57 protein-coding genes (2 of these 57 only partly in view) are annotated in these 56672 nt (G+C 60.0%); 20 read left to right on the top strand and 37 right to left on the bottom strand.

From position 1 onward, the window contains the following. Together WNY61_RS07220 and flhB are read left to right on the top strand one after the other, a co-directional pair. Positions 1-287, top strand: partial view of a flagellar biosynthetic protein FliR gene (locus WNY61_RS07220; RefSeq protein ID WP_342850801.1) — the 3' end only. Its footprint begins 469 nt before the window's first position; 287 of the gene's 756 nt are visible here — the last part of the coding sequence; its start codon lies beyond the left edge, outside the window; its stop codon occupies positions 285-287. Positions 288-290: 3 nt separating this feature from the next. Next, the gene (flhB, locus tag WNY61_RS07215) at positions 291-1409 is read left to right on the top strand and encodes a flagellar biosynthesis protein FlhB (RefSeq protein WP_342850800.1); all 1119 of its coding nucleotides are present in this window, start codon (positions 291-293) and stop codon (positions 1407-1409) included. Between the two features lie 12 nt (positions 1410-1421). Here the strand turns inward: flhB and WNY61_RS07210 are convergent, their stop codons facing one another. The 4 genes from WNY61_RS07210 to WNY61_RS07195 are packed head-to-tail and all read right to left on the bottom strand — an operon-like array spanning position 1422 to position 3910. Continuing rightward, on the bottom strand, positions 1422-2051 hold the full coding sequence (locus tag WNY61_RS07210; RefSeq protein WP_342850799.1) for a hypothetical protein: 630 nt from the start codon (positions 2049-2051) through the stop codon (positions 1422-1424). Then, positions 2048-2452 (bottom strand): flagellar motor switch protein, encoded by a 405-nt coding sequence (locus WNY61_RS07205; RefSeq protein WP_342850798.1) that lies wholly within the window; start codon positions 2450-2452, stop codon positions 2048-2050. The genes WNY61_RS07210 and WNY61_RS07205 overlap by 4 nt, the downstream gene beginning before the upstream one ends. Further along, positions 2433-3380 carry a FliM/FliN family flagellar motor switch protein gene (locus WNY61_RS07200; RefSeq protein ID WP_342850797.1) on the bottom strand — a complete coding sequence of 316 codons (948 nt, stop codon included), beginning with the start codon at positions 3378-3380 and terminating at the stop codon, positions 2433-2435. The genes WNY61_RS07205 and WNY61_RS07200 overlap by 20 nt, the downstream gene beginning before the upstream one ends. Beyond that, a complete protein-coding gene (locus WNY61_RS07195; RefSeq protein ID WP_342850796.1) occupies positions 3377-3910 on the bottom strand; it encodes a flagellar basal body-associated FliL family protein in 534 nt (177 codons plus the stop codon). The genes WNY61_RS07200 and WNY61_RS07195 overlap by 4 nt, the downstream gene beginning before the upstream one ends. Before the next feature lie 182 nt (positions 3911-4092). Between WNY61_RS07195 and fliF the strand changes: the two genes are divergently transcribed. The 5 genes from fliF to WNY61_RS07170 are packed head-to-tail and all read left to right on the top strand — an operon-like array spanning position 4093 to position 8801. After that, entirely contained in the window at positions 4093-5796 is a 1704-nt protein-coding gene (gene fliF, locus WNY61_RS07190) for a flagellar basal-body MS-ring/collar protein FliF (RefSeq protein WP_342850795.1), read from the top strand. Beyond that, positions 5793-6449 (top strand): FliH/SctL family protein, encoded by a 657-nt coding sequence (locus tag WNY61_RS07185; protein WP_342850794.1) that lies wholly within the window; start codon positions 5793-5795, stop codon positions 6447-6449. Before fliF ends, WNY61_RS07185 begins: the two co-directional genes overlap by 4 nt. Further along, the gene (locus tag WNY61_RS07180) at positions 6442-6906 is read left to right on the top strand and encodes a FliM/FliN family flagellar motor switch protein (protein WP_342850793.1); all 465 of its coding nucleotides are present in this window, start codon (positions 6442-6444) and stop codon (positions 6904-6906) included. Before WNY61_RS07185 ends, WNY61_RS07180 begins: the two co-directional genes overlap by 8 nt. Beyond that, positions 6893-7729 carry a flagellar type III secretion system pore protein FliP gene (gene fliP / locus WNY61_RS07175; RefSeq protein WP_342850792.1) on the top strand — a complete coding sequence of 279 codons (837 nt, stop codon included), beginning with the start codon at positions 6893-6895 and terminating at the stop codon, positions 7727-7729. The genes WNY61_RS07180 and fliP overlap by 14 nt, the downstream gene beginning before the upstream one ends. Before the next feature lie 22 nt (positions 7730-7751). Continuing rightward, positions 7752-8801: a flagellar motor switch protein FliG gene (locus WNY61_RS07170; protein ID WP_342850791.1), complete on the top strand. Its 1050-nt coding sequence runs from the start codon at positions 7752-7754 to the stop codon at positions 8799-8801. A gap of 6 nt (positions 8802-8807) precedes the next feature. On the opposite strand, the gene WNY61_RS07165 is transcribed toward WNY61_RS07170, so the two are convergent. From WNY61_RS07165 to WNY61_RS07110, 12 genes are all read right to left on the bottom strand, one after another. Beyond that, complete coding sequence (locus WNY61_RS07165) at positions 8808-9641, bottom strand: DUF1217 domain-containing protein (RefSeq protein ID WP_342850790.1); 834 nt, start codon at positions 9639-9641, stop codon at positions 8808-8810. After that, complete coding sequence (locus tag WNY61_RS07160; protein WP_342850789.1) at positions 9638-10063, bottom strand: flagellar biosynthesis repressor FlbT; 426 nt, start codon at positions 10061-10063, stop codon at positions 9638-9640. The genes WNY61_RS07165 and WNY61_RS07160 overlap by 4 nt, the downstream gene beginning before the upstream one ends. Position 10064: 1 nt before the next feature. Next, positions 10065-10469: a flagellar biosynthesis regulator FlaF gene (gene flaF / locus WNY61_RS07155; protein WP_007117634.1), complete on the bottom strand. Its 405-nt coding sequence runs from the start codon at positions 10467-10469 to the stop codon at positions 10065-10067. A 100-nt stretch (positions 10470-10569) separates the two neighbouring features. Next, a complete protein-coding gene (locus WNY61_RS07150; RefSeq protein ID WP_342850788.1) occupies positions 10570-11538 on the bottom strand; it encodes a flagellin in 969 nt (322 codons plus the stop codon). A 120-nt stretch (positions 11539-11658) separates the two neighbouring features. After that, positions 11659-12588, bottom strand: a complete 930-nt coding sequence (locus tag WNY61_RS07145) for a flagellin (RefSeq protein WP_342850787.1) — start codon at positions 12586-12588, stop codon at positions 11659-11661. A gap of 107 nt (positions 12589-12695) precedes the next feature. After that, complete coding sequence (locus tag WNY61_RS07140; protein WP_342850786.1) at positions 12696-13073, bottom strand: hypothetical protein; 378 nt, start codon at positions 13071-13073, stop codon at positions 12696-12698. Beyond that, positions 13070-13372: a rod-binding protein gene (locus tag WNY61_RS07135; RefSeq protein ID WP_007117639.1), complete on the bottom strand. Its 303-nt coding sequence runs from the start codon at positions 13370-13372 to the stop codon at positions 13070-13072. The genes WNY61_RS07140 and WNY61_RS07135 overlap by 4 nt, the downstream gene beginning before the upstream one ends. A 9-nt stretch (positions 13373-13381) precedes the next feature. Beyond that, entirely contained in the window at positions 13382-14482 is a 1101-nt protein-coding gene (locus tag WNY61_RS07130) for a flagellar basal body P-ring protein FlgI (RefSeq protein ID WP_342850785.1), read from the bottom strand. 15 nt (positions 14483-14497) lie between these two features. Beyond that, on the bottom strand, positions 14498-15559 hold the full coding sequence (locus WNY61_RS07125) for a flagellin (protein WP_342850784.1): 1062 nt from the start codon (positions 15557-15559) through the stop codon (positions 14498-14500). A gap of 7 nt (positions 15560-15566) precedes the next feature. Continuing rightward, complete coding sequence (gene flgK, locus WNY61_RS07120) at positions 15567-16973, bottom strand: flagellar hook-associated protein FlgK (RefSeq protein ID WP_342850783.1); 1407 nt, start codon at positions 16971-16973, stop codon at positions 15567-15569. A 12-nt stretch (positions 16974-16985) separates the two neighbouring features. Then, positions 16986-18254, bottom strand: coding sequence for a flagellar hook protein FlgE (locus WNY61_RS07115; protein WP_342850782.1), 1269 nt, complete (start codon positions 18252-18254; stop codon positions 16986-16988). 98 nt (positions 18255-18352) lie between these two features. Then, positions 18353-20119: a hypothetical protein gene (locus WNY61_RS07110; RefSeq protein WP_342850781.1), complete on the bottom strand. Its 1767-nt coding sequence runs from the start codon at positions 20117-20119 to the stop codon at positions 18353-18355. A gap of 99 nt (positions 20120-20218) precedes the next feature. Here WNY61_RS07110 and flgF point away from each other — a divergent pair, with 99 nt between their 5' ends. The 5 genes from flgF (at position 20219) to WNY61_RS07085 (ending at position 23869) form a co-directional block, all read left to right on the top strand. Then, complete coding sequence (gene flgF / locus WNY61_RS07105; protein ID WP_342850780.1) at positions 20219-20962, top strand: flagellar basal-body rod protein FlgF; 744 nt, start codon at positions 20219-20221, stop codon at positions 20960-20962. Between the two features lie 33 nt (positions 20963-20995). Then, positions 20996-21781 carry a flagellar basal-body rod protein FlgG gene (flgG, locus tag WNY61_RS07100; protein WP_007117646.1) on the top strand — a complete coding sequence of 262 codons (786 nt, stop codon included), beginning with the start codon at positions 20996-20998 and terminating at the stop codon, positions 21779-21781. Next, positions 21781-22440 carry a flagellar basal body P-ring formation chaperone FlgA gene (flgA, locus tag WNY61_RS07095; RefSeq protein WP_342850779.1) on the top strand — a complete coding sequence of 220 codons (660 nt, stop codon included), beginning with the start codon at positions 21781-21783 and terminating at the stop codon, positions 22438-22440. The genes flgG and flgA overlap by 1 nt, the downstream gene beginning before the upstream one ends. Continuing rightward, positions 22437-23207 (top strand): flagellar basal body L-ring protein FlgH, encoded by a 771-nt coding sequence (locus WNY61_RS07090; RefSeq protein WP_342850778.1) that lies wholly within the window; start codon positions 22437-22439, stop codon positions 23205-23207. The genes flgA and WNY61_RS07090 overlap by 4 nt, the downstream gene beginning before the upstream one ends. An 80-nt stretch (positions 23208-23287) precedes the next feature. Beyond that, positions 23288-23869, top strand: coding sequence for a hypothetical protein (locus tag WNY61_RS07085; protein WP_342850777.1), 582 nt, complete (start codon positions 23288-23290; stop codon positions 23867-23869). An 18-nt stretch (positions 23870-23887) separates the two neighbouring features. Here the strand turns inward: WNY61_RS07085 and WNY61_RS07080 are convergent, their stop codons facing one another. The 6 genes from WNY61_RS07080 to WNY61_RS07055 all read right to left on the bottom strand — a co-directional run bounded on the left by WNY61_RS07080 (position 23888) and on the right by WNY61_RS07055 (position 29616). Beyond that, positions 23888-24556, bottom strand: a complete 669-nt coding sequence (locus WNY61_RS07080; protein ID WP_342850776.1) for a flagellar hook capping FlgD N-terminal domain-containing protein — start codon at positions 24554-24556, stop codon at positions 23888-23890. 11 nt (positions 24557-24567) lie between these two features. Then, positions 24568-25938, bottom strand: a complete 1371-nt coding sequence (locus WNY61_RS07075; RefSeq protein WP_342850775.1) for a flagellar hook-length control protein FliK — start codon at positions 25936-25938, stop codon at positions 24568-24570. Between the two features lie 43 nt (positions 25939-25981). After that, positions 25982-26614: a hypothetical protein gene (locus WNY61_RS07070; RefSeq protein ID WP_342850774.1), complete on the bottom strand. Its 633-nt coding sequence runs from the start codon at positions 26612-26614 to the stop codon at positions 25982-25984. A 275-nt stretch (positions 26615-26889) separates the two neighbouring features. Continuing rightward, positions 26890-27819: a flagellar motor protein MotB gene (locus WNY61_RS07065; protein WP_342850773.1), complete on the bottom strand. Its 930-nt coding sequence runs from the start codon at positions 27817-27819 to the stop codon at positions 26890-26892. 42 nt (positions 27820-27861) lie between these two features. Next, positions 27862-28329 carry a MucR family transcriptional regulator gene (locus tag WNY61_RS07060; protein WP_342850772.1) on the bottom strand — a complete coding sequence of 156 codons (468 nt, stop codon included), beginning with the start codon at positions 28327-28329 and terminating at the stop codon, positions 27862-27864. 186 nt (positions 28330-28515) lie between these two features. Next, the gene (locus tag WNY61_RS07055; RefSeq protein ID WP_342850771.1) at positions 28516-29616 is read right to left on the bottom strand and encodes a hypothetical protein; all 1101 of its coding nucleotides are present in this window, start codon (positions 29614-29616) and stop codon (positions 28516-28518) included. Positions 29617-29709: 93 nt separating this feature from the next. On the opposite strand from WNY61_RS07055, the gene motA reads away from it, so the two are divergent. The 5 genes from motA (at position 29710) to WNY61_RS07030 (ending at position 32073) form a co-directional block, all read left to right on the top strand. Continuing rightward, positions 29710-30576, top strand: coding sequence for a flagellar motor stator protein MotA (gene motA / locus WNY61_RS07050; protein WP_342850770.1), 867 nt, complete (start codon positions 29710-29712; stop codon positions 30574-30576). Continuing rightward, positions 30573-30833 (top strand): hypothetical protein, encoded by a 261-nt coding sequence (locus WNY61_RS07045; RefSeq protein WP_342850769.1) that lies wholly within the window; start codon positions 30573-30575, stop codon positions 30831-30833. Before motA ends, WNY61_RS07045 begins: the two co-directional genes overlap by 4 nt. Next, the gene (locus WNY61_RS07040; protein ID WP_007117658.1) at positions 30830-31255 is read left to right on the top strand and encodes a hypothetical protein; all 426 of its coding nucleotides are present in this window, start codon (positions 30830-30832) and stop codon (positions 31253-31255) included. The genes WNY61_RS07045 and WNY61_RS07040 overlap by 4 nt, the downstream gene beginning before the upstream one ends. A 163-nt stretch (positions 31256-31418) precedes the next feature. After that, complete coding sequence (locus WNY61_RS07035) at positions 31419-31685, top strand: hypothetical protein (protein WP_342850768.1); 267 nt, start codon at positions 31419-31421, stop codon at positions 31683-31685. Between the two features lie 52 nt (positions 31686-31737). Next, complete coding sequence (locus WNY61_RS07030; protein WP_342850767.1) at positions 31738-32073, top strand: hypothetical protein; 336 nt, start codon at positions 31738-31740, stop codon at positions 32071-32073. Between the two features lie 32 nt (positions 32074-32105). On the opposite strand, the gene WNY61_RS07025 is transcribed toward WNY61_RS07030, so the two are convergent. Together WNY61_RS07025 and WNY61_RS07020 are read right to left on the bottom strand one after the other, a co-directional pair. Further along, positions 32106-33023 carry an MYG1 family protein gene (locus tag WNY61_RS07025; RefSeq protein WP_342850766.1) on the bottom strand — a complete coding sequence of 306 codons (918 nt, stop codon included), beginning with the start codon at positions 33021-33023 and terminating at the stop codon, positions 32106-32108. A 301-nt stretch (positions 33024-33324) separates the two neighbouring features. Next, positions 33325-34068 carry a GntR family transcriptional regulator gene (locus tag WNY61_RS07020; RefSeq protein WP_342850765.1) on the bottom strand — a complete coding sequence of 248 codons (744 nt, stop codon included), beginning with the start codon at positions 34066-34068 and terminating at the stop codon, positions 33325-33327. A gap of 124 nt (positions 34069-34192) precedes the next feature. Here WNY61_RS07020 and WNY61_RS07015 point away from each other — a divergent pair, with 124 nt between their 5' ends. The 3 genes from WNY61_RS07015 to WNY61_RS07005 all read left to right on the top strand — a co-directional run bounded on the left by WNY61_RS07015 (position 34193) and on the right by WNY61_RS07005 (position 37616). After that, positions 34193-35542 (top strand): glutamine synthetase family protein, encoded by a 1350-nt coding sequence (locus tag WNY61_RS07015; RefSeq protein ID WP_342850764.1) that lies wholly within the window; start codon positions 34193-34195, stop codon positions 35540-35542. Then, entirely contained in the window at positions 35542-36846 is a 1305-nt protein-coding gene (locus WNY61_RS07010; protein WP_342850763.1) for an FAD-binding oxidoreductase, read from the top strand. The genes WNY61_RS07015 and WNY61_RS07010 overlap by 1 nt, the downstream gene beginning before the upstream one ends. Positions 36847-36920: 74 nt before the next feature. Continuing rightward, a complete protein-coding gene (locus WNY61_RS07005; RefSeq protein WP_342850762.1) occupies positions 36921-37616 on the top strand; it encodes a haloacid dehalogenase type II in 696 nt (231 codons plus the stop codon). Here the strand turns inward: WNY61_RS07005 and WNY61_RS07000 are convergent. The 13 genes from WNY61_RS07000 to WNY61_RS06940 all read right to left on the bottom strand — a co-directional run. Continuing rightward, complete coding sequence (locus WNY61_RS07000) at positions 37613-38353, bottom strand: ABC transporter permease (protein ID WP_342850761.1); 741 nt, start codon at positions 38351-38353, stop codon at positions 37613-37615. The genes WNY61_RS07005 and WNY61_RS07000 overlap by 4 nt on opposite strands. Beyond that, complete coding sequence (locus tag WNY61_RS06995) at positions 38350-39285, bottom strand: ABC transporter ATP-binding protein (protein ID WP_342850760.1); 936 nt, start codon at positions 39283-39285, stop codon at positions 38350-38352. Before WNY61_RS06995 ends, WNY61_RS07000 begins: the two co-directional genes overlap by 4 nt. Continuing rightward, positions 39282-40448 carry an ABC transporter permease gene (locus WNY61_RS06990; protein ID WP_342850759.1) on the bottom strand — a complete coding sequence of 389 codons (1167 nt, stop codon included), beginning with the start codon at positions 40446-40448 and terminating at the stop codon, positions 39282-39284. Before WNY61_RS06990 ends, WNY61_RS06995 begins: the two co-directional genes overlap by 4 nt. 17 nt (positions 40449-40465) lie before the next feature. Beyond that, on the bottom strand, positions 40466-41380 hold the full coding sequence (locus tag WNY61_RS06985; RefSeq protein WP_342850758.1) for an ABC transporter substrate-binding protein: 915 nt from the start codon (positions 41378-41380) through the stop codon (positions 40466-40468). A 193-nt stretch (positions 41381-41573) separates the two neighbouring features. After that, positions 41574-44624: an efflux RND transporter permease subunit gene (locus tag WNY61_RS06980; protein WP_342850757.1), complete on the bottom strand. Its 3051-nt coding sequence runs from the start codon at positions 44622-44624 to the stop codon at positions 41574-41576. Positions 44625-44627: 3 nt separating this feature from the next. Continuing rightward, positions 44628-45701, bottom strand: a complete 1074-nt coding sequence (locus tag WNY61_RS06975; RefSeq protein ID WP_342850756.1) for an efflux RND transporter periplasmic adaptor subunit — start codon at positions 45699-45701, stop codon at positions 44628-44630. Positions 45702-45703: 2 nt separating this feature from the next. Further along, positions 45704-46294: a helix-turn-helix domain-containing protein gene (locus WNY61_RS06970; RefSeq protein WP_342850755.1), complete on the bottom strand. Its 591-nt coding sequence runs from the start codon at positions 46292-46294 to the stop codon at positions 45704-45706. 120 nt (positions 46295-46414) lie between these two features. Further along, positions 46415-47326 (bottom strand): AEC family transporter, encoded by a 912-nt coding sequence (locus tag WNY61_RS06965; RefSeq protein ID WP_342850754.1) that lies wholly within the window; start codon positions 47324-47326, stop codon positions 46415-46417. A gap of 110 nt (positions 47327-47436) precedes the next feature. Beyond that, positions 47437-49677 carry a TRAP transporter permease gene (locus WNY61_RS06960; protein WP_342850753.1) on the bottom strand — a complete coding sequence of 747 codons (2241 nt, stop codon included), beginning with the start codon at positions 49675-49677 and terminating at the stop codon, positions 47437-47439. Positions 49678-49788: 111 nt separating this feature from the next. Beyond that, entirely contained in the window at positions 49789-50769 is a 981-nt protein-coding gene (locus WNY61_RS06955) for a TAXI family TRAP transporter solute-binding subunit (protein ID WP_342850752.1), read from the bottom strand. 316 nt (positions 50770-51085) lie between these two features. Further along, positions 51086-54169: an efflux RND transporter permease subunit gene (locus tag WNY61_RS06950; protein WP_342850751.1), complete on the bottom strand. Its 3084-nt coding sequence runs from the start codon at positions 54167-54169 to the stop codon at positions 51086-51088. Continuing rightward, positions 54162-55340, bottom strand: a complete 1179-nt coding sequence (locus WNY61_RS06945; protein WP_342850750.1) for an efflux RND transporter periplasmic adaptor subunit — start codon at positions 55338-55340, stop codon at positions 54162-54164. The genes WNY61_RS06950 and WNY61_RS06945 overlap by 8 nt, the downstream gene beginning before the upstream one ends. A gap of 328 nt (positions 55341-55668) precedes the next feature. Further along, positions 55669-56672, bottom strand: partial view of an ATP-binding protein gene (locus WNY61_RS06940; protein WP_342850749.1) — the 3' portion only. The gene runs 997 nt beyond the window's last position; 1004 of the gene's 2001 nt are visible here — the last part of the coding sequence; its start codon lies beyond the right edge, outside the window; its stop codon occupies positions 55669-55671.

The following is a 56672-nucleotide window of genomic DNA, read 5'->3' as shown; positions in this document are numbered from 1 at the left end:
TCCCCGGCACTTTCATGCTGGCGGATCTGACCGATCAGTTTGCCCGCGCCACGCAAGTCAGCCTCTACCTTGGTCTGTCGATCGCCGCCCCTTTTTATGTGGCGGGGCTGGTGCTGAACGTCGGGATGGGGCTGGCCAACCGCATGATGGCGAGCCTTCAGGTCTTCTTTATCGCCCAGCCGTTGCTGATTGCCGCCGGGCTGGCCTTGATGGTTCTGGCGGTTCCGACCATGATGCGCGGGTTTCTTGAGCCATTCGCGGAGTGGCTTACCACCTACGAGTTCTAGGCCATGTCGGACGAAGACAAGAGCAGTAAGACCGAAGAGCCGACGGAGAAAAAGCTCCGCGACGCGCGCAAGAAAGGCGACGTGCCCCAATCGCGTGAGACAGGCACGGCGATGCTGGTTTTCGCGCTGCTGATGATCCTTGTTTTCGTGCTGCCAAGTTCGGTCGGTGGCATTGTCGAGGCGCTGCAAGGCCCACTGCTTGAGGCGGGTGTCACCGCCATCGGCACCGGTGGCACAGGTTTGGTTGAGGCTGGCAGTGTGCTAAAATCGCTGGGCTTTACGCTGGGGCTGGCAATGATGCCGGTGGTCGGGATCATGGTGCTGGCGGCGCTTTTTGGCGTGCTGATCCAAGGGGAGACTGTAGTCTCAGCCGAGCGCATCAAGCCGAAAATATCGAAACTGAACCCACTGTCGGGGTTCAAGCGGCTCTTCTCAGCTGAGGCCTTTGTCGAGTTTGCCAAGAACACCGTCAAGGTGCTGGTCATCGGCTTTATCACCGTCTGGGCCGTGCGCGACATCGCGCAATCATTGGGCCAGACCCAAGCCTTTGTGCCCGAAACCCTGCTGGCCGCCACGCTGCAAAAAGTGCGCTGGATCTTCCTTGTGACAGCCACTTTCCTTGTGCCCATCGCTATTGCCGACATCATCTGGAAGCGCGCGCAGTGGAAGAAGAAACAGATGATGAGCCTTAAGGAAATCCGCGACGAGCATAAAGACAGCGAGGGCGATCCACAGATCAAGGGACGCCGCGCCGAATTGCGCCGCGCCCGCGCGCGCCAGCGCATCGCGCAGGCGATCCCGGGCGCCAGCGTGGTCCTGACCAACCCGACCCATTACGCCGTGGCGTTGAAATATGAACAGGGTGTCGATGACGTGCCCGTCTGCGTGGCCAAGGGTGCCGATGTGATGGCGCAGCGCATCCGCGAACTGGCCAAGGAACACGACATCCCAATGATAGAAAACCGCCCGCTGGCCCGTGCTTTGCATGCGGCGGTTGAGGTGGATGATCGCATCCCGATGGAACATTGGCAGGCAGTGGCCGAGATCATCGGCTTTGTCATGGACCTGCGCCGCAACGTACGCCGCAAGCCGCCTGCGGGATCGTCCATTCGCGAGGAGTGACCCCCGCCCCGCTTAGCGCAGGCGCAGCCCTTCTAGGTTACGGTCGGCGGGAAGTTTGGATTGCTCCAGCAAGATCTTGGTGATTAGACGCGCACGCACAAGGCTGAAGGAGCCCATGATCTGCGCGGCGTCCCGCTCTGGCATGGCACCGATCACCTGCACGGCGGTTTCCACGTCGATTTCATCCATGATGCCAGCAGCCACCTGCGGCTTCATGTTGCGGTAAAGCTCGACCAATTTTGTCATGTCTTGGTTGTTGGCTTCTTCGATCACCTTCAACTGCGCGCCGATCTCATCGCGCAGGCTGGCGAGCCGGGTTTGCTCGGCCTTGAGGCTCTGCTCGGCCAGCGCCAGCTTGGCTTCGCGGTCAGCGATTGTGTCGCGTTGATCTTTGAGCAGCGCGCGTTCCTCGGCGATGGCTTCGGCGATCAGATGGCTTGGTTCGCACATGCCGCTTTCACCCGGCGCGCTGGCGTCATAGCTAGGCGGCGCGGGCGCTGCGGCAAGTTCCACCGGGACCGGGGGCGTCTCACCAGGCGTCTCAGCAATGGCCATCATCGGCATAAACTCAACCGTGAGCTTGAGCACGCCAGCGACGCCGAGGCCCAAAAGCGCAATCTTCGGCAGGGAGAAACGGCTCATTCCTTACGCTCCTTGGTGATGTCGAAAAAGGTGCGGACCAGTTCAGATTTACCATGTACCGCCGCCTGCCCGCGCACTTGGCTGCGCCCTTTAAGGCGTGCGGCGCGCATTTGTGCCGGGCTTTGACCCGCTGAGGCAGCAGGCTCTGCCGCTGTTTGACGGGCGGGCGGCGCTTCGCGCTGAAGTGGCGGCTCTGCGCGCTGCGTCTTGGCGCTGAGGTCGCGCAGGTCCTCGACCGATTTTGCGGACTGATCGACTGCATTGGAAAAGGCACCGACCATCGGCTCCATTTCCTTCAGGGTCGCCATTAAAGTGCGCACCCGGCGATCAAGGACAAAGGCGTAAACCAGCGTGCCGATGAGCAGCACGATAATGATGATATCAATCAAGGCCGTCATCATCGTCGCTCTCCTCCTTCGTCTCTTTGGGCAGCAGGGATTGGATCACCCGTAGCGCCAACGCGCCGTTGCTGCGTTGACCAAAGGCCGCTTGGAACATTGGCTGGGCATTGACCATACCGACCACGGGCGTGTCTACCGTCATGCCCAGATCGATCACTTGGCCGGTTTTCCATTCCAGCACTTCATGCAGCGGGATCGTCACCTCTTGCAAGACACCAGTGATGGTCACCGTGGTGCTGGAAATCTGGTTGTTCATATCCTTGCGCGCGTTGCTGTCGGTGGGCGAGCGCCCGCCAAGGAACGGCTGCGCCAATTGCGCGCTGACCTCATCCAGCGTGCCGTAGGGCAGCACCAGCGCCATATGACCACTGCGGTCTTCGAATTGCATGTGCATACGCACCAGCACCGTCGCGGTGCGCGGAGCGGCCAACATGACCGACCGGGGGTTAGATTCCAGCGATTGAATATCGAATTGCACCGGGCTGACATCCTGCAAACACTGCGCCAAACCCTTGAGCGACAGTTCCGCCAACCTGCGGCCCAGTTTCTGCTCAATCGCGGTTAACCCACGCGGTTTCCATTCTTGGGTCGTGGCGCGACGTCCGCCCAGCATGATCTCTAACACCGAAAACAGCAGGTCCGGCTCAACCACACAGGCAATCTGACTGCCCCAGCCTTCCGCATTGGCGATGGCGATGAGCGAGGGCGACTGGATGCTCTCCATCGCATCCTCATAGGGCATATATTCCAGCGAGGTCAGTTCGATCTCAGGCGCGATCGTACAATAGGATTTGAGGTCGGGCACCAGCGCCAGCAGCAGACGATCGATGATGATCTCAAGCGTGGGCAGGCGCTGAAAGCTTTCGCGCGCCTGACGGATCATCGTCTCTTCGAGGCTTAGCGCATCGGAGGAATCCGCTGTCGTCATTGCACCACCATATCGGCAATCAGTATTTCATGCGGCGCGTCGGTGTGCCCCACCGCCCGCGCCCGGCGCAGCAGTTCGGTCTTCAGCATCGCCAACCCATAGCTGCCATTCAGGTCGCTGACATGCAACTGACGCAGGAAGTCTTGGAAACTGTCGCGCAGATAAATTTCACGCGCGACCAAACGGTCGGCCCCTTCGACGGTCTCATCATAGACCATCAGCATGTTGAGCTTGAGAAACCGGCTGGTCTGCCCGCCCTGTGGCCCGGTGTCGGTGACGTTCACGATGATCTCGGGGAACGGCATGACCGGCATTTTAACTTCGGTCTTGGGTTTGTCGCCGTGACCGTCGTCCGCCGCTTCTTCACCATGGGCGTTGTCGGCGGTCTCAACAGTTTCCTCGGCGGCCTCATCCCCACCTAATCCGACCATTTCCAGCAGACCAGAAGGGCCAATAGCCAACGTCACCCCGCCCGCGCCAGCAAGAAGGCAGAGCAGAACAACAGCAAGGATAGCGAGCGGCTTTTTCATTCTTTAACCCTTAGTCGGATCCTGCGCTGAGCGCCATATGCAAGAACAAATACATCCTCAATCAAGCTTTATTGCAACAGAAACCTGTTTATTTTTCGGTTCTCACAAGTATAAATTGATATATGCTTGCATAGTGACGACTGAGCGGAGAATGCTCGGACTATCCAACTGAGTGAGGGCCCGTGAATCAGATCGTTGAAAACCTTAAGGATTTAGGTCCAAAGCGGCTGGCACTTCTGGGCGGTATCGGCCTGGCAATCACTGCGGCCATTTTTATCGGCGCGCGGACCATCCTCGCCCCCACCTATGTCCCGGTTTACAGCCAGCTAAGCCCCGGCACCGCGTCGCAGATGATGCAGACGCTGGAGCAAGCAGGCCTGACGGTCGATCTGTCGCGCAATGGCGATACGATCTCTGTCGCGGAAGACGACATCGCCCGCGCCCGCATGGCGTTGGCCGATGCGGGGCTGCCGGGCGAAGGTGTGCCGGGTTGGGAAATTTTCGACAATATGTCCGGCATGGGGATGAACTCCTTCATGCAAAAGGTAAACCGGTTGCGCGCACTCGAAGGCGAGCTGGCCCGGTCGATCCAAACCATCAGCGGCATCAAGGCCGCGCGGGTGCATCTGGTGCTGCCCGAACGCGCCGCCTTTTCACGCAGCCGGGCCGAGGCCAGCGGCTCGGTCATCGTGCGCTCGCAAGCCAATGCCAGCATGACCCGCAGCCAAGCGCAGGCGATCCAAGCGCTGGTGGCCTCTGCCGTGGCGGATTTGGAAGCGCAGAACGTGACCGTCCTATCGGCGTCAGGCGAGACAATCCTGGCCAAAGACGACGGCGGCAGCTCTGACTTCTCGCTTCAGGGTCAACGCAGCATGATCGAAGAGCAACTGGCGCAGAAGGTTGAATCGATCCTGAATGCCCGCGTCGGGCCGGGCAATGCCCGCGTGCGCGTCAGCGTTGATCTGACGACCGAGCGTGAGGTGCGTGTGTCCCGCACGTTCGATCCCGCCCAGCAGGTCGCCCGCTCCATTGAGACCCGCGTGCGCAACTCCAATGAAACCGATCCGGCGGCGGCCACAGTCGATGTGGCCAACAACATCCCCGATGAGCTGCGCGACGATGCGGGCGGCGGCGCGGGCCAATCCACCCGCTCTGAGAATGACGAGATCATCAACTACGAGATCGGTTCGGTCCAAAGCGAGATGGTACGCGAGCCGGGCGATATCGAGCGTATCTCGGTCGCAGTTCTGGTGAACGGCAGCTATGGCACCCTGCCCGACGGCTCTGATGGGTACATCGAGCGCAGCGAAGAAGAGATGCAGCGCCTGAGCCAATTGGTCAGCACCGCCATCGGCTTTGATCAGGCCCGCGGCGATCAGGTGCAGGTCGATAGCCTACAGTTCCTTGATTTCGATTCCGAGTTCAGCAACCCCGCAGGCCGTGGGTTGGGCGCAGTACTAGCCGACAACGCCATGACCATCCTACGCTCGCTCTTTGCCCTAGCGCTGGTCGCGATCATCATGTTGCTGGGCGCGCGCCCCTTGCGCATGGTGCTGGATGCTACCCTGCCCCAGCCTGCGCTGGCCGGTGCTGGCGCAGACGCGGCCCTGCTCGGTGGCCCTGAAGAGGATAACGCCCCCAAAGCGTTGACCGGCGGCACTCAAAATGAGACCCCACAAAACCGCCTGCCCACCCCGGCAGGCGCGCAAACCGGCGCGGTGCTTGGCCCGATGGATGAAATGCCGCGCGATATGGTGCAGCTTGCCTCCGTTGAGGGTGCGGTCCACCACAGTAAGCTGCGCGCTGTCGCCGAACTGGCTGAGGACAACGCTGAAGATGCCCTGCGCGTGCTGGGCGATTGGCTGGCAGAAGGGGATGAGCTGTGATCACCACCCTGAAGCTGCAAAATTTCGACGAGGACGGCAAAAGCAAGCCGCAAGATCCAGCGCTACCCACGCCCGAAGAGATCGAGGCGAAGATCAAGAAGGCCCATAAACAGGGCCATATCGAAGGCTACCTTACCGGGGCTGACGCGGGCCGGGCCGAGATGCACCAAACCATGCAGGCCGAACATGCCGTGATGGCGGAAAAGCTGGCGCAGGAATTGGCGCGGTTGTCTCAAGCAATGCAGGCCCATCAAGAGGCGTTGGTGGCGCAGATCGTCGGATTTACCCTGCAAACCTGCGAGATCGTGTTGCCCGAGGTGATCGAGCGCCTCTCGACCGCGCGGGTGAAGAAGACCGTGACCCAATCGCTGAAAATGGCCATCGGATCGAGCCATATCAAAGTGCGACTGTCGCCCGCGACATTAGAGCAGATCGGCCCAGACCTGCGTCAACGCGCGGTCTATTACAAATGCGACGGCGTGCTAGACGTGCGCGCCGACGCCGACCTGCCCGACGGTGACGCCCGGATGGAATGGGACCACGGAAGCCTTGATTACGGCTTTAAAAAGATATGCGACCGCCTGCTCGCCGAGTTGCGCGACACCCATGCGCGGTCACTGAAAGCACAAAAGGAGACGGACGGACATGGATAAGCCTGACCTGCAATCGCCCAAAGACGACGACACCTCCGCAGAGGGCAAAGCGTCTGAGGCGACGCCAAAGACCACTGAACAGGACCAGCCACGCGCTGATGCATTCGGCAACACAGCCAGCCCAGGCGGCGATGATGCGGGGGTCTTCCCGCAGCTCGATACTGAGGATTCGCGCAACGCGCTTGCCCCCCGCCCCGAAGCGGGTGGCGCAGGCATCAACGCGATGCTGAATGTCGGTCTTGATGTGCAGATTGTGCTGGGCCAAGCCCGCATGCCGATCTCGCGCCTGCTGGAATTGACCCGCGGCTCCATCGTGGAATTGAACCGCAAAATCGGCGCGCCGGTCGATCTGATGGTCTCTGACCGTTTGGTTGCGCGCGGTGATCTTGTGAAGGTCGGCGAAGACCGGCTTGGCGTCTCCCTCACCCAAATCGTCAAGGATTATGTCCCTGACTGACCTCCCCTCCCCGCGCGCCTATGCGCCGGGCCGTTTGGGCCTTGCCCTGCTGGTGCTTCTCGCCAGCAGTGGCATGGCTATGGCCCAAGACGGGGGGTTTTTGGGGACGCTGTCAGATGTGATCGGGGATACCGCGCCGGGCAGCGATGAAAATGCCAATCTTTCGGGCCGGATCGTTCAGTTTATCGCGCTGATGACCGTGCTTAGCATCGCGCCGGGGCTTTTGGTCGTCATGACCAGCTTCACGCGCTTTGTGATTGTCCTGTCGATGCTGCGCTCGGCCCTCGGCCTGAACCAAACCCCGCCCAATATCGTGCTGACCTCGCTGGCGCTGTTCATGACCTTCTTTGTCATGCAGCCCGTGTTTGAAGACGCGTATGAGGCTGGCGTGCAGCCGCTGCTGGAAAACGCCATCGCCGAAGAGCAGGCGTTAGAACGGATCGCGGCCCCCTTCAAAAGCTTCATGTACGTCAACACCCGCCCCGAGGATTACGCGCTGTTCCTACGCATCGCCCCGGCGGACGAAGAAGCCGAAGAGACCCCCCTGCCCGCCTCGGCGGAGGAGGCCACCTTCCGCCATCTCGTCCCTGCCTTTATGATATCTGAACTGCGCCGTGCCTTTACCATCGGTTTTCTGATCTACCTGCCTTTCGTCGCCATCGACCTTATCATCGCATCGGTGCTGATGAGCGCGGGCATGATGATGCTGCCGCCAGTGCTGATCTCTTTGCCGTTCAAAGTGATCTTCTTTGTGCTGATTGATGGCTGGTACATGCTGGCCGGATCGCTGATTGAAAGCTATGTGCCGCTTGCCGGTGGCTGACCTGCTCTGAAAGGATCTATCTATGTCGACCAATGCCCTTTCCAAAACCCGCAGAAAGCCCCTCACTGTGGAGGATCTGAATGGTCCGACCAAGGCCGCCATCACGTTCCTGTGCCTGGGCGAGCAGACCGGCTCGGAACTTATGCAAAAGCTCGGCACAACAGAGATTGAGCGCATTACCAGCGCCATGAGCCGCCTCGGCCCGATCCCGGCTGAGGTGGTTGAACATGTGCTCAGAGAATTCACCCAGAAGGTCGTCAGCGGCACCGGGTCGGTTGTAGGATCGATCTCCTCAGCTGGATCAATGCTGCGCAAGTTTATGCCCGAAGAGCAGGTAACGAGCATTCTTGAGGGGCTCAAAAACAGCGAGCGTGAGAACGCCATGTGGCGCGGCTTTGGCGCGTTGAATGAGACGGTGATTGCCAATTACCTCAAGGGCGAACATGACCAGACGGCGGCGGCGATCCTCAACAACGTTGAGACCTCAGTCGCGGCCAAGGTGTTGCCCCTGCTGGGGCCAGAGCGCATGCAGGACATCGCAGAGCGCATGATCGCCATGGAGGCGGTGCCACTGCATATGATGCAGCAGATCGAAGAAACGCTGAAGCAAGACATCCTGTCGAACACGATGCACACCAGTTCGGTCGAGACGCATCAGCGCATGGCGGACCTGTTCAACCAATTGGACGTGCAGGCCTTCGAAGAACTATCGGGTGCGCTGGACGCGCGTATTCCGGACGCCTTCCAAGCGATCAAACAGCGCATGTTCGTCTTTGACGATCTGTTCAAACTGCCGATGCAGGATTTGGCGCAGGTGATGCGCGGGCTGGACGGGGCGACCCTGCCCATGGCCATGCGCGGCGCCAAGAAAGAGCAGCGCGATCACCTGATGGAATGCCTGCCGCAACGCTCGCGCCAGATGCTAATGGACGAAATGGCCGCCACCGGCCCGGTCCGTGGCCGCGATGTGCGCGCCGCTCAGGCTGCGATGGTGGAATATGCCAAGAGCCTTGCCGATGAAGGCACCATTGAGCTGCCATCGGCAGCTGAGGACGACGAATTCATCGAATAAGGCGGATTAGCGGTAAATGCTGGAGGCGCTGTAGCCGCCGGTGATCGTGGGGATGTTGATTGTGGCGGCTGTAAAGCTGCTGCCCTGCCCGATAGAGACAGCACCCTGCATCAGGGAGAGAACCGTGTTTGAGGCCGATGAGACACCCTCAACAGCGTCGTAAATCGCCGAGAACCGCGAGACGAGTTTGTCGACCTCGGCAGGGTCTTTCAGCTTTTCAATGTCGAACTTTTGCTCAAACAGAGCGATTTGTCGGTCAAGATCGACCCCAATCGCCTCATCTGGGACACCAAGCGCGCGGCGCATGAAGCTGCCGAGGTCTTCGTCCTTCAATACATCGAGCCAGGTGTTAATCTCAGACGCTTTGGCCTTGAACTCCAACGCAATGCGCGCGCCTTCATTATCTTCACCGGCTGAGTTCAAAACGACCCGTTCTTTGAACCGGTCGATCATCTCATCCTGCCAGCCAGTGCGATTGAAGTTAAAGCTCCGCCCGCCACCGGGGGCGAAGCCTAACGTATCGTACATATCTTTGATCTTTGGGTTGCTCAGCCGATTCACCAGAGCCGACGACTCGTCCGAATTGCTTTCCAGCGTTTTGCGGATCATCGCTTTGCCAAAGATCTGATCCTCAAGATCAAAGGCCCGCATGACGAAAGTATAAACTTCGGTATCGGCGACAAATTCCTTTGCAGATTTGATATCGCCGATACGCTCTTTAAAGGCTTCGATCTGCCGGGCGTTCAGGGCGTCGCTGGCGGCAAGATCAAGCTGTTTGTCGCGCGTTGCGTCAAACAGCTTTACTGCCACCTGCGTGCCTATGCCGCCCAGCGAAATCATGCGTGCGCGGCCTCATGGCTTGGCGTCGGGGCCATGGGACGCAGGTGCATCAGCTCGGTCTCGTATTTCAGGACCGCGCGCAATTCGCTCATTGCCTTGTAGAAATCGGACATGCTCACAAAGTTTGCTGCTTCCATGATCCGGGTGCGCATCTCAGCGCCAAAGCAACAGGCCAGGTCGGCCAAGCCCTGTTGGATCATCGGCAGGATCTGATCGCGGGTATCGGGGCGGATCAGGGCGGTCTGCACAAGGAAATAGACTTTGGAAACCGGTGTCGATTCCGCGTCTGGTTTCAGCAAGTCGGATTCCCGCACGATGTCAGCGCGGTTTTCGACTGTCAGCGCCTGACGGCGGTCGCCGTTGCGGATGACACAGCCGTTCACAACGACCCGTTCACGCGGTCTGAGTGTCAATTTGAGCATCTTACACCTCCCGCATGACTGGCGCCGCTTGACCAGCAAGGCCCGCTGCGATGTTGCCATTGATTTCCACCAGCCCTGCAAGGCGACCTTCGCCTGCCATCAGCGCGGTGCTGTGACGCTCCACCCAAAGTGCGATAGAAATGAGCGACGCCTTAAGTGCGTCGGGCATGGTGTTGCCCGGTTCGGCCAAGTCGTAGCGAAGCGCCGACCAGAACCGTTGATTTTCGTAGAGTGCATCGCGCAGACCAGTCGAAAGGATGTTCAAACGCTCGCTTTTGTCTTCGGTCGCATCAAAACCTTGGCCTTTTTCGGCAAGGTCATGTGTGACTCGCGATAGGATGCGGCGCTCGATCTGCCGCGGGGTTTCGCTTTCGCGAATTGTTCTTTTGTATGCTGCCAGCCCCATAGGAATTCTTCCTTATTCTTTGTTTTAACCTTTTCCGCCACGCATTCTAACGTGGTCGGTACGGGGCCGGAGCATGACGCCCCGGCCCCATCACCTGCCCTTAACGGAACAGGCTCAAGATGTTTTGCGGTGCCTGATTGGCGATCGACAGCGACTGCGATGCCAGCTGCTGCTGAACCTGCAGAGCCTGCAAACGGGCCGCTTCTTCTTCCATGTTGGCGTCAACCATGGCGCCCACACCGGAGTCGAGGTTGTCCGACAGCTTGGTCAGGAATTCCTGCTGACGCTCGATGGACTTCTCGGACTGACCCAGCGAAGTGGCTGCGTCGACGGTGTTCTGGGTTGCGGTGTCGGCCAAGGCCAGCACGTTGCCAAGGTATTCGTCACCATCAATGCCGCCCGATGCGTTCACATCTGTTGTGGCGCCCGCGCGGCTGGCAAAGCTATCCGCGATCAGGGTGAAGGTCTCAAGCTGTGCGTTGAGATCGACAGGCGACACGGTGATGGTCGTGGTTTGCAGTGCGCCCGCCGTATCGCGGCTGATACCGGTGATAATCGAACGGTCGGCCTGTGCGGCACTTGGTGTGGCACCAGCGGTGACGGCACCGTAGGCATCCATCGTACCGGCAACCGCATTCGCCCCAGCCGCGCCTTTTTTACCGGCGTTGACCAGATCGTCGCCGTTGAATGTCGACTGCGACATGATCGCTGCCATATCCGCAACAAGACGCGTCAGGTCAGACTCGATCTCGTCAAGGCCGCCTTTGTTTTCTTGGGCGAAGGCGACTTTGTCACGGAATTCAGTTGCCAGATCAGAGAACTGCTCTGCGCCAAGACGTGCAGTTGCGACCGAGTTCTTGGTCAGCGTCAGGCTTTCGTTGACGGCTTTGGTCATGCCGCTGTCGCCCTTCATGGTCTCAGAGATCGCGAAGTATGCCGCGTTGTCTTTGCCCGAAGAGACTTTCAGACCGGTAGAGATGCGGTCCTGGGTTTGGTTAAGGCCTTGGTTCACGCTACGCAGCGTAGACAGGGCATTCATTGCTGAGTTGTTTGTGTTAATCGAAGACATGATAGTGTCCAGTACTTTCTAGTAATTCATCATGTCGTCATTCTGACGACGGGGCGCGAGAACGCCCGAAAATCGTTCGATATCGTCTAGGTCAGGCGACAGTGCGCCTGACCAATTTTATTAACGGAAGAGGCTAAGGATGTTCTGCGGAGCCTGGTTGGCGATCGACAGGGACTGCGATGCCAACTGCTGCTGAACCTGCAGAGCCTGCAAGCGGGCCGCTTCTTCTTCCATGTTCGCGTCAACCATGGCGCCAACACCGGCATCGAGGTTGTCCGACAGCTTGGTCAGAAACTCTTGCTGACGCTCAATGGACTTCTCGGACTGACCCAGCGAAGTTGCGGCGTCAACGGTGGCCTGTGTCGCGGTATCGGAAGCGGCCAGAACTGTTGACAGGTAAGTGTCGCCAGTTGCCGAGCCTGCCTTGGCAGCAAAGCCCGTCGCGATTGCGTCGAACATTTCACGCTGAGCGTTAAGGTCCACAGGCGAAACCGTGATCGTTGTGGTCTGCAAAGTGCCTGCGGTGTCACGGCTGATGCCGGTGATGACACTGCGGTCAGCTGCCGCGGCGCTCGGTGTGGTCTCGGCAGTATAGGTGCCGTCAGCTGCAAAGGAGCTGTTGCCACTTGCGCCGCCGCCACCTGCGTTGACCAGATCGTCGCCGTTAAAGGTTGACTGCTCCATGATCGCGGTCATGTCCGCCACAAGACGTGTCAGGTCGGCTTCGATTTCGTCAAGGCCGCCCTGGTTTTCTTGTGCGAACGCGACCTTGTCGCGGAATTCAGTCGCCAGATCAGAGAACTGCTCAGCACCAAGACGCGCGGTTGCAACCGAGTTCTTGGTCAATGTCAGGCTTTCGTTCACGGCCTTAGTCATGCCGCTGTCGCCCTTCATCGTTTCCGAGATCGCGAAATACGCCGCATTGTCCTTACCGGAGGAAACCTTCAGACCGGTCGAGATGCGGTCTTGAGTTGTGCCAAGGTTCGAGTTGACGTTCCGCAGTGTTGCGAGAGCGTTCATTGCGGATGTGTTTGTGTTGATCGAAGACATGTTCTTATTCCAGACTATTCTAGTTCGTTATGTCGTCGTTCTGACAACTGCGGGGCGAACCCGCTTGATTACGTTTTTACGCCAAAAACTGGCAACATTGAGGCAATTCAGAAACTTTTGTCCACGCTTGCCATCAGTGTTGCGCGGTTGTCACGTTTTGCACCGCTTCGGCCGTAAATACCTGCAATGCTGTGCTTTTCCCGGAGTTGGGAAACTTGTTCGATCATGTCTGAGGTGGCTTGGCGGGCCAATTTCAGATGGTGATGATCGCGCGCAATCAGATCTTTTAGATCGCGCAATTTATCTTTGCTGACCGCTTCGGGGTCGTGGGTAAGCTGCTCTTCCAGCACGGCGGTGAGTCGGGCCTTTTCGCTGGCAAATTCGACCAACTGGTTGAACGCCCCGCCCTCAACCGCGGCGATTTCGCGGCGCAGCAGATTGCCCAATGCATCAACGGCGGCGAGTGCTTTACGTGGATCGCTCATCGGTCTGCCCCCGTTTGATAGCGCTGCATCGCGGTCTCAATGCTGCGCGCGATTCCGGTGGTGTTCTGCTCGGCAATGCTTTCGCCAATCGCGTTGGACAAAAAGCTGCGCCATGTCTCTTCCGCATGGCCCCCGCCAAAGCTGCCAATGTCGACGGTCGACAGCATCTCATCGACCATCTGACCGAGGAACATCGCTTCGAATTCTTTCGCCGATTCGGCTGTGACGGCATCCACCTGCGTGGGCGCGGGCTTGGCCGACGGGGTTGGCGCGGGGATTGGGAAAGACGGAAATTCCATGACCTGCCCTCAAATAATCTCAAGGTCAGCGTGCAAAGCACCCGCCGCCTTGATGGCTTGAAGAATGGAAATCGTCTCGGTCGCGCCAACACCGATGGCGTTCAGCCCGTCGACCAGACGTTGCAGGCTCACCGATCCGTCGATGACGGCAAATTTCGCGTCTTTCTCTTCGACGCCAACTGACGAATTCGGCACCACGACCGTTGTCCCGCCGATGGACAGCGATTCGGGTTGGCTGACGTTAAAGTCATCGCGCACCGTAACGGTCAGGCCGCCTTGGCTGACCGCGACGCGGTCGATACGAACATTCGCGCCGATGACGATGGTGCCAGAGCGGGCGTCGATGACAACTTTGGCGATTTGATCCGGCTGAACTTGCAGCGGCTCGATCAAGGCCATCGTCTCCATCAACGATCCTTTGCCGTAAGCGGAAACCGTGATTGTGCGCGAATCGATGGCAGTGGCGACCGGGCCCATGGCTTGGTTAATTGCCGCCTCGACCCGTTGCGCGGTCACGAAATCGGCGTTGCGCAGGGCCAGTTTGATGCTTGTCATCTCGCTGAAGTTAAAATCAACCTCGCGCTCGACGATGGCGCCATTGTCGATCCGCGCGCCGGTTGGCACGCCTTCGACGATGGAGGCGTTAAGCCCTTGGGCGGCGAAACCCGCGACGGCAATCGGGCCCTGAGCGACGGCGTAAATCTCACCATCGGCGGCGGTCAGCGGCGTGACGATCAGCGTGCCGCCGCGCAGAGAAGACGCATCACCCAGTGACGACACGACCACGTCAATGGTGCTGCCCATCCGCGCGAAAGGCGGCAGGGAGGCGGTAACCATGACGGCTGCGGTGTTGGCCGTGCGCATCTGGTCTTCGGTCAGGTTGCCGATGCCAAGCCGCTCCAACATGCCCTCAATCGCGCGTTCGGTGAAAGGCGCGTTGCGCAGGCTGTCGCCCGTGCCGTTGAGGCCCACAACCAGACCGTAGCCAACCAATTGGTTCGACCGCACGCCTTCAACGGTAACGATATCCTTGATCCGCACCTGCGCTGCCGCCGGCGCGGCAAGCGCGAAGGTGAGGCCAATTAGCAGCAGTTTAACAATGGCGTTCATGGTCGGCGGTTCCGATTAAAGGTAGTTCAAAAAGGACAAGCGCGAAAGGCGCGCGGTGACGGCATAGCTGGACTCGAGCTGGTTCTGTAATTGGGTCAAACGGGTGGCCGCATCATATTGATCGACGCCTTCAAGGTTCATCACCTCCCCATTTAAAAACAGCGCCCGGCTTTCTTGGGCCGAGATTGTATCGGCCAGTTGACCGCGTTTCAGGCCGGTCTGGGTTTCGAGATCGGTCAACCCTTCGAGCCCGGCACCTATGGCGCTGCGGGCCTCGGTCAGCCAGGCGTCGCGAGCCGCCTCGTCAGGGATATCGCTGGGGTTAAACGCGCTGAGCATCGCCAGACCGCGCATCAGATCACGCATCGCGGGATCGTTGGCTTGGGCGGTTTGGGTCAAGGTTTGAGTTTCAGATGTGCGAGAGGTTAACGGGGGATTGCCCGTTGGCGCACCGTTGTAAAAGGTGTTCTCAAAATTGTTGGCCGGATCGGCGGCGGTATCGCTGAAGGCTGCTTTCAGCCCGTCGATCGCCGTCTGCACGTCTGCCAGCGTTGCAGGCACGCCCCCGATCACATTCGCCACCGCGTTGGCTGGGGAAACGCCGCTGTTGGGGTTTTGTACGTCCCATGTTTGCAACGGGTTCGTGTCACTGCGCGTGCCAGACATGAGAAAACCGGAACTGTCGCTCACGGCTGCGCGCTCTAACATCTGATCCAAGGCCGTGCGCGCCGCTTGTTGCAGGTACGTTGTCGACAACCCACCCGCGCTGTCCGACGAAAAGGCCTGCTCTAGCACGGATTGGCCGACATCGCGCATTGCCCCAAGCGACGTTTCCACCGCTAGAAAGCGGCGATCCAGCAACGCGTTCGAGGTCAGGAAGCCATCGTTGCGGGTGATCTGCATCCGGATGGCGATGGCATCGGCGGAACGGTGGCCCAGATCGTCATAGGGGTTGGCCTTGATGCCTGTTGTCACCTCTTTGGAGACATCCGAAATCTCGGCAGCAAGGCGGCTGGTTTGCTCGCGCTGGCGCAGGCTTTGCAAGGCGGTAGAAATGGTGCGGGAAATTTCGGTCATCTCAGTCTCACACGCTGGCCAGAAGGGTATCGAGCATGTCGCTCAGGCTGCTCAGGACTTGCGAATTGGCACCGTAGGCCTGCTCGATTTCCAATAGCTTTTGCAGTTCGATGTCGATGTTGACGCCCTCGATACTGCTGCGATTATCCTCAAAGGTGACAAGCCGCACACGCGCAGTTTCGGCTTGGGCGTCGGCACCGACGCGCAGAACATTCTGCTGGCTCACCATATCAGCGGCGAAATCGCCCAGACGCGCAGTGGTGCTAAGGCCTGTCGCGGCGTCAAAGGTTAGACCAGTCTCAAGAACATCGACAAAAGCGTTCAGTTGGGTCGTGTCGCCCGGCTCTCCTTGAATGGTGGCCCCGGCACCATCACGTAGACGCCAAAGCGCGCCCCCTTTATCGGGCTGTACGCTGTTGTTAATCGAAAGCCGTCCTGCAAGCCCATCTAGCGCTGCCGCGTCAAAGGCGCCGCCCGCGTCGGTGAAAAGCCCGGGCTGTCCTGCCCCGACAGAGGCATCGGCGCTCTCAAAACTCTGCACCAGCCCGCGCGCGAATTCGTCCAGCTGGAGCTTCATTTGAGGTAGATCATTCGCGATCAACCCAGTCAGTCCGGCAAGACGCCCGCTATCAGAGCCCCGCGCCGTGGCGCGCCCTGGTGTGATGTCGATGGTTCCGGCCATCAGCGTGCCGGTTTCACGATTTGCGGTCAGCCGCACGGCCTCGTCGCCCTGGACCAGTTCGGTGCCACCGGTCGTGTGCAACGTCAGCGATCCGTCAGATTCCCAGCGGCTTTGAAAATCCATCTGGCTGCCCAAAGCATCAAGGCGGCGGTTCATCTCGTCCATCAACCCGGCTGTGCCTGTGCCGTCCCCCCCGACCAGACGCAGGCGCTCGTTCAACTCGGCTATGTCGGCCAGCGCCTCATTCACCTCGGTGACACTTTGAACAAAGCTGTCCCCGGCCTGGACGCGGCTGGCCTCAAGCGCGACGGCGGCTTGGTTGATGCTGTTCACCAACGTTTCGCTGCGCGACAGAAGGTCATTTTGCGCCGCCGGATCCGACGGGTTGTTTGCCAACAGGTCTAACCCCGCCTGAAACTCAGCCAGCCGCGCGGCGGGAGAGACCTCGTCCCCCGGCTCGCCCAAGGTAAGAAGGTAGCTGCCAAGCACCTCTCCGGTAACAGAGGCCGCGCCCAACTGCGCCGAAGCGCCGCGCGTCATCCCCGCCAAACGTTCATCCACCTGCCGTGCCACGCGCAGATCAACCGAATTGTTCCCGGTGACCTGTACGGCTTCGCGCCGCGCATAGCCTTCGGTCTGCGCATTCGCGATGTTGCCCGCAACAAGGCTGGCGCGACCTTCCGTCGTGCTTAGGCCGCTGCGGGCGATGTTAAAGGCAGAGGAGATGCTCATTCATGCACCAGATTAGCGTTTGATATTCAGGGTTTCACTCAGCATTTCGTCGCTGGTGGTGATGATCTTGGCGCTTGAGGAATAGGCCCGTTGGGTCTGGATCAGATCAGTTAATTCCTGCGCGATATCCACGTTGGAGCCTTCCAGCGCATTGCTGTTGATGCTGCCCAAGCCGTTCAGCATCGGATTGCCGAGGCTTACCGCACCTGAATCGCGGGTGGCGACATAGGCGTTGCCGTCAATCGACTGCATCTGATCTGGGTTGGCGACATTGGCGAGCGGCACTTGGAAAAGCGCACGACGCTGACCATTGTCAAAAACCCCAAAGAGAACGCCGGAATCGCTCATCTCGGCGCGTTCTAGGCTGCCGGTTTCGGTCCCGTCATCGGTGAAGGCTGGGGGCGTGTAGTCGCCAGAGAACTGGGTCATCCCGCCGAATGTTCCGGGCGCGCCAAAGTCGATTTCCAAGGCCTGCGGTGTGCCGCCATTGGTGATCGACAGCGTCACCACGCCCGTCGCGGGGTCAATCGGCAAGGTGCCGGGGGTGTAGCTTGCAGGGCTGCCCGCATCTGCGCCGCTGTCGGTGAAATTCACGGTCGCATCGCCATAGTTGGTGCCCGCCTCATCGGTGATGCTGACGGTCCATTCGTTGTCCACAGCCCCCGGTGTCCACGACAGGGTCATCGCATCGCTGCCGCCCAGTTGGTTGACGTAGCGCAATGTGGATTCAAATGCCGTGCCGGTGGTGCCGGGGCCGGTTTCTTGAGCCGGCACATTGCCCGACACACCCACGCTAGAGCTCGGCGTGCCCTGCACCTGATAGCTCGCGATATTCACGGTGCTCAGGTCATTATAGCTGGTGCTGCTGACGCTGCCGGTGTTCCCTGCCGCATCGGTAGGAAAGCCGGATAAAAAATAGCCAGCAGAGTTGCGGAGGTTGCCATTCTGATCCGGGGTAAAGGATCCCGCCCGGGTCAGGTAGTAGTTCGATTCAACAGGATCGTTGGCATTGCGCGACACCACGAAAAAGCCATCGCCCTGCACCGCCAGATCGGTGGTGCTGTCGGTGCCCACGATATTGCCATTGGTAGAGATATTGGCCCGCACATCCGTCAACACGCCCGCTTGGGTCGACCCGGTGTTTTGGGTGACGAATTCCGAAAAGGTCCGCCGATAGCCGACCGTATTGGCGTTTGCGATGTTGCTAGAGATGTTCTGCACGCGGGAGGAGTTGGCCTGCAACCCGCTGACCCCGATTTGAAGGGCGCTTGTAATGCTCATGACTTGATCCTGCTCGTTCTTGTTATTCTTGGGTTATACATGACAAAGCCGATTCTTCATGAGCAAAGCAAGAATAAAAATTTCATTTGATATTTATGTCACTGACTTTCCTTGACATCCGTCACTTTTGTCACGGCATCAAGGATACGATCAGCGCTTTCCATGCTCAGCCGCATCACGTCTGATCCCAGCGGCCCTTCTTCAACGGGGCGCGCACCCAGCCCCCCTGCAATCTCTGCCCACCCGGGCAGTTCTGCGAGGGACGGAAACTCTGTTGCCGTGCGCGCCACGGTCTCGCTGTCCCCTGATTGATAGGCGGCAAGGGTAAGCCGGGTGGCATCGGCAAAGGCGAACTGCTGGGGATGCGCCTCCCACATCTCAAGGAACGCTTGCCGGGCCGAGCCCCATTTACCGGTCTCATACAACGCCACGGCGCGGCTGCGGCGCAGGTCCATATCTTGAGCGCGCAGGCGCAGAGCCGCCAGCTCATCCGAGCGGCCTGCCTGTGCCAAAGCGTCGACCAACAACGCCTCGGCCTCTGCCCCTTGATCGTCTGCATAGCCGCTCAGCAGATCAACGGCTGCATCCGCCTGCCCACCCGCCAAAAGCGCGCGCGCTTCACCGCGGCGCAGCTTAGCAATGAGGGTCGCATCGGGGGCATTCGTTCCGACACCCTCCAAGGCCTCAGCCAGCTCTCGCAGGGCGCGGAACTCTCGCGCGGCAAGGGCGGTCATGCCCGTATCCAGCAAGCGCTGCGGGACAGCTACGGCATGGCCGACAAAACCCGGATCAAAGCGCCAGCGGGTGCCGATGCGTGCATGTCCCTCAAGGAAGCTCCCGAGGTCCAGCTCACCGGCCGCCCCAGCCGCATAAAAAGCACCATAGATCGCACGGGCCCGCTCAAGCAGCGCTTCAGCCTCTTCCTTCGATGCGTCGCGCTGCAGGTTATGTAAAGCCCACAGGGCAGTATCGGTTTCGCCCTGCTCAGCTGCCATATCCGCCAAAAGCGTCACACCATCGCGCGCGATGGCATCGCCACTCCACGTCCAGCGTGCGGCTTTCAGCAATGACAATGCGTCCTCAAGCGGCAAGACATCGGCTGCACGCCCCATCCGAACCAAGGCCAGACGCGCCCGTTGTGCATAGGCATCGCGGCCCTGCGCGGATTGGGCATATCCTTCGAATGCCATCAATAGATCGCCCGAAAGTTCTGACGCGCGCGCCAGCAGGAAACGATAGGCCGGGCCGTCTCGCAACTCTGGATGCTTGGGGAACTCCGCCGCCAGGGCCTGCGCCACTTCCCAATCCTCTGCGGCCAAAGCGGCTTCAAGCAGATCGGGCAAGACTGCCGCCTGCATGGCGGGGGACAGTGTGCCGAGGCTTTCCACCGTACGAGGCATAAGCCGCGCGGCTTCATCTGTCGCACCAAGCCGCGCAAAGGCCGCCGCGCGCAAGGCCTGCCCCTGCGTCCAACCAACTGACCACGACACCGCCTGCCCCAGTGCGCCGCCCTCTGCCGTGTCACTGTCAAGCAGGGCAAGCGCAAGGGCCAGCGTCCGATGCCGCCGCTCTGTATCATCTGACAGAGCTTCAGCATCAAGCGCGTCTAGAAATCCAGCCGCCTCCGGGCGCATCATCCACGCAAGGTGCAATTCCGAAAGATCTAGCAGTGCATGAGTACGCGCCGGATCATCCTTGCCGGTCGACGCCAGAAGCGTCGCCATCAACTTTTCACGCGCTGCAAGGAAATCCCGCTCTCCGTGATCTGCCAAGGCCAAAGGCGCAAAGACAGACCCCTCCTGCCCCGCCACAGGCGCGGCCAAGATCAAAGAAAGACCAAGAACAATGTTGTGCAGATGCTTCATTCTATGAATAGATGCACTTTATTCTTGTAAAGATCCATTCTTTATTTCAGACTGATCTTCAATAAAGTCACGCCATCCTTGCCCCAACTGAGGCCCGCCATGACGGAAACCAGCCATATCAGCATGTCGCTGGCGACTTCCCTCCAGCGCCAGCTCGACATCACTGCCAACAACATCGCCAACGCCAGCACTGCGGGCTACAAGGGCGAGCATGTGGTGTTCGAGGCGCTGTTGCAGAACAACACCGCGATGGGCGACGATCAGGCAGCTTTTGTCAGCGACACCGGATCCTACATCGACACCCGCCCCGGTGCGCTATCGCAAACCGGCAACCCGCTGGATGTGGCGCTGCATGGCGAGGGCTGGTTCAGCTATGAAACGGCCGACGGGCAGCAGGCCTATGGCCGCGATGGCAGCTTTACCCTCGACACACAGGGCAATCTGACGCTTTTGTCAGGGGCCAAGGTACTGGATGCAGGCGGTGCGCCGATCCAACTGCCGACCGAAGGCTTGGGCGATATCAATATTTCCGAAGACGGCACCATTTCGGGCAGTGAGACAGGCCCGCTGGGCCGGATCGGCGTTTTCGATGTCCCGGAAATTCAGAGCTATAAGCGCCTTGGCGCAGGCATGTTGGTGGCCCCCGAGGGTGCTGCCAAACCCGCCGTGGCCGAGAGCGTACAGGTGCGCCAAGGGACCCTAGAGCTGAGCAACGTCAATCCGGTGCGCGAGATGACCCGGCTGATCGACGTGCAGCGCGCCTATGAGCGTACAAATACAATGATGGGCAATGCGGACGACTTGCGCCGCGACTCGCTCAAACGGATCGCGCAGGCGGTCTGACCCCGACATCCGTGAAACGGAAGGAACGAGACAATGAAGGCACTTAGCATCGCCGCGACCGGCATGATGGCGCAGCAGACCAATGTCGATGTGATCTCAAACAACATCGCCAACGCGAACACCACCGGGTTCAAGGCCAGCCGCGCCGCCTTTCAGGATCTGATCTATCAATCCATGCAACGCGAAGGGGCGCTGACCTCTGAGGCGGGATCGACCCGGCCCGTGGGCATCGACATCGGTATGGGCGTACAGACCGCTGGCACCGTGCGGCTGAACACCCAAGGCGGCATGGTCGCCACGGAAAACCAGTTGAACGTGGCCATCGACGGGCGCGGCTATTTCTCGGTCACGCTGCCCGACGGCAACCAAGCGTTCACCCGCGACGGGTCTTTCCAACTGTCCCCCGAGGGGGAGATCGTGACCATGCAGGGCTACCGGGTTGAGCCGGGGCTGGTCGTGCCGGAAAATACCACAGCGGTTGAGATCAACGAACAGGGCGTCGTCATGGCCTATGTAGAGAATGACCCCGAGCCGGTGGAGCTCGGCCAGTTCAGCCTGACCACATTCGTGAACGAGCCGGGAATGCGCCCCGTGGGCAACAACTTCCTGCTGGCAACCGAAGCTTCGGGCGAAGCGCAGGTGGTGAACCCCGGCGATCCGGGCGCGGGAATGATCCGTCAGGGTTATCTTGAGGCGTCCAACGTGAATGTCATCCAACAGATCACCGATCTGATCTCAGCGCAGCGCGCTTATGAGATGAACTCCAAATCCATTGAGACCGCAGACCAGATGCTCTCGGCTGCGAACCAGATCCGTTAATGCAACGGGTCGCCGCACTCTTCCTCGGCCTGATGGTGTTGACGGGCCCTGCCCTGTCGGCCCCCATCGGCGTGCTGATCGAAGAACGCGCGCGCGCAGATTACGCCGACAGCCTGCCCCAAGACGGCGAGTTTGAGATCACCGTTAAAGATGCCCCTGCCGATGAGGTGCTGACGCTGGCAGAGTTCTGGATGGACCCGCGCAGCGGCAAGTTTCTGGCCAATGCGGTGCTCGACACAGGTGAGGTGCAGCGCATCGCGGGCTACGCCCTCGTGACCATGCCCGTGCCCGTCCCCATCACCCGGCTACTGCCCGATGATATCATCATGGAAGATGACCTGACCATCATGCGCCTGCCCGTGGGCCGGATTGGTGCCTATGTGATGACCGACGTTGAAGAGGTCATCGGCAAACAGGTGCGCCGCGTCCTGACGCCGGGCCGCCCGATCCAAACGCAATCCATCATCCACCCGCTGGTCATCAACCGGGGCGAACGGGTGGATATCTATTTCAGCGACGGGCTTCTGGCCCTTTCCTCTCCGGGGCGCGCACTTGATGACGCGCATGAGGGGCAGGAAATCCGTATCGTTAACCTTGTCAGCAACAAAACGGTCACCGGCATCGCCACCGGCGAAGGGACCGTGGAGATCCTTCGATGACCACCGCTTTCGCGCGCCCCTCTGTCTTGATGTTCGGCGCGGCCCTGGCCTTGACCGGCTGCGACACCTCTCCGCATTTCGACCGTGATCCGCAGCCCTCTGCGATTGTGGTCAGCGGTGAAACCATCCCCGAGGTCGCCCGTGTGCAGGTGCCAATGCCCGCCGTGGCGTTGGAGCCGCCACGCAGGGGCAGCGCCAAAGCGTCGCTGTTCTCGGCCCGCAGCGAGGCGTTGTTTGCGGACCAGCGTGCCGATGATATCGGCGATATCGTCACGGTCGTCATCTCAATCGACGACCGTGCACAACTGCGCAACTCGACGGACCGCGAGCGCGAAGGCGCAAGCTCGATCGGTTTCCCGACATTCTTTGGCTATGGCGCGAAAATTGCCGCAATTTTGCCCGGAATCAGCGCAGCCGACCTGCCGAGCGGCGATGTCGTCGAGATCGGCTCGGCGTCCGAGGCAAGCGGCTCTGGTGCCATTTCACGCAACGAACGGATCGAACTCAAAGTCGCCGCCTTGGTCATCGACAAACTTCCCAACGGCACGGTTGTGGTCGCTGGGCGTCAAGAAATCATGGTGAATCAAGAGTTGCGCGAGCTGCGTATGGCAGGGATCGTGCGCCCTGCCGACATCCGCGACGACAACACCATCTCTTATGACAAGATCGCCGAAGCCCGCATCGCCTATGGGGGTCGCGGCACGCTTTCACGCGCACAAGAGCGCAGCTATGGCGAAGACGCGATGGATGTGATCCTGCCCTATTAATTCCTGACTTGGTCACAATCTGAGACCATTGCCGTCGCAATCGGCCTTTAAACCTGAGGGGAACTCAGGAAAGGTCGAACATGAAAAAGGCAGCAATCGCATTCGTAGCGCTCCCCTTGCTTTGCATGGGTGCAGGCTATGGCGCCGGTCTGGCCCTTGCCCCTGCCCCAGCCGAAGCGGCGGGAACGGAGATCGATGAGAACGCCTCCCACGGCGTAGATGAGACGGTAAAAGACGCCGCCCATGCACCAGAGACGGACGCCGGCGCGCATGGCGAGGACGGCGACACCGTTCATGGCGAGAACGAAGAGCCCATGGACAGCTACGAGTTGGCCAAGGACCGCACGGTGGTGCGGCTTGGACAGATGACCATCCCGGTCGAGAAGACCAACAGCGTGTCTTATGTGGTAGCAGATTTCGCGCTGAAAATGGGATCGCTGGAATTGGCCGAACGCTATCGCCGCGTCGAAGATGCAACGCGGATGCGCGATTCACTTCTGCAAGCGATGAACCTTGCTGCCGAAAGCGCCGTATTGCGCGGCGTGGCAATCGACAGCGAGGCGCTGTCGCAACTGCTGCGTGATCTGATCAGCAAAGAGCATCAGGGCGTTGACGATGTGATGTTTGTCTCACTTTACAAGCAAGACGTAGCGCGGCTTTAACCCGCGCCGCGTGGCCGTTTAGAGAACCGAGCGCACGGCATAAGAAAGCACCTGCTCTCCGTTATCAAGCTCCAGCTCTGCCCCTTGTCCGGTGAAGTTCACCCGCGTCACCTCAGCGCGGGTCAGAGGGGTTACGCCCACGTCGTTGCCGCTGGCGTCCGTCGCCGTGATCTCAACCCGGAAGGTATCTGGCGGCACGGGCAGACCCACTGAATCCAGCCGGTTCCAATCCACGTCGATCACCTCCCCCTCCGCGGTCGAGGGGCCGGGCATCTCGCGGACCAACGTCCCGTCGTCGGAATAGATGCGGATGGTCACATCCTCCGCCCCGGCATTGAGTTGGTAGCTGAGCGGAAATTCGTCCTCGGTCATGCGCACTTGGGACGATGGCACCAACACATCGCGCCCGATCAGTTGCAGGTCCGACATCGCGCCCACGGTGGACAGCATCGTGCTGATCTGCTCAAGGCTCGCGTTGGTCGCAATGCTTTGCTCCACTTGGGTCAACTGCGCCAATTGCGAGACGAACTGCGTCGAATCCACCGGGTTCAGCGGGTCTTGGTTCGAAATCTGGGCCGTCAGCAGGGTAAGGAAGCTGTTGTAGCTCTCTTGAAGCTCGGCAGAGGAGGTCGCCGCCGCCGATGTGCTGGTGGTGCTCAGAGTGCTGGCTGTGGTCGCGTCGATCATAGTCTCGCCTTTCAGGTGAGGATATCCAACTGCCCGGCGATCAAGCTCGGTCTGGGTGTCGGGGCCAACGGCAGGGCATCGCTGCCCTCCGGATCATCGGCCTGCGACAAATTCGTTGTAAACTCTGGTCCGTCTTGCTGCCCGCCATTACGGCCCCGTTCGCCAAAGGTCTGGAAATCAAGGTCGGCATTATCGGCACTGATGCCGCGCGATTGCAGCGCATCTAGCAGTTGATCACGGTCTTGCCGCAGCATGTTCAAGACCGAAGCACTTTCGGTGGTCATGGCGATCTGCATACGCCCCGCCTCACTTCGCACGACTTCGATCTCGATTTCGCCCATACCGTAGGGCGAGAGGGAGAAACGAAGCTTGTTGTCGCCTGTGTTGAGACTACGGATCTGCTGGCTGACGTGCTGGCGCAACTGCTCTTCCGGGGCGGCGGCGGGGTTCGGCGCCGGCGCGGGCGTTGGCTGCGGTGGGCTCAGGCGAAGCGTCTCTGACTGTGGCGCCTGCGGTGCGGTCAGCGCTGCAACCTCACGCAAGGCCGCCTCGGCTGCGGGGGCGTTCCCACCAGGCTGCGGGGCTTTGCTGTACTCAACAGCTGCGCTTAATTGATCGGCAGCGGCCATGCGCGGGTCTGCAATCCCTACGCTGAGTTTATCAGTTGCGGCCATGCGCGGGTCTGCAATCCCTACGCTTGCATCAATAGTCTTGGCGACGGTCGTGCTGGCATCGATTTTGACGTCGGCGCTGAGCCGTGACATCTGAGCGTCGCCAACCATGGCCACCTCGGCGGTTGCCAGTTTCGGGGTCCCTGAAGCGATCTGGGCAAACCCAGCCCCCTCAGCCTTGGGCATGTTCGGCACTTGCTTCTCTTGTACCGATCCGATCGACCCGCGTGCAATCGCCGGGATCACCGCTGACGCGATGCTAAGCTGGCTGCTCGGCGTCGGGATCCGCAGGGCACCGGCAATCTTTTCTTCAAGCGCGGCTTCTAGGGTTGGGTCTGCTAACTGCGCCACCGCCTCCAACGCCCCTACCCCATCGGGGGGCGCCTCTCCCAGAGTTTCGGCAAAGGCCGCAAGTGCGGCTTTGGGCGTCACCTTGCCGTTGGTTTCTTCCAGTTCGGCGATCGTGTGATCCATCAGGGCTAACAGCCCTTCTGCGGTTTCTGGATCGATCCCTTCGGGCAATGTGTCAGCCGCGCCATCTGTTTCCGGCGCGGCAGTTTTCGGGGTCTTAATCTGCGGCTGCGGCGCGGCCTCTTGCTTCGCCACGCCCTGCATCAACGCGGTAAAGCCTTCGACAGCGCCAGTCTTCGGCGGTTGCCCGGCAACGGCGGCACCGGATGCCGCAGACGTGGCCTGAAGTTGAGCTATCATCTAACGTCCTCCACCTTGGGATTCCGAAGGCTCTGTGATTGGATCAGGAGATCCGCACGTTCCCGCGCTGACCTTCAAACGCGCGACGCGCGCTGTGGCCCTCTACCAGAGCCTTCAGCCGAAGGGTCCACTGATTAAGCGTCACGGGAGACTCTGTCCCGGTGAGTGCTCGCAGCGAAAGCTGTGCGCCTCCTGCCTGTTCGGTGGCAAAAAACGAATGACTGTCGACCGGACGGCCCCAGTATTGGCCCAGCACCGCACTCAGCCCCATACGGAACGCCGCAGGCTCTAGCCCCAGCTTGAGCAGTTCATCCGCTTCTGCCGCCTGATAGTAGGCCTGGCCCAAAGCATGCAGAACGCTGTCTTCGTCCATCATCGGGAACAGACCGCGCCCAATGATACCGATCAAGACTTCGCCCACCAGCGCACCGGCAGCTTGAGAGATGTTTGTGAAATTATCGCTTTTGCGAATAACGACGAGCGAGCCATAAGGCACCTCAGCGTCAAGTTCTTCGGCCAGAATATCGCCAAGGCAAATGCCCGGGATCGGCTCAATGCAATCTGGCATTGCAACCGGATGACCCGCCCAATCCTGCATCTCGAAAACCGAAGCTTGAACCGGGATCAGCGCCCGGATCAGCATGTTGAAATGACGGCCATCGGCCGATGAATCCATGTGGCAGGCACCCTTCCAGATGCCACCGATAAGTGAGTTTACCTGCATTTCCGCCTCGTTCAGGACATTCTGTCCATGGTTTATCCAGGCTATTTTTAATAGTTTTTTAGGTGCCTGGTGCTCGTTTATTGCATTAGGTCTAGATCGCAAGACCTTGACCGTCAACAATTTTACTTGGCAGGAATTTGTTTTTGGGGATCAGCGGCAGGGATGTCGCACTTTTTTCGGCACCTTCGATCGGCAGAATTGCGCCGATAGCGCCTTGTAAACAAGGCCTACTCGGCTTGATAGACCAGACGAATCGAGATGCGACGATTTTCTGCGGCCAAAGGGTCGATCGTGTTGATCGGCTGGGTGTCTGCCACACCAGAGACGCGCATGAACCGGGCACCGTTGATGCCCGCAGCCATCAAAGTGCGGCGTGTCGCATTGGCGCGATCTGCCGACAATTCCCAATTGGTGTAGCCGTTGTTCGCGCCAAAAGTGGCAGCATCGGTATGGCCAATAATCTCGACCGGCTGGTTTTGCTCTGCAATCACATCGCCGATGGCCAAAAGCAATTCACGGGTTTTGGGGGTCACTTCGGCACTGCCCCGCGTAAAGAGCGAGCGTTCGTCTTGATCAAGAACCTGCACCGTCAACGCGCCGTTGGATTTTTCCAACCGGACGTTGCGCGCCAGATCGCTCAGCGCACTATCCGAGGTGATCCGCTCGGCGATGTCTTCGGCCATGCGGTCAATTTCAGACTTACGACGCTCTGCCTCTTCAACCGCGGCAACTGTGGCCGGATCAGCGGCTGCAGCAGGCTCAGGGCCGTCGGCATATTCGACAACCACCTCTGACGGTTTGTCGCGCAGACGGCTGTCGAAGACCATCATCGGATTGTCGCGACCAAAGGTGGGCTTTTTCACATTACCGGTATTGTCGACCGCGCCGGTCATCACGCCTGCGGCCATCAGCGGGCGCAGATCAGCCGCCGCATCTGAGGATGATCCGCCGTCCGAGATTGTCGGCGTAAAATAGTTCGCCAGTCCACGCAGCTTTTCCTCATCCGAAGCCGCGAGAATCCACAGCAGCAAAAAGAACGCCATCATCGCGGTCATAAAGTCCGCGTAGGCCACCTTCCACCCGCCGCCGTGGTGGGCGTGGCCGCCCTCCGCGTCATAACGCTTGATGATGATCAATTCGTTCTTTTTGTCAGCCATTACAGGGCCTCCCGACTACGCGAGATCGGGCCGATGGCCAGATCAGGAAAGCTCTGCGTTGTTGTCCGACTTGTCGCGGCTGTATTTGCCGAGACCGGCGCGCTTGGCGTATTCCGCTTTGCGCTTGGAATAGCTTGGGGCGACCAACGGCGCGTCCGCAGCCAGATTGAACATCACGCGATATTCCGCTTCGGTCAGGCCGTGCTCGGCACCCAAATGACGCTTGAGCATCTTGAACCCTTTGCCGCAGCACAGGCAAAAGATCGTGTCGTCGGTCATCGGCTGTTCGCCGGGGGCTGCAGACATCCCCGGCGCTTTGGGCGCGATGGGGGTCACGGCTGCGGGGATATTGGCCAGCGCGGTGGCGGGGGCGTCGGCCGGAGCCGCGCGCAAACGCTCAACCAAGGTCAAAATATCGTCGATTGTTACATCGCTGCGGCTCGCGAACCCAGAAACGATGGTCGCAATCGCGGTATCGCTCAGGTTCTGCTTGGGGGTGACATTAGGCATGAAGCAACTTCCTTGTTAAGTTAATCTTGCCTTCTGCAAGGTTCGCGAAATCCCGAGAGAGGGTCTCGCAAGTGGCGCAGCAAAGATAAATTATTCTTCGCATTTTATTCTTATCACGATTCGAGTTATATTTGGAACCCGCACAAGCATTGACAAGCACTTTTCCGCCATATTGTGGAAAATGTGTCATGGCTGCATTTGCGCGACTGTTTTGAAGATGGCGCTTTTTGGGGCTGGTTCTGAAGCCACGTCGTTGCCGGTTGTCTGCGCGATGATCGTGCTAAACAGCCCTGTCACACCCAGCCCGGCAACCGCGATCAAGGGTATATGCAGCGACTTCCACAGGCTTTTGCGCGGCGCGGGCATCTGCGGCGTAAGCGTCGCGGGATCCAGCAGTTCAGGCTCTGGCAGGTCGGGCACATCAATCGGCGCACCAAACTCGACAAAGATGCCCCTCGGCATGACCGAGACCTTCACCTTGCGCCGCTCACAGCTGTCGCTAAAGCCCGCGGGAAAAAGCTCGGCAGGAATGTCGATCACCATGTTATCCTTGGGCCGCCATTCCGCCGCGAGCGTGTCGCGCGGGATATAGACCGATGCAAAATCATCACGGAATGCGATGTCGCGGGCCAAGGTCGGCACCATCGGCAAGGGTTTATCGGGGGTGGCCGCGATTCGCATCCGCCCTCCAGCGAGCCACATTTCAAGGCTGATGTAGAAACACTCCCCCGGCTGCACGTCAGCGGAAGGCATATAGCCCTCCGGTGGGCCGGACCGTGTTTTGCGACGCTTGCGCGACCCAACTGGGAAAATCTTGTTGGTGGTGACCCGCTGGAATTGATCCAGCTCTGGGCGCTGGCGCATCAGCTCATCGAAATCCAGCCCTTCTTCGCGCGCGAAGTTGTAGTTGATGAGGTAGTCCGCCGCCGTTTCCTCAAGGGTTTTGCTTTCCTGGATCGCTTTCAACAGCGCGTTTTCCTCGGAAAACAGCAGCCTGCGGCAAGGATGCCCCTCGACCTCCGGGCTCACGGCAAAGCTGCCGACCGGGCGATCAAGTATCTCAGAAACCCTGTCGAAAACCGCATGTTCCTCGTCATTATGGAAGACCACGAACTCACAAAGTCCGGCAGCATCCATGCAAAGCAACAGCCGCATCTCGCTGGGCCAGCCCTGCACGAGCACCGAAAGCTCGGAGGGATCGACGAAATAGGCAAAGGCGTCGGGCTCTTGCAGAGCGTCGACTTCATCCTTCAACTCTTCTTTGACCGAAAAACCACTATTCATCATAGAAACCCAAGTTCTTTCCTAGATAATACTTGTATAGACGCATTCGCTCAAGGATAAAGTAAGAATAGTTTATTTTTGGAGGCGTGTGCAGCAATGACACTCTTGCTTGGTCTTGTAATGGTCTTCGGTCTGGTCTTTGGCGGCTTCATGCTGTCGGGCGGCAATATGGACATCGTCCTACATGCCCTGCCCTATGAGGGCATGATGATCGGCGGCGCGTCTCTGGGCGCCTTCGTGATCGCCAACTCATTCTCAGTCGTGAAATCATCGCTCGGCGGGGTTATGCGGGTCGTTAAGGGGCCGCGCTGGAAGGCTGCGGATTACAACGATTTGCTTGCGCTGATGTTCGAACTGGCGCGCCTTTATAAGACCAAAGGCATCGTTGCGATGGACGAACATATCGAAAACCCCGAGGCCAGCCCTATTTTTCAACGCTACCCCAAGCTGATGAAGGATCACTTCGTCACCGACCTTATCGCCGACAGCTTTCGCATGATGTCGATGCAGTTCGACGACCGCTTCCAGATGGAAGACGTGATGAACCGCAAGATTAAAAAGCACCACCATGAATCGCTGGTTTCGGCCAGTGCGATCCAAAGCATGGCCGACGGCCTGCCCGCGATCGGCATCGTCGCGGCGGTTCTGGGCGTCATCAAAACCATGTCCTCGATCGACAAACCGCCAGAGATCCTTGGCGCGATGATTGGCGGCGCGTTGGTCGGCACGTTCCTTGGCGTTTTCCTTGCTTACTGCATGGTGCAGCCCATCGCGGGCCGGCTTGAGCAGATCGAGGAAGAAGACAGCGCTATGTATACCGTCATCCGCGATGTCATCGTGGCCATCGTCGCGGGCCACCCGCCAAGCATCTGCATTGAGCTGGGCCGCGGTAACATCCCCACCACGAAACAGCCGAACTTCTCCGCCGTTGAAGCCTCGCAGCGCGAACTGCCTGCGGTATGATCGTCCGCCTGCCACTGATAGCTCTTGTGGCGCTGTTGGCAGGGCCGGGCCTTGCCGCGAGCGAAGCCAAAGAAGAAGAAGGCAAGGAAAAGGTCGATAAGGCTGCCGAAGCAGAAGCGAAGCTACCCAATTCGATGCGCCGCCACGGGGTGATCGGTCATGTTCCCCCAATGGAAGGGCTGCCGCTGCTTGACCCTCAAGTACTGGAACGGATGCGCGAACGGCTGATCGTTCTGTCGCAGGGCGCCCAACAGTGAAGCCCCGACGCGGCGATGGTTTGGCCGTGCTTTCACGCCTAAAACGCTTTGAGATGGAGAACGTGGCACTCGAAATGGTTGAGGTGAACCGCGCCCTCAGCCTGATCGAGAACGAACGCCATACCCTGATGGAGCAGCTGAACGACCGAGGGGACCCCGATGCCGTGGAGGCGACGCGCGTCGTCTCGGCCTTTATCCGCAACGTGTCGGAGACGATCCACCGCAAAGACGCCGAAGCCGAACGCCTGCGCGCGGACAGTGCGGGCATCCATGACAAGCTGAATGGTCTCTTTGCTGAGGCCAAGCGCATCGACCTGATCCGCACCCGCCGCGCCGAGACACGCAGACAAGCGCTCGAAAAGGCCGAAACAGCCGCCCAAGCGGAAGGATTTCTATCAATCTGGCTCGAAGACCAGAAGTAAAACAGCCCATTAGATGCCTAAGGGAAAACTAATTCAAATTTCCCTTTATTGGCGAATATAGGTCCAGAAAAGGCCGCATTTCTCTTACATCAAAGTCGCATTGTATCTGTCGTCGTTCTGACGGCGCCGAGACAAATTGTTTAGACTTTACAGGAAACACTGCATGACTGATGCCCCCACCCACACCACAACTATCATTCACGCGAAGCCGCAAAAAAGCGTCGTCGCGGCGTTCTTTTTGACGCTGCTTTTCGGCCCCCTCGGGCTTCTCTATGCCACCGTCGCCGGTGGTATTGTTTTGATCATCTTGGCCATCCTCATCGGCGTCGTCACCTTTGGCTTTGGCGCGTTGATCACTTGGCCGGTATCTATCTTTTGGGGCGTTGTCGCCGCGATGATGTCCAAACGGACCCCTTCTACCCCCGCCTAACTCTGCACCGGGGTCGTATTTCTGACCCCGGTTTTATGTGAAAGGAATTTAAATGAAGCGACGAAGTTTTTTTGCTGCTGCGGTTGGCGCGGCGTCACTTAGCGTCCGCCCGTTGTACGCACAATCCGCCGAAGTTACCCTTACGGATGTTCGGGACCTGTTTCAAAGCCGCGACCTAGGCGCGCGGCGGATGGTACAGGACAGCCTTCGGCATGAAGGCTATTATAGTGGCGCGATTGACGGCGCATGGGGGCCGGGAACCAATGCGGCCTTCCGCGCGCTGATGGCCTCTGCGCGCTATCAGCGTCATGCTTCCACGTGGACATTCGCGTATGAGGTTCAGGTCATTGAAACGATGTTCTTCCTGACCAGCGACGCATATATGTAGCCCAATACCGGGGCCCTTCGTGGGCCCCGGCCCTACGCCACGTCTTGGACCGCTAGGTCGGCCATGCGCAAAGCAGCCTCACGGTTTGTGGCCACGGCGATAAAGCGCGCGTTGTGGCAGAATTTCGCACCCTGCACGCCGCTTGCAGCCTCAAGATCGGCATCCGTCAACCCGGCCCACGCCTCTGGCAGATCGGCGCGCGCCTCGAAACTGTCCCCACTTTTGCGGATCGTAGTCAGCGCCCAATCCTCCCCGCGCGGATGCACGACAAACAGCAGATGATCCGCCCCGGCCTTTTCCACCGCCGAACGGAACGGCATGCCGCGGGGCAGCTCCAGCACGCGCCCGCTGCCCGCAGCTTCGATCGCCTGCATGACCATCGCCTCGGCCCGGCGCTTGGCAGCTTTGCCTTTGATCGCCGCCTCAACAAAGGCACGCGCAACGGGAAGGGCCGCCATAAAGGCGCGGTCATCGGCATCCTCGCCACGCTCATCGAAGACGGGTTTCAGCGTCTCTAGCAGCACCGGCAGCGTCATCCCCGCCAAGGGGCCCGCGACCGACGGCTCCAACGCGCCGTTGTCGATCAGATCAACCGGCAGGACAAAGCCCTGATCGAAACTGCGGTGGATATCTTCTACATCCGCTTCAGGCACATCAAAGCTGCGCAGATAGTCCCGGCCATAATGCTGCCAGATCAGCCCGAAAGAACTGTAAGGTTGGCCGTCTTCGCGCAGAGGGTTGGGGCGCTGGTGATGATCAAAGATCAACGCATCTGCATCAAACTCCCGGCCTACATCATAGATGATCCGCCCCGCGCCGGGTGTGATCCAATCTGCATCCCGACTGCGCAGCAATGTCGCATCAGGATAAAGCCGGGTCAGAATGACGGAGGACAAAAGCTCATCCGCGTGAAAGCCCCCCGAGTGGGTAACGAGATGGGTAATGGTCATGGGCTGGCTCCGCTCGGGCTGGGGATATCGGGATCGGGGTGGTTGTTTGAGCCCCAATACGTCGGGGCGCGGGCGAAGTGCAAGCAGACCGCCCCAACGCCGCTGCAGTGTGCGCGATCGAAGATGATAGCTATAACGGCCCAATTAGGAATCAACCTTGCGCGCGCGTTGAGCCATCTATGAAAGATGTCGCTTGAGCCGAAGCGCATTGCAATGGTGCTCAGAATGCTGTGCTCGCGCCAACTCGCCCCATTTTTAAATGCGCGGCGCAAGCGTCACCCGACTACAAAAGACAAACGCGTCAGGACGGGCCGGGCATGCCCCAAACCTCTGGCAGGGCCGTGTCCCCGCCCTCCCCCGCCGCGAGCAACTTGCGGCCTATGTCCAAAACGCCGTCGCGGATGTCATTGGCGATGGCGGCGCTTAGCGCATCGCCATCGCGCGCGGTGAGTGCGGCCAACACCTCTTTATGTCGATCGATTTGATAGTATTCCGCGACCTCAGTGATCACCTGCCGTTGAAAGGGGCCAAGTTGCAGCCAGATGCTTTCGATCATCGGCAAAGACGACTGCGCTGGATTGACCGTATAGAGCATCCGGTGAAAGGCTTGGTTCATCAGCGTAAGTTGGTCCGAGTCCCGCTCGGCCACATATCGGTCCATGATGCCGTCGATCTCGGTCAATTTTGCGATCACGATATCCGAGATATAGGGCAAGGCGCGCAGGGCGGCGTGGGTTTCCACAGCAATGCGCAGCGCGACAAGTTCTTCGAAACGGTCCAGCGTCATCAACGGCACAGTCAGACGGCGGTTGTCTTTGATCTGGATCGCGTGTTCTGAGCTCAGCCGCCGCACCGCTTCGCGCACCGGGGTTGGACTGAGATTGAGCCGCTCTGCGATGCCACGCATGGTGAGCGAGGTGCCCGGCGTGATGGCCCCCAGCATGATCGCATTGCGCAGCCGCTCATAGACAACCTCCTGCGTCGTCGCGCCCGAAATCTCTGGGATCTCGGGGATATTGAGCGCGTCATTGTCCTTGCCGATCATCTCGCCGCCTTTGATCTTTCGGGGCCAACCATAAGCTGATGGGCAATTGACAGACAAGCGAATAGTGGTATGACGTTTTGAATAATGGTATCACATTATTGCTTTAGATATCGAAAGGAACCCCATGTCTGAGAGCAAAGCAGAAGCCTGGTTGGCGCAACACCCAGAGATTGAATCGATCTTTGCGTGCGTCTGTGACCTTAACGGCACCATGCGTGGCAAACGGGTGCCTGCCGATCAAGTCTCCAAAGTCGTCGAGGGCGGGCTGCGGATGCCATTGTCCATCGTCGGCATGGATATCTGGGGCGAAGATGTCGAAAACAGCGAACTGGTGTTTGAAACCGGGGATTCCGACGGGCTGTGCGATTTCACGGGCCGCCCCCTCATGCCCATCACATGGACCTCGCGCCCGACCGCGCTGGCGATGCTGTGGATGCGTCAAGAAAACGGCGCCCCCTTCCCCGGCGATCCGCGCCGGGCGCTGGCCGAGGTGGCCGCAAAGTTCAAAGCGCGCGGGCTCACCCCGGTGGTCGCCACGGAGCTGGAGTTCTACCTTGTTGACCCGACCGAGGATCACCCGCAGGCGCCCTGCTCTCCGGTCACCGGCAAGCGGCTCGATTCCGACGGGGCACTGTCGTTGGACGAGCTGCAGCATTTCGATGAGTTTCTGAACGAAGTCTATGACGCTTGCGAATTGCAGGGCATCCCCGCAGATGCGGCCATTTCGGAAAACGGCGCGGGCCAATTTGAGATCAACATGCGCCATGTAGACGATCCGCTGCGCGCGGCGGATGACGCGGTGCTGTTCAAACGGTTGGTGCGCGGCATTGCGCGCAAACACGGGTTCGCCGCGACCTTCATGGCCAAACCCTATGGCGATCTGGCGGGCAGCGGCTTTCACGTGCACTTCTCGCTGGTAGATGAAAACGGCGTAAACGTCTTTGACAATGGCGGGGATGAAGGCACATCCCTGATGCTTAACGCCGTGGCCGGTCTGCTGGCTACGATGCAGCAAAACACGCTGACCTTCGCGCCGCATGAGAACTCTTACCGCCGCCTGCTGCCGGGTGCCCATGCGCCGACGAATGTCGCCTGGGGCTATGAGAACCGTACTGCAGCGATCCGCATTCCCGGCGGCGACAGCAAGGCACGGCGCATTGAGCACCGCGTGGCCGGGGCCGATGCCAACCCCTATTTGGTGCTGACCAGCATCCTCGGCGGCGCGCTTTTGGGGATTGAGCAAGACATGCAGCCAGTCGCACCCATCACCGGTGACGCCTATACGATGAAGCTCGACAACCTGCCGCTCGACTGGGCCACGGCCATCGACGCCTTCCGCAAAGGGCCGGATGTGCCCAGCATCTTCTCGTCGCGGTTGCAGACCATGATGGTCGAATGCAAGACCCAAGAGCTGCGCAAATTCGCGCGGCAGGTGACCCATTTCGAATATGACACCTATCTGGAGATCGTCTGATGTCGCGCCACCCCTACGCCGGTGACGGCAGCCATACGACAAGTTACTACGCGGCCTCAGCGAACCCCTCGCCCGAGCGCCCCGAGTTGCAGGGCGATCATGAGATCGACGTTTGCATTGTTGGCGCGGGCTATAGCGGGCTGTCGACGGGCCTGCATCTTGCCGAAAAGGGCTATAAAGTCGCCATCATCGAAGGAGCGCGCGTGGGCTGGGGTGCCTCGGGGCGCAATGGTGGGCAGATCGTAAACGGGCTGAACGCCAGCCTGCAAACGATCAAGCGTCGCTACGGTCAAGACACGGCGACCTTCGTCGCAGGCATCGTGCAAGAAGGTGGCGAGATCATCCGCGAGCGGGTCCGCACCTATGACATCAAATGCGACCTTAAAGAAAAGAACATCTTCACGGGCCTCACGCCTGCGCATATGCGCGAGTTGGAAGAGCGTCAGAAACTTTGGCAGGGCTACGGCATCGACAACCAAGAGATGCTGGACAAAGATCAACTCCGCGCCCACGTCAATTCTGACCTCTATGAGGGCGGGCTGATCGACCACTCCGGCGGTCACATGCACCCGCTCAACCTCGCACTGGGCGAGGCTGCGGCATTTGAGAAGAACGGCGGCACGATCTACGAGATGTCACCGGTCACGGATGTAGATCACACTGCGGCCCGCCCCGTTGTCAGAACGGCCAAAGGCACGATGACCTGCAAAACGCTGGTGCTTTGCGGCAATGCCTATCTTGGCCACGTGGTGCCGGAACTAACGACGCGTGTCATGCCCGTCTCGACACAAGTCATGGCGACAGAGCCGCTCAGCGAAGCGCAGGCGCACGCGCTGTTGCCGACCGACGCCTGCGTCGAAGACATCCGCTATATCCTCGACTACTACCGCTTGTCGGGCGACAAACGCATGCTCTTTGGTGGCGGTACCGTCTATGGCGGTGCCGATCCGAGCGACATCAAAGCCAAGCTGAAGCGCAATATGGACAAAGTCTTTCCGCAGCTTAAAGACGTGAAGATCGACTATGCGTGGAGCGGCAACTTCGCCTTATCCTTCAGCCGGGTGCCACAGATGGGCAGGATCGGCGACAACACCTATTTCGCGCACGGCTACAGTGGTCATGGCGTGACCGGCTCGCATACCTTCGGGCGCATTCTCTCTGAGGCTATCGACGGCGACCTCACCCGCTTTGACGTCTTCGCCAATGTGCCGTGGTACCCTTTCCCCGGTGGGCGCATGCTTCGGGTGCCCTATTCGGTGATGGGCTCTTGGTGGTACGGGCTGCGCGACCGCTTGGGGGTCTGAAACCTTTTGACAGGGCTGGGGGTTTCTTCACAATGACCGGGTGCGTCCGCGCCTCGTGACTGAAAGGATCCCCCATGCCCGACCAAAAGCCCGTCTCAACCATCGTCTTTGATGTGAATGAGACCCTGCTCGACATCACCACGCTTGAGCCTTTGTTCCAGCGTGTTTTCGGCGATCCGTCGGTGATGCGCGAATGGTTTGCCGAGCTGATCCTTTATTCTCAAACGATGACCCTGTCGGGCCGCTATACGCCTTTTGGCGCTTTGGCGGGCGGTGTGCTGCAGATGGTCGGGGCAAACAAAGAAGTTCCGATTTCGGATGATGATGTGGCCGAGCTTAAGTCCCTCATCGGCTCAATGCCCGCCCACGCGGATGTCGTACCGGCCCTGCGCAAACTGCGAGAGGCGGGATTTCAGCTGGTGACGCTGACCAACTCCCCACCCTCCCCCGCGCCAACCCCGCTGGAAAAAGCCGGGCTCGCTGATTTCTTTGAGCGCAGCTTTAGCATTGATGATGTAGAGAAATTCAAACCCCATCCCGCGACCTATCAGATGGTGGCCGAGACGTTGGACCTGCAAACCGATGACCTATGCATGGTGGCCTGTCATCTGTGGGACACCATCGGCGCACAAGCGGCAGGGTGCCAAGGAGCCTTTCTGACCCGCCCCAACAACAATCTGCTTAAGGCCGAGGGCGTGCCGCAGCCGCATTTCCAATCGGACGATCTGGTTGATCTGGCTGAGCAGATCATCGCTGCGAACCGCAGCTAGACCTTAGCCCCCATGCGCCGCGCCAACCGCACTTCAAGCTGCACCATGGCGTCATAGATCAGCACGGCGAAAAGCCCGACCGCCAGCCCGCCTTGCACCACAAAGGCGGTGTTGTTGGTCAGCAGCCCCGCGATGATTACCTCGCCCAAGGTCCGCGCCGCGACGGTGGAGCCTATGGTGGCCGTGCCAAGTGCGATGACCACCGACAGCCGAATGCCCGTCAGGGTCACTGGCAGGGCCAGTGGCAATTCTACCTGCCAGAGCCGCTGCCAACGGCTGAGCCCAATGCCCCGCGCCGCCTCCATCGTTGCTGGCGGGAGGTTCGTCAGACCTGTCACCGCGTTCTCGAAAATCGGCAGTAGTCCATAGAGAAACAGCGCCACCAGCGTCGGTCCCGCGCCAAAGCCTAAGGCGGGCACGGCCAGCGCCAGCACGGCGACAGGCGGAAAGGTCTGGCCCATGTTGGTGATGGTGCGCGACAGCGGGCGAAAGGCAGCACCCGCCGGGCGGGTCACGAGGATCGCCAGCGTCACGGCCACCACGGTCGCCGCAGCCGAGGCCATCGCCACCAGCGCCAGATGGCTGAGTGACAAAGAGAGCAGCGACGCGCGTTCATAGATCACCGGGCCACCCGTCGGCGCCAAGGGAGCCAGAAGCGGCGTGAACCATTCAGGCCGAAGGACCAAGGCCAGCAGGACCACGACCAGCAAGGGCCGTAGGATCAGCCCGATCCTCATGCGTGCTGCCCTGCCCGCGCTCGGATCGCTTCAAGGGTGACGCGGCCCAGCGGAGTGCCATCTTCCTCCACCGGCACCGATGTGCGTCCGGTCCAGAGGCAAGCCGACAGCGCATCGCGCAGGCTGGCACCTGCGGGCAGTGCGTCGCCTTCGGCCGCGCCGGCCTCTACCAACTCTCGTACCGGGATCAGCGACAACAGCCGCAAGGGCCGCTCCACATCGCCCACCATATTCGCCACAAATTCAGTCGCGGGTTTGGCGATAATTTCCGCCGGTGTGGCGTGCTGCACCAACTTGCCGCTATCCATCACCGCCACGCGGTCGCCCAGCCGGATCGCCTCTTCCATGTCATGTGTAACCAACATGATGGTCGAACCCAGCCGCTGCTGGATGCGCCGCAAGTCTTCCTGCGCGCGGGTGCGTATGATCGGGTCAAGCGCGCCGAAGGGTTCGTCCATTAACAGCAAATCAGGCCGCGAGGCCAAAGCTCGCGCCACGCCGACCCGCTGCTGCTGCCCACCCGAAAGCTCTGCCGGATAGCGGTCGCGAAACTGCGCAGGGTCCATGGAGAAAAGCGCGAGCAGTTCATCCACCCGCGCATCAATCTTGTCACGCGGCCACCCCAGCAGTTGCGGCACCGCGCCGATATTGCGCCCTACCGTGTGATGCGGGAAAAGCCCATGCCCTTGAATAGCATAGCCAATGCGCCGCCGCAGGATATGCGGCTTGACCGATAGCGTAGACTCGCCGTTGATCCGCATTTCGCCCGAGGTCGGCTCTTCCAGCCGGTTGATCATCCGCAGCAGTGTCGTTTTGCCTGAGCCGGAGGTGCCGACGATCACCGTGATCGTCCCCGTCTCAACGGTCATTGAAACAGAATCCACAGCGCGGATACCCGCGTAGGTCTTGGTGATGCGGTCGATCTCGATCATGCGCTGTCCTTTGGGGTCTTGCGGGTCAGGTCGACCAAGATGTCCATCACGATCGCTGCTGAAAGCGCCAGCACCACGGTCGGCAATGCGCCCAGCAAGATCAGATCGGTCGCGGTTTGGTTCAGCCCCTGAAAGACGAACGTCCCGAAACCGCCGCCGCCAATCAGCCCTGCAATGACCGCCAGCCCGATGTTCTGCACCAAAACGATGCGCAGCCCGGTTAGGATGATAGGCAGGCCCAGCGGCAATTCCACCCGCCAAAGCCGTTGCAGCGGTGTCATCCCCATGCCGCGCGCGGCCTCCAGCGCTGCGGGCGGGGCGGATGCGAGGCCCGCGACCGTATTGCCGACCACGGGCAGCAGCGAATAAAGCACCAGCGCCAGAAAGGCCGGGGCAAAGCCGATGCCCGCAATGCCAAGCGCTCTCGCGCCCGGCAGATTAGCCCCGACCCAACCAAGGATCGGAATCATTAGGCCGAACATCGCCAGCGAGGGGATGGTTTGCAAAAAGCTCAGCACTGGCAGCGTAGCGCCGCGCAGGCTGGTGAGCCGGTGGCAGAGCACGCCCAACGGAAAGCCGATCACCGACGCCGCAGCGAGCGAGCCGAAGGCCAAGCCGAGATGGCGGATGAACTCCCGCCCGAAAGCATCTGCGCGGCTGGTGTATTCTTGCATGACCGACAGGTCCGACAGTGCGCCCGACCACAAGATGCCCCCCAGCACCGCCAACACTGCAACAAGCACCCCGCCGCGTATCATCGGCCCCGGTGCCATGGCGGTCAAAGCATCGGCCATCAGCAACATAAGGACCCCGAGAAGACACCAAAACCCGAAAGCAGGAGAAACGCGGGCATAATCCCCGGCATCAGCCAAAAGGCCGCTCGCCCCATGGGTCAAAAGCCACAAAAGCCCAGCAAGCCCCAATAGCGCCCCGCTCAGACGCCACAGTTCGCGACCTGAAAGCAGCCCCAACGCAAGCCCCGCGATAAGCGCGAGAAGCCCCGGCAGGACAACGGACTGGGGGCCGAGCGCCCATGCCATCACCCCCTCGCCCGCGACGATGCGATTGGCCGCCAGCGTCATGAAGGGGGACAACAGCGCCGCCGCGCCCAACACGGCGAACAAAAGCCCCGGCGCAGAAAAGTTTGCGCCGGGGCCGGTCAATGTCCGGGTGTCGGAGATCAGTCCAGCACCCCGGCCTCGGTCAGATAGTCACGCGCCACGGCCTCAGCCGGTTCACCGCCGACTTGAATGCGACCGTTGAGCTTCTGCAATGTCGCCATATCCAGCCCGGCAAAAATCGGGTTCAGCACCTCGGCGATCTGGGGGTATTCTTCCAACACCTCGGCGCGAACGATGGGCGCGGGTTCATAGACCGGCTGCACACCTTTGTCGTCCTCCATCACCACAAGGCCCGTGGCACCAACGCCCCCATCGGTGCCGTAAACCATCGCCGCATTCACGCCAGATGTGCCGCGCGCTGCGGCTTGAATGGTCGCTGCCGTATCACCGCCCGACAAGATCACAGTCTGATCTTGCGACAGCTCAAAACCATAGGTTTCCTGCATCGCGGGCAGCACGGCGGGAGATGAGACAAATTCGGTTGAGGCCGCGAGTTTCACGCCACCACCCTCGGCCACCCAAGCGCCGAAATCGGACATGGTGGTCAGGTTGTTTTCCTCGGCCAGTGGGCCAGTCACGGCAATCGCCCAAGTGTTGTTGGCCGGGGCGGAATCGAGCCATGTGATCTTGTTCTCACCGCCATCTAATTCCTTGGCGCGGGCGTGGGCTTTGGCGGCATCTTTCCACACATCGCTTTCCGCTTCGTTAAAGAAGAAGGCCGCGTTGCCGGTGTATTCGGGGTAAATATCGATCTGATCCGACAGGATCGCTTCGCGCACGACCTGCGTGCCACCCAGTTGCAAGCGGCGCTCGACGGGAAGGCCGGCATCTTCAAGCGCCAGTGCGATGACGTTGCCCAACAGGCCGCCCTCGGTGTCGATCTTAGAGGAAACGGTGATCTCGGCAGCGGCCGAAGACGCCAGTGCGGCGGCGAAGCCGGCAGCGGCAGTGGTTGAGAAAATACGGATACCCATCGGAAGAGAACTCCTTGAAAACAATGACCAGACACAACAACGCGCCGTTTGAAAACCGTAAGGTAGCGGGCAAATCTGGGAAACCAAGGATGGATTGCCCGGCGATGTGCGTTTTTTTTGCGATCATGACGGGCAACGACAAAGGGCACCCCGGCATGACCGAAGGCGCCCCCTTTAGTCGAAATTGCGCTGCCTAGGCCGTGCGCGCAGCCTCTGCTTCGCGCGCGGCGCTGCGCTTGAAGAAGATGAAGTAAAGCACCGGCGCTGCGATCAGGGTCAGCACTGAGGCAAAAGCCAGCCCGCCCATGATCGTCGCCGCCATCGACTGGAAAAATGCGTCCGACAAGAGCGGCAGCATCCCCAGAATGGTCGTCGCCGCAGCCAAGAACACCGGACGCAAACGCGAGGTCGATGCGGTGATGATGGCCTCTTTCAAGTCCAGCGTCGGGTCCGCAGCGCGGGTAAGGTCGATCTCTTCAACCAGTACAATGCCGTTCTTGATCAACATCCCCGACAGCGACAACAGCCCCAAAAGCGCTGTGAAGGTGAAGGGCAGCCCCGACCCCAAAAGCGCCAGACTGACCCCGTTAACCGCCATCGGCACCAAGAGCCAGATGATGATCGGCTGTTTCAACGCGTTGAACAGCAGGACCGAAATAAGCACCATGATGATGAGGCTGAGAGGCAGCTGCTTGCCCAAAGCGGCCTGCGCCTCGCCCGCGCTTTCCAACTCGCCGCCCCATTCCATGGCATAGCCCTCGGGGATCTCCATCGCTTCAATGGTTTCCTGCACCTCGGCCTGCACCTGCGCCGCCGTCACACCGCGCGGAATATCAGCCCCCACGGTGATCACATCGGCCCGGTCGCGGCGGTAAAGCAGCGTGTCCTGCGGCTCGAACCTGAAACCATCGATCACCTGTTCCATCGGGATCAGCGCATTGGTGTTTTGCGCATAGATCACATGATCGGTCAGCGCCAAATCGGCATCCTGCGGGGCGCGGATCACGATGGGGATCTGGCGGTCCCGCTCGCGGAACGTCCCGCCGCTGGTGCCTTCGGTGGCAAACTGCAACGTCTCCGTGATCTCAGTCCTAGAAATACCCGCATCCTGCGCGCGCTCTTCGGCATAGATCGGTCGCAGCACCAGTTCGCGCTCGCGCCAATCCTGACGCGGAGTGATGATATTGTCCGACGCCGCCTGCATCCGCGACATGGCCTCATCGGCCAGATCACGCAGCACATCCGGGTTCCTGCCCGAGAAACGCACCTCAATCGGTGCGCCGCCCCCCGGCCCAAAAGCGAGACGTTTGGCCCGGAACTCCCCTTGGGGGACCGCATCAACTGCGAATTCTTCCAGCGCGTTCATCTCGTCTTGGATCACCTCAAGCGCTGAAACACGGACGATCAGATGGCCATAGCTGGGGTTGGGGTCTTCGGCCTGATAGGTCAGCATGAAACGCGCCGCCCCCTGCCCCGCGTAGGATGTCACGTTCTCAACATTGTCACGCGCCACCAGCCAATCTTCGAGCACGGCCAGATCATTGGAGGTCTGGTGGATCGAAGCGCCTTGCGGCAATTTATAGTGCACGAAATAAAGCGGCGTGTTGCTGTCAGGAAAAAACTGCTGCTTGATCTGCCCAAACAGCGCATAGCAAACAACCGTGCCCCCGATGAGCGCCGCAACCACCAACCAACGCAGCTTGAGCGACGCGCGCAGCACAGCGGCATACCCTTTAAAGATCGCCCCGTCATAGCCGCCAGCACCGCCCTCGGCCCCGCGTTTAAAGAAGTAATGCCCCAAAAGCGGTGTCGCGGTAATCGCCAGCACCCACGATAACAGCAAGGAAATTCCAATCACCGCAAAAAGCGAGAACAGGAATTCGCCCGTCGCGTCAGGGCTAAGCCCGATCCCGGCAAAGGCCATAATCCCAATGACCGTGGCCCCGAGAAGCGGAATTTGCGTCTTGCTTGCCGCCTCCGTGGCCGCATCGCGAGAGCTTTTGCCCTGCTGCATGGAGATCTGCATTCCCTCGGCCACAACGATCGCGTTGTCGACGAGCATCCCCATCGCGATGATGAGCGCGCCGAGCGAAATACGCTCCATCTCAATCGCGCCAAGCGCCATGAAAAAGAGCGTGCCCACCACCGTCAGCAACAGTGTCGAGCCCACAACAACCGCCGCGCGCCAGCCCATGAAGACGGCCAGCACAGCGACCACGATGGCGACCGACATGGCAAGGTTCACCAGAAAGGCGTTCGATGCCTCCTCAACCACCGTGTGCTGGCGGTAGATGGATTCAATCGAAATGCCCAAAGGCAATGTTTCACGCAGCTGCGCAAGCTTGTCATCAACGCGTTTGCCGATATCGACGATATTCTCGGTCGCGATCCCGGCAACGCCAACGGTAAAGGCGTCTTGACCATTGTGGCGGATCACAAGGTCAGGGTCGGCTTCGCGGGTGCGGTAAATATTGGTCACATCGGCAAGGTTAATCACCTGACCGCTAACGCCAACCGACAGCGCGGCAATCTCAGACACGCTGTCAGACCCTTCGGGCCGCTGGATCAGCCTGCGCCCCTCGTCGCCCTGAATAACACCTCCATCGACAATCTCGTTGGCGCTGGAAACCGCGCCGACGATCGCCGTGGGCGGAATGCCGAGCGTGGTGCTAAGCGCAAGCTGAGGCTCGACATAGATCACCTCATTCGGCACGCCCGACAGCGCCACATCCGACACGCCATCCACCAGCAGCAGTTCACGCCGCAGGTAACTGGACAGCTCATTCACCTCTGCGTCCGAATAGCCCTTGGCCGTGACGGCATAATATATCCCGTAAACATCACCGAAACCGTCGTTCACATACGGCTGCGTCGCCCCACTGGGCATGGCGGCCTCATTCACGCGGTTGCGCAATTTTGTCCAGATTTCCGGCAATTCGGACCCATCGAATGTGTCCTGCATGTTGACCGTGATCCACGACAAACCGGGCTGGTTCATGGATTCGATGTCCTTGATCTCGGACATCTTTTGGATTTGTGATTCCAACGGTTCAGTGACCTCAAGCGCCACCTCTTCGGCAGAGGCGCCGGGGTATTGCGTGACAACCACCGCTGTTTTGATGGTGAAGGCCGGGTCTTCAAGACGGCCAAGGGTCGCGAAACCCCAGATACCGCCCAAAAGACAGATCAGCATGATGATCCAAGTATAGATAGGGCGGTTGATGGACAGGCGTGCGATATCCATGGCTCAGTCTCCGAAACCAACGAAGCGGCGCACAGCGGCACCATCTTCAAGCTGGCTTGCGCCACTCACCACGATCTCTTGCCCATCCGACAGGCCCGCAATGACCGTGACATCGCCCCGCGCAGTGGGGGTGATTTCAACCTCGGTGCGGGTGACCGTCCCCTCGCGCGCGCCGGTGGGATCAAAGACCATGACATAGGTGCCGCGATCATTGCCCACGACGATGGCGGAATCCGGGACGATGATGCTGGTTCCGCCGATGTTCAGTGTCGCGCGGACCTCAACCGAGGCACCGGGCAGGGGCACGAAATCCTCGGGCAATTCGGCCCCAAGGGTTATGCTATAGGTCTGCCCGATATCTGCAGTCTCGGCATTATACTCGCGGATCTGCATCGAGTAGCTTTCCGAATTTGCTGGGAACTTGGCTACAAAGCGCACGTTCGGATCCCGTCCTGCGCGCAAGAACAAGGTCTCGGGCACATCAATCTCGACCCGAAGCTCGGACATATCGTGCAGACGCACCACGGGCGTTCCCGCGTTGACGGTTGAGTAATTAGGCACCAACCGCGAAGCCACAATCGCGTCGAAAGGCGCGTGCAGGGTGGCGCTCTCCAGATCACGTTCGGCGTTGCGCACGGCGATATCGTTTACGGTCACGGCGGTTTCGGCGTCTTGCAGATTGACCTCTGCCACCGAAGAACCAGCGAGTTTTTGATAGCGCTCCATCGTCCGGCGGGCCTGCGCATCATTGGCCTGTGCTTGCTCCAGTGCCAGTTGAAACGGTTCAAGATCCATCCGGGCCACGACCGAATTCTTGCTGACTGTGGTCCCCTCTTCGACCGAGAATTCCTCGATCTGCCCGCCAACTTGGAAAGCAAGGTCCACGGTTTCACGTGCAACCACCTTGCCAAAGAACACCCGCTTCATCTCTGCGTTGCTGACCTTCACCGTTTCCAACTTCACCACGGGCACCTCGGCGGCGATTGGCGTGGCCATCCCGACGGTCAAGGCCAGTGCAAGCCCCAACAGCCGCCCCGCGCCCGCGCCGCGCGTCGTCTCAACAAGCCACTTGGCCATGGTCAGTCTTCCTTATGTGTAGCATCCGGCACAGGCCCAAGGGCGGCGGTCAGACAAAGTTGTTTGAGGGTGCGCAACTGCGCGAGAAAATGTGCGCGGTCCTGCGCGTGCATACCTGCGGCCTTGGCGGCACGTTGAAGGCAATCGGCAAGGGCCTCAACGGTCATGCCAGCGCGGTTAATGGGGGTCTCATAGGGGGTCAGCACCTCAGCAATGACGGCGCGGAAACGCCCCGCGGAACATTGCAGCGCCTCTTGACTGACTGCATTGACCCCATCGATAAAATCTTGAGCGTTGGGCATCGCCTGTATCATGTCATAGCCCCGCACCACCATCCGATCGAAGATCAGATCAAGCTGGGCGTCTAAATCCGGCGCTTGGGGCAACTCTTCGGCGATCTCTTCGAGCGCCAGTTCGGTATAGCGCCCGATCAACCCACGCAGGATGTCATCTTTGTTGCGAAAGCGATTGTAGAGGGTCTGGCGCGAGACACCGGCCTCTTCGCAGAGGTCAACCATGCTGGTGCGCTTGACCCCATAACGGGAAAAGACATGCAACGCAGCGTCGAGCACGGTCTTTTCAAGTTCGGTCATGGGGAATCCTTGGCACTGTTTGAGCCGCAATTGGACATTTTGACCGGATATGTCAACCTGTAAATACCAAGCCATGCGACCCACGCAGATCACAATTCCGTTTTGCAGATAGGCACACGATCAGGGCGCCGAAATGAGGCTTCCGAGATAGAGCGTGAGTGGCAGGGTGAAAAAGCTCAGCAACGTCTGGGTGGTGATGATTGCCGCCATCAAGGGCGCATCGCCGCGCATCTCACGCGCCAGCGTATAACTGGCCACCCCGGTTGGCAGCGCCGCAAAGATCAGCGCGATCTGCAGGGTCAGCGGCGCGGGGTTCAGCGCCAGCGCCGCCAGCAAGACCGCCAGCGGGTTCACCAGATGTTTGCCAACGATCGACAGCGCAATGACCGAGACAGACCCTGAAAGCCCACGCAGCCGCAGATTGGCCCCAACGCAAAGCAGCATGATCGGCAGCGCCGCATCGCCCAAGATACGCGCGCTTTCGTGTAGGACCGGCACTTCGTGCAGACCGGCGAAGTTGAAAAGCACACCGGCAAGGATGCCCAGGATCAGCGGGTTCTTGACCAGCCCTTTAAGGATCGACTTACCACCCCCGCCCAATTGACGGGTCATCAGCGTCACCACCGTCACATTCACCACCGGCACCAGCAGCGCAGAGCCCAGCACCGCGATCTGTAGTCCTGCCGTGCCAAAGACGGCTTCGGCAATCGCAAGGCCAATGAATGTGTTAAACCGCGCGCTGCCCTGCATCAGCGAACTGCCCTGCGGCGCGGCATACCGTCGGCCAAAAAGCCAGCCGCAGAAAATCGCCGCAAAGAACCCCGCATAGAGCAGCAGGGCATAATCGCCCAAGCCCCCGCTGAGGTCTGCCGCCGAGATCTTGGCAAAGAACAGCGCCGGCATCAGCACCCAGTAGACCAACCGGTCATTCAGGTTCCAGAACTTGGTCGACGGGATGCCGCCCCGTCGCAGGCCGTAGCCCATCAGGATCAGCGCAAAGACCGGCGCGATCGCCAGAAAGATAGTGAACATATTAACCGCCCGGAAGGATCGCTCGGACCCTAGGCGGCGCTTGGAGTGGATGCAACAGGGGCCGCTGCCTCAATTAAAGGCACCCCGGCCCCGAAGGGCCGGGGCTTGGGTCAATCGCTGCCGCGCACGGCGATTTGGGCGTCTGCAGCGGGGCGGAACTTCAGCTGGATGACAAAGATCAACGCCCCAATCGCGATGCCGATCAGGTCAGTCACCAAACCGCCTGCGATCATGCACAACGCCGCAAGGACCAGACCCAACCGGATGAACCACGCGGCCAAGCTGCCCGCGAACCAGCCCTGCATCCCCGAGGACAGCAGATAGACCCCGAATACCGCAGTAACCCCCGCACGGATCACCTCGAACCATGTGCCGTCCATCAGGATTGCGCCGTTGTAGAAGAACATGAAGGGCACGATGAAGGCCGAGATGCCGATCTTGAAGGACGCCACTGAAGTCTCCATCGGGTTGGCCCCCGATATCCCCGCCGCAGCGTAACTGGCCAGCGCCACGGGGGGCGTGATGGCCGAAACGACAGCGAAGTAGAAGACAAAGAAGTGTGCCGTCAGCAGCGGAATGCCCAGTTGCACCAGCCCCGGCGCCACGACCGAGGCCGCCACCGCATAGGCCGCCGTGGTGGGCATGCCCATGCCGAGCAGAATGGCGATACACATGGCAAAGAACAGGGCGAGGAACTGGCTCGCCTCGGCCAGGCCCAGCAGCACGGAAGAGAAACGCGCCCCGACGCCGGTCAGGCTGATGACGCCAACGATGATGCCCGCACAGGCACAGACCGCGATGATCTGGATCGACATGATCCCGGCAAGGTCAAAGGCTTTGACAATGCTGCGCAGCCCCATGCGGAAGGGCGTGAACCACGACACAACCGCCGCCGCCGCCGTCGCCAGCGTGCCCGCGCGGATGATCGAATAGCCCATGAACAGCGCATAGATCAAGATGATGATCGGGATGAACAGGAACACCCGCCGCATCATATCGCGCAGCTTGGGCAGCTCTTCAGAACGCATCCCGCGCATGCCCAGTTTGGCTGCTTCGAAATCCACCATGAAGTAGATCGACACGAAGTAGAGCACCGCCGGGATGATCGCCGCGACGGCGATGTCGGTGTAAGGAATGCCCGTGATCTCGGCCATGATGAAGGCACCGGCCCCCATGATCGGCGGCATGATCTGCCCCCCGGTCGAAGCCGCAGCCTCAACCGCGCCTGCAGTGCGGGCCGGGTAGCCGACTTTCTTCATCAGCGGGATCGTCAGCGAGCCCGTCGCCACCACATTGCCTGCCGAAGTGCCATTGATCATGCCCATGAGGCCCGAGGCAAAGATCGCGACTTTGGCCGGACCACCGCGCGAGCGGCCCGCCGCGGCAAAGGCGAAGTTGACGAAATAGTCGCCCACTTTCGATGCCTGAAGGAAGGCCGCGAAAATGATGAACAGGATGATATAGGTCGAAGATACCGCCGTGGTTGGCCCCAAGATGCCCGCATCGGTGTAGACTTGGCTAAAGAACCGCGTCCACTGGATGTTGGGCGCATTCAGGAAGCCCGGCAGCATGTCCCCGACAAAGACGTAGATCAGGAAGATGCCGGAAATAACGATCAGTGCCAGCCCCGCCACGCGGCGCGTCAGCTCCATGATCAACGCGGTGCCCGCGACAGCGGCGATGGAGATACCGATGGGCGCAAAGGGCGTGCCCGTCGAGTTGCGCATCAAGGTGCTGTACATGGTGATAAGATAGAACGCCACGGCCACGCCACAGACAGACAAAAGCAGGTCCGCAGGGGAGACTTGCCCCCGCTCACGGCCCCGCAGCCAGCCGACAACAATGCCGATGGCAGTCGCCGCCACCAGCGGCAGACCATAGTGGTAAATTTCAAGGTTCTTGAACTCAGGGCTCATGCCGTTCCACTGCACCCCGGAGTTGATCTGGCTGGCGATACCCCAGGCAGTCCAAATCGAATAGAGCGCCGGGATCATCGCAGCCCATGCAACGAAATCCAGTGGATGGCGGCCCTGCCCTGTGCCTTCATCGACAAAGCCACGGGCGGAGTAGAGCGTGAAACCGAGGATTAGCGCGCCAGCGATGTGCACGATGCGGAAGTTCCACGTCTCCATCGGGAAAGTCGGCAAAAGCGGGATGCGGATGCCGGTAAGCTCGCCAATCGACATGCCGTTCAATGCGGCCATGTGAAAGAACGCATAGATGGCCGACATGGCCGCGACGACCAGATAGGTACGCCCGGCGAATATGCGACGGTTGCTTTCTACGGGTTCGTCATCAACCCCTTCAGCGACAATCGGGCCTTGAGGGTCGGCACTATGCTGGTCTGTCATGGAAGCTCCCTTTCCCGACATTTATGCGGGATGTTTCCCGACGATCATGCGGGATGATGGCAAGATGCCGCCCCGATTAGGGACGGCATGCAAGTTTGTCTAGGCGTTAGCTTAGTTGCCGTAGATCATGTCGTCGGAAATATCGGCATTCGCGTTCTCTTTGAACCATGCCGCCGCACCGGGGTGCCATTTCAGGACTTTGTTTTTGTCCCAGTTCTCAGGCAGGGTCGACGCCGCCGCTTTGTGGATGCCGGTCATACGCTCATTGTCAGACATGACCACGTCCACCGCCGCTTTCACGAAGGATTCCGGCAGATCGCAATTGGCAATCGCGAAGTTCCACATGGAGACCGACCGCGCGTCCGCTTCCAGCGTGGAGTAGGTGCTGGCTTTGATCGAGAAGTCAGATACCGGGAATTCCTCAAGCAATTTGGCCTGCTCTTCTTCGGTGAACTCGATGATGTTCACATCCGTCTGCACTTCCAACTGGCTGACCGCTGGCACAGGCACGCCTGCGGCGAATGCGATCACGTCCAGCAGACCATCCTGCAACTGACCACCCAGATCGGTCCAACCGCCGTTGCGGCGCTCGTATTCGACGCCGAGCGTGTCCATCATGCGCGGGAAATAGGTGTCGGAAGTGGAGCCCGCCGGGCCGAAACCGATCTTGGCACCCGCCGGGATGTCGCTGACCTTTTCGATGCCCGAAGACGCCAGAGCGGTGACCGAGAACGGTGTCTGGTACATCGGGAACATCGCGCAGGCTTGGGTCATTTCCAGACCGGGCGCGATGGGGTTGGTGCCTGCCAGCGATTCCGCGGCCGGGCCCATTGTGGTCATGCCAAAGGCCGCCTCGCCGGTGTGGACCAGCGCCATGTTCTGCATCGGGCCACCGGTGACTTCGCCGCCGCCTGTCAGGCCCAGCTCTTTGGCCACAAGGTTTGCCCAGCCGGAGCCATAGGCGAAATAGGTGCCCCCTTGGCTGGCCGTGCCGACGGTAAAGCTGCTGGGCCAATCGGATTTATCAACGTCCTGTGCGACGGCAGCGCCTGCCAAAATAGTGCTGGCGGCGAGGATTGCGGTGAATTTCATGTCTCTCTCCCTTGGTTGATCTTACTGAGTGTCGGCACAGGGTGCCGCGCTCAGCTGCTGTGTTCAGCTTGCCGCGCCAATTAAGAGTACTCTAACCCTCAGTGGCAAGACCGAAAATGCCACGGGGCCCCAGTTGGGGAATAATCAGGCACTTAGCGGAGCGATTGGGTCAAAATGTCCCGCGTCTTTCTGACTGAGCAGTTTGGAGATACAGGGTAAGCCGCATTTCCCGGCGGGTGTTCTATCTCGCATCAGGGGCGGCTCAACGCTGCGCCGCTTATCACAGCGTTGAACCGCCCCCGCCCGTTTGCCTGCTTTACGCGGCAGCCAGCTCCTGATCCAACTGCCGCGACGCGGCACCGGGTACAGGCGAAAGCGGCGCCAAAACTCGGTAGAGCACCGGCGTCAGAAAGAGGGTGAAAACGGTGGCAAATCCAAGCCCGCCCACCATCACCCATCCCACGGCGATCCGCGCCTCTGCGCCGGCACCCGTGGCCGCGATCAAAGGCACACCACCCAAAACAGTCGAGACCATCGTCATCATTACAGGCCGCAAACGCAGCCGCATGGCACTGCGGATAGCCGCATCAACCGTGGCCCCTGCCTCGCGCAATTGGTTGGCGAATTCCACGATCAGGATGCCGTTCTTGGCCATGATACCGATCAACAGCACCAAACCGATCTGGCTGTAGTAGTTCAGGCTGCCGCCCGTCACAGCGATTGCCATCACCGCAGCGCCCAGCCCGAAGGGCACGGCGAGCATGATAACGGCAGCAGAAATCAGGCTTTCGAACTGCGCTGACAGCACCAAAAGCACGATGAGAAATGCAATGCCGAAGACCATATAGATGCCGTTCTCTGCCGTCTCTAGGCTGGCCGCTTCGCCGGTGAACACAAGGGTCACCCCCTCATCCAACACCTCGCGGGCCAGCTCCTCTAGCGCCGCTGCTGCCTCGCCCATATCGACCCCGCTGGGCAGGGCCGCTTGGACGGCCACAGCGCGGTTGCCTTCTTCGCGACTGACCCGCGACAGGCCCGCCACCTGTTCAAACTGCGCCACGCTGGAGAGGGGCAGAAAACTGCCCGTATCGCCGCGCAGAGATACGGTGTTAAGGTCGGCAGGATCGTTGATCGGGCGGCCGCCCGGTTCAACCTGCACGGTGATCTCTTCGCCGTTCAGAAATACCTCTGCGGCCTCTACCCCGGCGGTCATGGCGCTGATCGTGGCGTCGATCTCAGACGGGGTCAGCCCATACTCGCGCGCAAGGTCGGCATTGATCGTTACCTCAATCTCGGGGACATAGGCCTCTTCGCTAAGCTGCGCGCTTGAAAACAGCGCGGGCTGTGCCTGCATGGCGGTAACCAGCTTTTCCGCCTGCGCGGTCAGCAGCGCAGGGTTCGTACCCGTCACCGCCGCCGTAAGGCCCGAGCCCCCGCCACGAATGCCAAGACTGTTGGGCGAGCGGGCGAAAACGGTAAGGCCGGTGATCGTCTGAAATTCGCGGTTTAGCTCGGCCATGATCTCTTCTTGTGGACGGTCCCGCTCTGACCAATCGGCAAGCTTCACGATAACAAAGGCCGATGTCCCCCCGCCAAGCCCGACGATGGATTGCACCGCCGCAATCTCGCCGCTTTCGACATAGGGGGCCACCATGCTTTCGATCTGCTGTACCTGTTGATCGGTAAAGCTGGACGACACACCCGATGGCGCACGGGCCCGAACCATAAAGGCACCCCGGTCTTCGGTTGGGGTCAACTCACTGTTGAGCGAGCCATAGAGCGAGATTGAAAAGACCCCAAAGCACAGCGCCAGCGCGACGACTAAGATCGGCAACGCGAGCGCGCGGTCCACCAGCCAAAGCAAGCCACGACCCAGCAGGCTGGCATCGCCCTCAGAGCCTTCCTTCACGGGTTCCCCCGTGCGGCCCGGGTCCAATACGGCGGCCAGCATAGGGACCAGCGTCAACGCTACGAAAGACGAGATCGTCACGCAGAAGGCCAGTACAAAGCCGAACTCAAGGAAAATGCCCCCCGCCTGCCCCGGCAGGAACGAGATCGGGATGAAGACCGCCGCCAATGTGGCCGTGGTTGAGATGACGGCGAAGAAGACTTCATTCGCCCCCTCGGCTGCCGCCGCATACCGACCCAACCCTTCTTGACGTTTGCGCACAACGTTTTCGACCACGACAATGGCGTCATCAACGACCATGCCGGTGGCCAAGACCAAGGCCAGCAGCGTAATCGTATTAACGGAAAACCCCGCCATCCAAATCGCCGCCAATGTCCCGATCAGCGCCACCGGAATGGTCAGTGCCGGGATCAGAACCGCCCGCCACGAGCGCAGGAATGCGTAGAGCACCAGCACCACGATCACCACGGCCAGCAGGATTGAACTGACCACCTCATTCAACGCCTGTTCGACATAGATGCCGTCATCGGCAGTCGTGACCATCTGCACCCCATCGGGCATGTCCAACTGCAAATCTGCCAAGGCGGCAGCAACGTCCTGGCTGATGGTCAGCGTATTGGCGACCGACTGGCGATAGACGTTGATCGCCACCGCAGATTGGCCATTCACCCGCGAGAAAACCGTACGGTCCACGGCAGTCAACTGCACCAACGCTACGTCGCTCAACCGGGTGTTCTTGTCGATCCGCAGGCTGGCGATGTCTTCGACCAACACATCTTCGGACGCGAGTTTCAGGGTCAGTTGCTGATCGGCACTTTCCAGCGTGCCAAGGGCCGCGCTGTTATCAAGCTGTGCCAAAGCGGTGGAGACATCTTCTACCGTGAGCCCCCGCCCGGTGAGCGCGGTCATGTTCAGCCGCACGAGATACTCATACTCCTGCGTGCCTGCGACCTCCACGGTGGCGATCCCGTCAATGCCGCCCAATTCCGTCGCAACGCGGTCTTCGGCCAGTCGAGACAGGTCTTCAAGGCTGGCCGTGCCATAAAGGGCAATACGGATGATCGGATCGGCGTCTGCATCGTTTTTGCTAACTTCCGGCTCCAGATCATCAGGCAATTGCCGGCTAAGCCCTGCCACGATCTCGCGCGCCTCATTCGAGGCTGTGTTGATATCCACCGATGACGACAGTTCCAGCGTAATCCGCGAGCTGCCAAAGCTGGACTGGGAGGAGATCGCCTCAACCCCTTCCAGCGCGCTTAACGCATCCTCAAGCACCGCGGTGACTTCGGTATCGACCGTTTCAGGCGCGGCATTTTCATAGGTGGTGCGCACCGAAAGCACGGGCTGGTCGACATTGGGCATCTCACGAATATCGACGCCAAGGTAGGCGGCAGCGCCCGCGATGATGATCAACAGGTTAAGCACAACCGCCAAGACAGGCCGCTTAACGAACAGGCTGGAAAAGCCTGATTTGGGCGCGGGGTTACTCATTTACCGATGGCTCCTGCGCATTGGGCCTAGGCGCTGCGCGCTCTTCGGTTTCTGCCTGCGCCAGTTGCAACGTCTGCACCTGCCCGCCTTCGCGCAGCTTTTGAACCCCTTCGACGACGATCTGATCGCCCACGGCAAGCGCACCATCGACCCAGACGCGATCATCCAGACGGTGCCGAATGGTGACGGGCACGCGGCGCACAGTGCCTTCCTCAGCCACGAAAACAGACGCACCCTCACGGCTCCACGAGATCGACAGCGCCGAAATCGCAGGCATCGCCGCTTGTTCTTCGATCAGCACCACATTGGCAATCATCCCATGCCGGAGCCCGGTAACATCCCCCTGAAGCTGCGCCTCAACATCAATCAGGCGGGTTGTCGTATCAATTTCGGTGTCGATGGCGGTGATCTGGCCTTTGAATACCCGCCCAATTCGAGAGGGCAGCAGCACATCGACCATGAGGCCCGGCTCCAGCACAGCCACGGCGCTTTCAGGCAACGAGAAGCCGACCTTCAACTGCTCGGGCACGCTGACCGTGGTGATCTGCGCATTGGCGCTCAAGTAGTCACCCAAGCGCGCGTCCATCAGTCCCACCACCCCTTCGATCGGAGCGCGGACAATGCGGCGATCAAGCTCTAACTCGGCACGGTCGACCGCCACCTGCGCAATGTTCGTCGCTGTCTGCGCCTCTTGCACCTGCACCGAGGTCACGGCCACGGACCCTGTCGAACTCAACCGCTGCACACGCTCCAGCGCATTTTGCGCCTCGGTGAGCGACGCTTTTGCACTGGCCAAATCCAGCGTTTGGGTCCGCTGCTCTAACCGCAGCAGCGGCGCGTCTGCGGCCACCCTGTCACCCGGGGCGACCAGCAATTCTTCGACCCGGCCGCTGGCCTCAGCAACAACGGCCACGCGCGCCGTGGATTCGATTGTGCCGACGGCCTGATATTCCAACGCATAGGGGCTGAGGTCGACCGACTGCATAGTTACCATTGCGGCGCGGTTCGCGCCCGGTCGCCCCCCACCTTGGCGCCCACCCGGTGCGGTGCCTGCGCCGGTTTCTTCAGCCGTCGTCGCCCCGTCCGAGGGCATCAGCCTGTCACCAAAGAGCCAATAGGTAACAGCAGCCACAGCCATCAGGCCGAGCAATAACTCCGCAATTCGCTTCATCATAATGTCTTTCAGGTTAACCGACTTGAGGGTGAAACGTGGGACTGGAAAATTTCCGTCGCTCGAAAGTACGATTTTTTCTGTTTTTATTGTCTAGCGGCAAAACGGGCCGACCGCGCCGCATGAAACCTGGAGCGGAGGTAAGCTAAATCTCAAGCTCTACATTATTATGCAACCAGCACCCCTTACCGCTGGCCTGCCCGCTTGGTACCAATTTCACCTCCGACAAGATCGCAAATGAGCAGCGTTACATCGTTGCCATCGCAGCAACCCTCATATCTGCAGACGGGCGCGTTCGTGTCTCGGGCGGTATCTACGACTGGCCCTCTCACCCCGAGGCTTTCTGCGGAGGCCCGGTATCATCACGGGCAAACCGCACAAAGAATGTAGTGCCGGGATTTTCGGCCCCGTCTTCCACGGACTGCGTCTCAAAGCTTATGTCGCCGCCTTGCCGCGTCACCAATTCTTCAGTGATGGCCAGCCCCAGCCCGGTCCCATACGCTTGGGTATCGCGAGAATGAACAGGGTCGGCGAACCTTTTGAACATTCGATCATGCGCGGATCGCGGAATGCCCGGACCCGCGTCGCAGACATAGAACGTGACCTTTTCTTGATCCACATCAGCGCCAATTTTCACTGTCCCACCGCGGGGCGTATATTTTATCGCGTTGGAAATCAGGTTCGACAAAATTTGCTGCATCCGGACCGGATCGACACGAATATAGGCATCCTGCGGTGCGTCGGGCGCGGTGCGTATCTTAAGGCAAACATCACGGTTCGCCCCATATCCGGAATTGGTCGCAATCGCCTCGGACAACAGCTCTGACACAGCGACACGCTCAAACTGGATGCTAAGCTGTTGCTGATCAATCGCTTGAAGGGTCTGAATATCATTGACCAGCACCAACAAACGTTCCGCATTACGGGTCGCCATCGTCAACAATTCGCCCGCGCTTTTCGGTATGGTGTCGCCAAACCGTTCGTGAAGGATTTCAAGCGATCCGGCCAAAGACCTAAGCGGGGTGCTCAGTTCGTGGTTCACCGACATTACAAAGGCCGCACGCGCCGCCGCCAAACGCTCTTCGGCAGAGATATCTTGAAGCACGTTGTAAGCGATGCAGTCCCCCTGCAGGTGCATTTTCATCACCCGGCATTGGACAGCCCTGTTTTCATGCGCGGCATTGCGGATATGGATGCGGTGCTCGGCAGCATCTTCATCCATTTCCGCGAAGGGCGGGACCAATTTGCGCAGCTGATCAACGGCTTCAATGTCCGAGGAAACCCCCATAAGCGCCCGCGCCCTACGGTTGGAACGGTGCAGCGTGTTGTTGT

This window comes from Sulfitobacter sp. AS92 (genome assembly GCF_038900015.1).
GTDB lineage: Bacteria > Pseudomonadota > Alphaproteobacteria > Rhodobacterales > Rhodobacteraceae > Sulfitobacter.
The sequence above is the reverse complement of the archived record's forward strand: the minus strand, read 5'-3'. Positions and strand labels throughout refer to the sequence as shown.

Bases quoted from the DNA above. Each gene is read 5' to 3' on its own strand.
- flhB (WP_342850800.1), top strand. From the start codon at position 291: ATGTCGGACGAAGACAAGAGCAGTAAGACCGAAGAGCCGACGGAGAAA.
- WNY61_RS07135 (WP_007117639.1), bottom strand. From the start codon at position 13,372: ATGGAATTTCCGTCTTTCCCAATCCCCGCGCCAACCCCGTCGGCCAAG.
- flaF (WP_007117634.1), bottom strand. From the start codon at position 10,469: ATGGGGCTGGCAGCATACAAAAGAACAATTCGCGAAAGCGAAACCCCG.
- WNY61_RS07195 (WP_342850796.1), bottom strand. From the start codon at position 3,910: ATGAAAAAGCCGCTCGCTATCCTTGCTGTTGTTCTGCTCTGCCTTCTT.
- WNY61_RS07110 (WP_342850781.1), bottom strand. From the start codon at position 20,119: ATGAAGCATCTGCACAACATTGTTCTTGGTCTTTCTTTGATCTTGGCC.
- WNY61_RS07000 (WP_342850761.1), bottom strand. From the start codon at position 38,353: ATGAGGATCGGGCTGATCCTACGGCCCTTGCTGGTCGTGGTCCTGCTG.
- WNY61_RS07035 (WP_342850768.1), top strand. From the start codon at position 31,419: ATGACTGATGCCCCCACCCACACCACAACTATCATTCACGCGAAGCCG.
- WNY61_RS06975 (WP_342850756.1), bottom strand. From the start codon at position 45,701: ATGGCCAAGTGGCTTGTTGAGACGACGCGCGGCGCGGGCGCGGGGCGG.
- WNY61_RS07025 (WP_342850766.1), bottom strand. From the start codon at position 33,023: ATGACCATTACCCATCTCGTTACCCACTCGGGGGGCTTTCACGCGGAT.
- WNY61_RS07060 (WP_342850772.1), bottom strand. From the start codon at position 28,329: ATGCCTAATGTCACCCCCAAGCAGAACCTGAGCGATACCGCGATTGCG.
- WNY61_RS07130 (WP_342850785.1), bottom strand. From the start codon at position 14,482: ATGAACGCCATTGTTAAACTGCTGCTAATTGGCCTCACCTTCGCGCTT.
- flgF (WP_342850780.1), top strand. From the start codon at position 20,219: ATGACGGAAACCAGCCATATCAGCATGTCGCTGGCGACTTCCCTCCAG.
- fliP (WP_342850792.1), top strand. From the start codon at position 6,893: ATGTCCCTGACTGACCTCCCCTCCCCGCGCGCCTATGCGCCGGGCCGT.
- WNY61_RS07020 (WP_342850765.1), bottom strand. From the start codon at position 34,068: ATGATCGGCAAGGACAATGACGCGCTCAATATCCCCGAGATCCCAGAG.
- flgG (WP_007117646.1), top strand. From the start codon at position 20,996: ATGAAGGCACTTAGCATCGCCGCGACCGGCATGATGGCGCAGCAGACC.
- flgA (WP_342850779.1), top strand. From the start codon at position 21,781: ATGCAACGGGTCGCCGCACTCTTCCTCGGCCTGATGGTGTTGACGGGC.
- WNY61_RS07160 (WP_342850789.1), bottom strand. From the start codon at position 10,063: ATGCTCAAATTGACACTCAGACCGCGTGAACGGGTCGTTGTGAACGGC.
- WNY61_RS07115 (WP_342850782.1), bottom strand. From the start codon at position 18,254: ATGAGCATTACAAGCGCCCTTCAAATCGGGGTCAGCGGGTTGCAGGCC.
- WNY61_RS07075 (WP_342850775.1), bottom strand. From the start codon at position 25,938: ATGATAGCTCAACTTCAGGCCACGTCTGCGGCATCCGGTGCCGCCGTT.
- WNY61_RS07005 (WP_342850762.1), top strand. From the start codon at position 36,921: ATGCCCGACCAAAAGCCCGTCTCAACCATCGTCTTTGATGTGAATGAG.
- WNY61_RS06985 (WP_342850758.1), bottom strand. From the start codon at position 41,380: ATGGGTATCCGTATTTTCTCAACCACTGCCGCTGCCGGCTTCGCCGCC.
- WNY61_RS07015 (WP_342850764.1), top strand. From the start codon at position 34,193: ATGTCTGAGAGCAAAGCAGAAGCCTGGTTGGCGCAACACCCAGAGATT.
- motA (WP_342850770.1), top strand. From the start codon at position 29,710: ATGACACTCTTGCTTGGTCTTGTAATGGTCTTCGGTCTGGTCTTTGGC.
- WNY61_RS07170 (WP_342850791.1), top strand. From the start codon at position 7,752: ATGTCGACCAATGCCCTTTCCAAAACCCGCAGAAAGCCCCTCACTGTG.
- WNY61_RS06955 (WP_342850752.1), bottom strand. From the start codon at position 50,769: ATGAAATTCACCGCAATCCTCGCCGCCAGCACTATTTTGGCAGGCGCT.
- WNY61_RS07030 (WP_342850767.1), top strand. From the start codon at position 31,738: ATGAAGCGACGAAGTTTTTTTGCTGCTGCGGTTGGCGCGGCGTCACTT.
- WNY61_RS07085 (WP_342850777.1), top strand. From the start codon at position 23,288: ATGAAAAAGGCAGCAATCGCATTCGTAGCGCTCCCCTTGCTTTGCATG.
- WNY61_RS07125 (WP_342850784.1), bottom strand. From the start codon at position 15,559: ATGACCGAAATTTCCCGCACCATTTCTACCGCCTTGCAAAGCCTGCGC.
- WNY61_RS07150 (WP_342850788.1), bottom strand. From the start codon at position 11,538: ATGTCTTCGATTAACACAAACAACTCAGCAATGAATGCCCTGTCTACG.
- WNY61_RS07080 (WP_342850776.1), bottom strand. From the start codon at position 24,556: ATGATCGACGCGACCACAGCCAGCACTCTGAGCACCACCAGCACATCG.
- WNY61_RS06995 (WP_342850760.1), bottom strand. From the start codon at position 39,285: ATGATCGAGATCGACCGCATCACCAAGACCTACGCGGGTATCCGCGCT.
- WNY61_RS07145 (WP_342850787.1), bottom strand. From the start codon at position 12,588: ATGTCTTCGATCAACACAAACACATCCGCAATGAACGCTCTCGCAACA.
- WNY61_RS06980 (WP_342850757.1), bottom strand. From the start codon at position 44,624: ATGGATATCGCACGCCTGTCCATCAACCGCCCTATCTATACTTGGATC.
- WNY61_RS06970 (WP_342850755.1), bottom strand. From the start codon at position 46,294: ATGACCGAACTTGAAAAGACCGTGCTCGACGCTGCGTTGCATGTCTTT.
- WNY61_RS06945 (WP_342850750.1), bottom strand. From the start codon at position 55,340: ATGAAGCGAATTGCGGAGTTATTGCTCGGCCTGATGGCTGTGGCTGCT.
- WNY61_RS07165 (WP_342850790.1), bottom strand. From the start codon at position 9,641: ATGATTTCGCTGGGCGGCATAGGCACGCAGGTGGCAGTAAAGCTGTTT.
- WNY61_RS06960 (WP_342850753.1), bottom strand. From the start codon at position 49,677: ATGACAGACCAGCATAGTGCCGACCCTCAAGGCCCGATTGTCGCTGAA.
- WNY61_RS07205 (WP_342850798.1), bottom strand. From the start codon at position 2,452: ATGATGACGGCCTTGATTGATATCATCATTATCGTGCTGCTCATCGGC.
- WNY61_RS07210 (WP_342850799.1), bottom strand. From the start codon at position 2,051: ATGAGCCGTTTCTCCCTGCCGAAGATTGCGCTTTTGGGCCTCGGCGTC.
- WNY61_RS07055 (WP_342850771.1), bottom strand. From the start codon at position 29,616: ATGATGAATAGTGGTTTTTCGGTCAAAGAAGAGTTGAAGGATGAAGTC.
- WNY61_RS07090 (WP_342850778.1), top strand. From the start codon at position 22,437: ATGACCACCGCTTTCGCGCGCCCCTCTGTCTTGATGTTCGGCGCGGCC.
- flgK (WP_342850783.1), bottom strand. From the start codon at position 16,973: ATGAGCATCTCCTCTGCCTTTAACATCGCCCGCAGCGGCCTAAGCACG.
- WNY61_RS07010 (WP_342850763.1), top strand. From the start codon at position 35,542: ATGTCGCGCCACCCCTACGCCGGTGACGGCAGCCATACGACAAGTTAC.
- WNY61_RS06950 (WP_342850751.1), bottom strand. From the start codon at position 54,169: ATGAGTAACCCCGCGCCCAAATCAGGCTTTTCCAGCCTGTTCGTTAAG.
- WNY61_RS07140 (WP_342850786.1), bottom strand. From the start codon at position 13,073: ATGAGCGATCCACGTAAAGCACTCGCCGCCGTTGATGCATTGGGCAAT.
- WNY61_RS07070 (WP_342850774.1), bottom strand. From the start codon at position 26,614: ATGGATTCATCGGCCGATGGCCGTCATTTCAACATGCTGATCCGGGCG.
- WNY61_RS07045 (WP_342850769.1), top strand. From the start codon at position 30,573: ATGATCGTCCGCCTGCCACTGATAGCTCTTGTGGCGCTGTTGGCAGGG.
- WNY61_RS07180 (WP_342850793.1), top strand. From the start codon at position 6,442: ATGGATAAGCCTGACCTGCAATCGCCCAAAGACGACGACACCTCCGCA.
- WNY61_RS07200 (WP_342850797.1), bottom strand. From the start codon at position 3,380: ATGACGACAGCGGATTCCTCCGATGCGCTAAGCCTCGAAGAGACGATG.
- WNY61_RS07065 (WP_342850773.1), bottom strand. From the start codon at position 27,819: ATGGCTGACAAAAAGAACGAATTGATCATCATCAAGCGTTATGACGCG.
- WNY61_RS06965 (WP_342850754.1), bottom strand. From the start codon at position 47,326: ATGTTCACTATCTTTCTGGCGATCGCGCCGGTCTTTGCGCTGATCCTG.